52 protein-coding genes (2 of these 52 cut by a window edge) are annotated in these 57,671 nt (G+C 39.2%); 27 read left to right on the top strand and 25 right to left on the bottom strand.

From position 1 onward, the window contains the following. From tkt to ampD, 5 genes are all read right to left on the bottom strand, one after another. Window positions 1-1,320, bottom strand: partial view of a transketolase gene (gene tkt, locus QV04_RS02080; RefSeq protein ID WP_039081653.1) — the 5' portion only. It extends 675 nt beyond the left edge of the window; 1,320 of the gene's 1,995 nt are visible here — the first part of the coding sequence; its start codon is at window positions 1,318-1,320; its stop codon lies off the left edge, out of view. A 202-nt stretch (window positions 1,321-1,522) separates the two neighbouring features. Continuing rightward, window positions 1,523-2,503 (bottom strand): tRNA dihydrouridine(20/20a) synthase DusA, encoded by a 981-nt coding sequence (gene dusA, locus QV04_RS02075; protein WP_065233126.1) that lies wholly within the window; start codon window positions 2,501-2,503, stop codon window positions 1,523-1,525. After that, window positions 2,484-3,878 (bottom strand): chloride channel protein, encoded by a 1,395-nt coding sequence (locus QV04_RS02070; RefSeq protein WP_065233125.1) that lies wholly within the window; start codon window positions 3,876-3,878, stop codon window positions 2,484-2,486. Before QV04_RS02070 ends, dusA begins: the two co-directional genes overlap by 20 nt. A 107-nt stretch (window positions 3,879-3,985) precedes the next feature. Further along, window positions 3,986-4,321, bottom strand: a complete 336-nt coding sequence (locus QV04_RS02065) for a hypothetical protein (protein ID WP_065230393.1) — start codon at window positions 4,319-4,321, stop codon at window positions 3,986-3,988. Between the two features lie 86 nt (window positions 4,322-4,407). Continuing rightward, window positions 4,408-4,962, bottom strand: coding sequence for a 1,6-anhydro-N-acetylmuramyl-L-alanine amidase AmpD (ampD, locus tag QV04_RS02060; RefSeq protein WP_065230394.1), 555 nt, complete (start codon window positions 4,960-4,962; stop codon window positions 4,408-4,410). Window positions 4,963-5,065: 103 nt separating this feature from the next. On the opposite strand from ampD, the gene ppdD reads away from it, so the two are divergent. The 7 genes from ppdD to QV04_RS02025 all read left to right on the top strand — a co-directional run bounded on the left by ppdD (window position 5,066) and on the right by QV04_RS02025 (window position 10,020). Further along, on the top strand, window positions 5,066-5,527 hold the full coding sequence (gene ppdD / locus QV04_RS02055) for a prepilin peptidase-dependent pilin (RefSeq protein WP_065230395.1): 462 nt from the start codon (window positions 5,066-5,068) through the stop codon (window positions 5,525-5,527). A gap of 16 nt (window positions 5,528-5,543) precedes the next feature. Continuing rightward, window positions 5,544-6,953, top strand: a complete 1,410-nt coding sequence (locus QV04_RS02050) for a GspE/PulE family protein (protein WP_065230396.1) — start codon at window positions 5,544-5,546, stop codon at window positions 6,951-6,953. Window positions 6,954-6,968: 15 nt separating this feature from the next. Continuing rightward, on the top strand, window positions 6,969-8,177 hold the full coding sequence (locus QV04_RS02045; RefSeq protein WP_065230397.1) for a type II secretion system F family protein: 1,209 nt from the start codon (window positions 6,969-6,971) through the stop codon (window positions 8,175-8,177). Beyond that, complete coding sequence (locus tag QV04_RS02040; protein ID WP_231924128.1) at window positions 8,174-8,806, top strand: prepilin peptidase; 633 nt, start codon at window positions 8,174-8,176, stop codon at window positions 8,804-8,806. The genes QV04_RS02045 and QV04_RS02040 overlap by 4 nt, the downstream gene beginning before the upstream one ends. Before the next feature lie 14 nt (window positions 8,807-8,820). Beyond that, complete coding sequence (gene coaE, locus QV04_RS02035; RefSeq protein ID WP_039133892.1) at window positions 8,821-9,453, top strand: dephospho-CoA kinase; 633 nt, start codon at window positions 8,821-8,823, stop codon at window positions 9,451-9,453. Then, the gene (gene yacG, locus QV04_RS02030; RefSeq protein WP_065230398.1) at window positions 9,443-9,661 is read left to right on the top strand and encodes a DNA gyrase inhibitor YacG; all 219 of its coding nucleotides are present in this window, start codon (window positions 9,443-9,445) and stop codon (window positions 9,659-9,661) included. The genes coaE and yacG overlap by 11 nt, the downstream gene beginning before the upstream one ends. A gap of 137 nt (window positions 9,662-9,798) precedes the next feature. Continuing rightward, complete coding sequence (locus QV04_RS02025; protein ID WP_268872701.1) at window positions 9,799-10,020, top strand: GNAT family N-acetyltransferase; 222 nt, start codon at window positions 9,799-9,801, stop codon at window positions 10,018-10,020. 64 nt (window positions 10,021-10,084) lie between these two features. Here QV04_RS02025 and fdhE read toward each other — a convergent pair whose 3' ends face one another. From fdhE to fdnG, 4 genes are read right to left on the bottom strand one after another with little or no spacing between them, the layout of a single operon-like run. After that, complete coding sequence (gene fdhE, locus QV04_RS02020; protein ID WP_021461527.1) at window positions 10,085-11,008, bottom strand: formate dehydrogenase accessory protein FdhE; 924 nt, start codon at window positions 11,006-11,008, stop codon at window positions 10,085-10,087. Between the two features lies 1 nt (window position 11,009). Beyond that, a complete protein-coding gene (locus QV04_RS02015; protein WP_013746615.1) occupies window positions 11,010-11,669 on the bottom strand; it encodes a formate dehydrogenase subunit gamma in 660 nt (219 codons plus the stop codon). A 2-nt stretch (window positions 11,670-11,671) separates the two neighbouring features. Continuing rightward, entirely contained in the window at window positions 11,672-12,583 is a 912-nt protein-coding gene (fdxH, locus tag QV04_RS02010; protein WP_039133886.1) for a formate dehydrogenase subunit beta, read from the bottom strand. 1 nt (window position 12,584) lies between these two features. Next, the gene (gene fdnG / locus QV04_RS02005; protein ID WP_156548327.1) at window positions 12,585-15,641 is read right to left on the bottom strand and encodes a formate dehydrogenase-N subunit alpha; all 3,057 of its coding nucleotides are present in this window, start codon (window positions 15,639-15,641) and stop codon (window positions 12,585-12,587) included. Between the two features lie 214 nt (window positions 15,642-15,855). On the opposite strand from fdnG, the gene fdhD reads away from it, so the two are divergent. Continuing rightward, on the top strand, window positions 15,856-16,659 hold the full coding sequence (gene fdhD / locus QV04_RS01995) for a formate dehydrogenase accessory sulfurtransferase FdhD (protein WP_065230443.1): 804 nt from the start codon (window positions 15,856-15,858) through the stop codon (window positions 16,657-16,659). Between the two features lie 72 nt (window positions 16,660-16,731). Here fdhD and QV04_RS01990 read toward each other — a convergent pair whose 3' ends face one another. Together QV04_RS01990 and dapA are read right to left on the bottom strand one after the other, a co-directional pair. Next, window positions 16,732-17,550, bottom strand: a complete 819-nt coding sequence (locus tag QV04_RS01990; RefSeq protein WP_065230400.1) for a pyridoxal phosphatase — start codon at window positions 17,548-17,550, stop codon at window positions 16,732-16,734. 57 nt (window positions 17,551-17,607) lie between these two features. Further along, window positions 17,608-18,501 (bottom strand): 4-hydroxy-tetrahydrodipicolinate synthase, encoded by an 894-nt coding sequence (gene dapA, locus QV04_RS01985; protein WP_065230401.1) that lies wholly within the window; start codon window positions 18,499-18,501, stop codon window positions 17,608-17,610. A 206-nt stretch (window positions 18,502-18,707) separates the two neighbouring features. Between dapA and bcp the strand changes: the two genes are divergently transcribed. Beyond that, window positions 18,708-19,172: a thioredoxin-dependent thiol peroxidase gene (gene bcp, locus QV04_RS01980; RefSeq protein ID WP_021461522.1), complete on the top strand. Its 465-nt coding sequence runs from the start codon at window positions 18,708-18,710 to the stop codon at window positions 19,170-19,172. Between the two features lie 261 nt (window positions 19,173-19,433). Here the strand turns inward: bcp and QV04_RS01975 are convergent, their stop codons facing one another. Together QV04_RS01975 and QV04_RS01970 are read right to left on the bottom strand one after the other, a co-directional pair. Next, window positions 19,434-26,183 carry a YadA-like family protein gene (locus QV04_RS01975; protein ID WP_065233123.1) on the bottom strand — a complete coding sequence of 2,250 codons (6,750 nt, stop codon included), beginning with the start codon at window positions 26,181-26,183 and terminating at the stop codon, window positions 19,434-19,436. A gap of 442 nt (window positions 26,184-26,625) precedes the next feature. Further along, entirely contained in the window at window positions 26,626-28,341 is a 1,716-nt protein-coding gene (locus QV04_RS01970) for a protein-disulfide reductase DsbD (RefSeq protein ID WP_065230403.1), read from the bottom strand. Window positions 28,342-28,461: 120 nt separating this feature from the next. On the opposite strand from QV04_RS01970, the gene QV04_RS01965 reads away from it, so the two are divergent. The 4 genes from QV04_RS01965 to QV04_RS01950 are packed head-to-tail and all read left to right on the top strand — an operon-like array spanning window position 28,462 to window position 30,498. Next, entirely contained in the window at window positions 28,462-29,202 is a 741-nt protein-coding gene (locus QV04_RS01965; RefSeq protein ID WP_039171638.1) for a hypothetical protein, read from the top strand. Continuing rightward, window positions 29,199-29,747, top strand: coding sequence for a septation protein A (locus QV04_RS01960; protein ID WP_065230404.1), 549 nt, complete (start codon window positions 29,199-29,201; stop codon window positions 29,745-29,747). The genes QV04_RS01965 and QV04_RS01960 overlap by 4 nt, the downstream gene beginning before the upstream one ends. After that, window positions 29,744-30,199 (top strand): acyl-CoA thioester hydrolase YciA, encoded by a 456-nt coding sequence (yciA, locus tag QV04_RS01955; RefSeq protein WP_039137079.1) that lies wholly within the window; start codon window positions 29,744-29,746, stop codon window positions 30,197-30,199. The genes QV04_RS01960 and yciA overlap by 4 nt, the downstream gene beginning before the upstream one ends. Window positions 30,200-30,201: 2 nt before the next feature. Beyond that, on the top strand, window positions 30,202-30,498 hold the full coding sequence (locus tag QV04_RS01950) for a YciI family protein (RefSeq protein WP_039089940.1): 297 nt from the start codon (window positions 30,202-30,204) through the stop codon (window positions 30,496-30,498). 93 nt (window positions 30,499-30,591) lie between these two features. On the opposite strand, the gene QV04_RS01945 is transcribed toward QV04_RS01950, so the two are convergent. From QV04_RS01945 to dapF, 5 genes are all read right to left on the bottom strand, one after another. Next, a complete protein-coding gene (locus tag QV04_RS01945) occupies window positions 30,592-31,920 on the bottom strand; it encodes an anaerobic C4-dicarboxylate transporter (RefSeq protein ID WP_039136112.1) in 1,329 nt (442 codons plus the stop codon). 131 nt (window positions 31,921-32,051) lie between these two features. After that, window positions 32,052-32,759, bottom strand: a complete 708-nt coding sequence (locus QV04_RS01940; protein ID WP_065230444.1) for an HAD-IA family hydrolase — start codon at window positions 32,757-32,759, stop codon at window positions 32,052-32,054. 11 nt (window positions 32,760-32,770) lie between these two features. Continuing rightward, window positions 32,771-33,661, bottom strand: a complete 891-nt coding sequence (gene xerC, locus QV04_RS01935; protein WP_039136111.1) for a tyrosine recombinase XerC — start codon at window positions 33,659-33,661, stop codon at window positions 32,771-32,773. 2 nt (window positions 33,662-33,663) lie between these two features. Then, window positions 33,664-34,356 (bottom strand): DUF484 family protein, encoded by a 693-nt coding sequence (locus QV04_RS01930; protein WP_039136109.1) that lies wholly within the window; start codon window positions 34,354-34,356, stop codon window positions 33,664-33,666. 9 nt (window positions 34,357-34,365) lie between these two features. Beyond that, the gene (dapF, locus tag QV04_RS01925) at window positions 34,366-35,190 is read right to left on the bottom strand and encodes a diaminopimelate epimerase (protein WP_039171633.1); all 825 of its coding nucleotides are present in this window, start codon (window positions 35,188-35,190) and stop codon (window positions 34,366-34,368) included. A gap of 149 nt (window positions 35,191-35,339) precedes the next feature. Between dapF and QV04_RS01920 the strand changes: the two genes are divergently transcribed. Continuing rightward, window positions 35,340-35,918: a thymidine kinase gene (locus tag QV04_RS01920; RefSeq protein ID WP_039171630.1), complete on the top strand. Its 579-nt coding sequence runs from the start codon at window positions 35,340-35,342 to the stop codon at window positions 35,916-35,918. Window positions 35,919-35,937: 19 nt separating this feature from the next. Further along, window positions 35,938-36,888, top strand: a complete 951-nt coding sequence (locus tag QV04_RS01915) for a gluconeogenesis factor YvcK family protein (protein WP_039171626.1) — start codon at window positions 35,938-35,940, stop codon at window positions 36,886-36,888. 58 nt (window positions 36,889-36,946) lie between these two features. Here the strand turns inward: QV04_RS01915 and QV04_RS01910 are convergent, their stop codons facing one another. From QV04_RS01910 to QV04_RS01880, 7 genes are all read right to left on the bottom strand, one after another. Next, window positions 36,947-38,923, bottom strand: coding sequence for an exoribonuclease II (locus QV04_RS01910; protein WP_065233122.1), 1,977 nt, complete (start codon window positions 38,921-38,923; stop codon window positions 36,947-36,949). A 69-nt stretch (window positions 38,924-38,992) separates the two neighbouring features. Further along, the gene (fabI, locus tag QV04_RS01905; RefSeq protein ID WP_065230409.1) at window positions 38,993-39,781 is read right to left on the bottom strand and encodes an enoyl-ACP reductase FabI; all 789 of its coding nucleotides are present in this window, start codon (window positions 39,779-39,781) and stop codon (window positions 38,993-38,995) included. Between the two features lie 134 nt (window positions 39,782-39,915). Then, window positions 39,916-40,674, bottom strand: coding sequence for a Nif3-like dinuclear metal center hexameric protein (locus QV04_RS01900; protein WP_065230410.1), 759 nt, complete (start codon window positions 40,672-40,674; stop codon window positions 39,916-39,918). Window positions 40,675-40,680: 6 nt separating this feature from the next. Next, on the bottom strand, window positions 40,681-41,859 hold the full coding sequence (locus QV04_RS01895) for a phosphodiesterase (protein WP_039136095.1): 1,179 nt from the start codon (window positions 41,857-41,859) through the stop codon (window positions 40,681-40,683). Continuing rightward, window positions 41,859-42,464: a TIGR04211 family SH3 domain-containing protein gene (locus QV04_RS01890; protein ID WP_039136094.1), complete on the bottom strand. Its 606-nt coding sequence runs from the start codon at window positions 42,462-42,464 to the stop codon at window positions 41,859-41,861. Before QV04_RS01890 ends, QV04_RS01895 begins: the two co-directional genes overlap by 1 nt. 201 nt (window positions 42,465-42,665) lie before the next feature. Continuing rightward, window positions 42,666-43,925, bottom strand: coding sequence for an inorganic phosphate transporter (locus tag QV04_RS01885; RefSeq protein WP_018345611.1), 1,260 nt, complete (start codon window positions 43,923-43,925; stop codon window positions 42,666-42,668). Window positions 43,926-43,959: 34 nt separating this feature from the next. Beyond that, window positions 43,960-44,640 (bottom strand): TIGR00153 family protein, encoded by a 681-nt coding sequence (locus tag QV04_RS01880; protein ID WP_065230411.1) that lies wholly within the window; start codon window positions 44,638-44,640, stop codon window positions 43,960-43,962. 162 nt (window positions 44,641-44,802) lie between these two features. Here QV04_RS01880 and QV04_RS01875 point away from each other — a divergent pair, with 162 nt between their 5' ends. From QV04_RS01875 to QV04_RS01820, 12 genes are all read left to right on the top strand, one after another. Further along, on the top strand, window positions 44,803-45,843 hold the full coding sequence (locus QV04_RS01875; RefSeq protein WP_065230412.1) for an inorganic triphosphatase: 1,041 nt from the start codon (window positions 44,803-44,805) through the stop codon (window positions 45,841-45,843). Between the two features lie 2 nt (window positions 45,844-45,845). Beyond that, the gene (radA, locus tag QV04_RS01870; RefSeq protein WP_065230413.1) at window positions 45,846-47,216 is read left to right on the top strand and encodes a DNA repair protein RadA; all 1,371 of its coding nucleotides are present in this window, start codon (window positions 45,846-45,848) and stop codon (window positions 47,214-47,216) included. A gap of 201 nt (window positions 47,217-47,417) precedes the next feature. Beyond that, window positions 47,418-48,167, top strand: coding sequence for a 30S ribosomal protein S2 (rpsB, locus tag QV04_RS01865; RefSeq protein WP_021461167.1), 750 nt, complete (start codon window positions 47,418-47,420; stop codon window positions 48,165-48,167). A 117-nt stretch (window positions 48,168-48,284) separates the two neighbouring features. Next, window positions 48,285-49,133: a translation elongation factor Ts gene (gene tsf / locus QV04_RS01860; RefSeq protein ID WP_021461168.1), complete on the top strand. Its 849-nt coding sequence runs from the start codon at window positions 48,285-48,287 to the stop codon at window positions 49,131-49,133. A 125-nt stretch (window positions 49,134-49,258) separates the two neighbouring features. Beyond that, window positions 49,259-49,987, top strand: a complete 729-nt coding sequence (pyrH, locus tag QV04_RS01855; RefSeq protein ID WP_021461169.1) for a UMP kinase — start codon at window positions 49,259-49,261, stop codon at window positions 49,985-49,987. A gap of 200 nt (window positions 49,988-50,187) precedes the next feature. After that, on the top strand, window positions 50,188-50,745 hold the full coding sequence (frr, locus tag QV04_RS01850; RefSeq protein WP_021461170.1) for a ribosome recycling factor: 558 nt from the start codon (window positions 50,188-50,190) through the stop codon (window positions 50,743-50,745). Between the two features lie 166 nt (window positions 50,746-50,911). After that, the gene (ispC, locus tag QV04_RS01845; RefSeq protein WP_065230414.1) at window positions 50,912-52,099 is read left to right on the top strand and encodes a 1-deoxy-D-xylulose-5-phosphate reductoisomerase; all 1,188 of its coding nucleotides are present in this window, start codon (window positions 50,912-50,914) and stop codon (window positions 52,097-52,099) included. A gap of 56 nt (window positions 52,100-52,155) precedes the next feature. Then, the gene (gene uppS, locus QV04_RS01840) at window positions 52,156-52,881 is read left to right on the top strand and encodes a polyprenyl diphosphate synthase (RefSeq protein ID WP_065230415.1); all 726 of its coding nucleotides are present in this window, start codon (window positions 52,156-52,158) and stop codon (window positions 52,879-52,881) included. 9 nt (window positions 52,882-52,890) lie between these two features. Then, window positions 52,891-53,757, top strand: a complete 867-nt coding sequence (locus tag QV04_RS01835; RefSeq protein ID WP_039136078.1) for a CDP-archaeol synthase — start codon at window positions 52,891-52,893, stop codon at window positions 53,755-53,757. A gap of 8 nt (window positions 53,758-53,765) precedes the next feature. Next, window positions 53,766-55,106 carry a sigma E protease regulator RseP gene (gene rseP / locus QV04_RS01830; protein WP_065230416.1) on the top strand — a complete coding sequence of 447 codons (1,341 nt, stop codon included), beginning with the start codon at window positions 53,766-53,768 and terminating at the stop codon, window positions 55,104-55,106. A gap of 54 nt (window positions 55,107-55,160) precedes the next feature. Then, window positions 55,161-57,569 carry an outer membrane protein assembly factor BamA gene (bamA, locus tag QV04_RS01825; protein ID WP_039171596.1) on the top strand — a complete coding sequence of 803 codons (2,409 nt, stop codon included), beginning with the start codon at window positions 55,161-55,163 and terminating at the stop codon, window positions 57,567-57,569. Between the two features lie 76 nt (window positions 57,570-57,645). Continuing rightward, a protein-coding gene (locus tag QV04_RS01820) for an OmpH family outer membrane protein (RefSeq protein WP_039171594.1) crosses the window boundary here: on the top strand, window positions 57,646-57,671 show its beginning. 502 nt of this gene lie beyond the right edge of the window; only the first 26 of its 528 coding nucleotides appear in the window; its start codon is at window positions 57,646-57,648; its stop codon lies off the right edge, out of view.

Below are 57,671 nucleotides of genomic sequence, written 5' to 3'. Positions count from 1 at the left end.
TTCCATAAACATTAAGAAAGTCGCACCGTAAGGAATAAAGCCACCGTGTAGCGCAATACCGTTCATAATGGCGGACATCCCGAATTCACGCACACCGTAGTTGATATAGTTACCGTCAACCACATTGGCACGTAACGGTTTTGAACCTGACCATAAGGTTAAGTTTGAACCTGCCAAGTCAGCAGAACCGCCTAAAAATTCAGGCAGAATTTTAGCATAGGCTTCAATCGCATTTTGTGAGGCTTTACGGCTGGCGATAGTCGCTGGATTGGCTTGCAATTTTTCGATAAAGGCTTGAGATTGTGCTTTCCAATCTGCCGGTAATTCGCCGGCTAAACGACGTGATAATTCAGCTGCCAATTCCGGATAGGCTGCTTGGTAAGCGGCAAAGCGTTTATTCCATTCCGCTTCTTTTGCTGCACCTTGCTGTTTTGCATCCCATTCTGCATAAATTTCAGCCGGAATTTCAAACGGTGCATAGTTCCAACCTAAATTCTTACGGGTTAATGCAATTTCTTCATCACCTAATGGTGCGCCGTGGCTATCGTGAGAATTGGCTTTATTCGGTGAGCCATAGCCGATAATGGTTTTACAGATAATTAATGTCGGTTTTGAGGTTTCCGCTTTTGCTGCTTCAATCGCCGCTTTGATTTCAGCGGAATTATGACCGTCTACTGCAGGAATGACGTGCCAGCCGTAAGCTTCAAAACGTTTTTGGGTATCATCGGTAAACCAACCGTCAACGTGACCGTCGATTGAGATATTGTTGTCATCGTAGAACGCAATTAATTTACCCAAACCTAAAGTACCGGCAAGAGAGCAGGCTTCGTGAGAAACACCCTCCATTAAGCAGCCGTCGCCCAAGAAAACATAAGTATAGTGGTCAATCACATCGTGTCCCGGACGGTTAAATTGACCGGCTAAGGTTTTTTCAGCAATCGCCATCCCGACAGCATTGGTAATACCTTGCCCCAATGGGCCGGTGGTTGTTTCGACACCCGGTGCATAACCATATTCAGGGTGTCCGGGTGTTTTAGAATGCAATTGGCGGAACTGTTTTAAATCGTCGATAGAAAGGTCGTAACCGGTTAAGTGTAACAAGCTATAAATCAACATTGAGCCGTGACCGTTGGAAAGTACAAAGCGGTCACGATTAACCCATTTCGGGTTGTTTGGATTATGAGATAAAAAATCACGCCATAAAACTTCGGCGATATCCGCCATTCCCATAGGCGCACCCGGGTGCCCTGATTTTGCTTTTTGCACCGCATCCATACTTAAAAAACGAATTGCGTTTGCTAATTCTCGGCGAGTTGCCATATTTTTCTCCTTCTTTGCTAGCTAATTTCGAGTAGATAAGAGCATTTCTCTTAGAAAAACCGCATTTACTTTACCACTATTTTGTCGTGAAGTTGATTGCGTTATTACTTATTTTTGATCTGAATGAATCAAATTCAAAAGCCTGTTCATTCTACGTTATTTTTAGTAAGAAAAGGCAAATCAATGCAATCACTTATTACCGCTATTGCACAAAAGACAGCGCCTTTTCAACCACTTCGATACCGGCGCCGGTTTTATGTGCATTTTCGCTTAAATAACGTCGCCATTGTCTTGCACCGCGTTGATTTTGGAATGCACCCAGCATATGGCGTGTGATTGCTCCCAACGGCACGCCTTGCTGTAATTCCCGTTCAATATAAGGAAACATTTTTTCAACCGCTTCTAATGGAGTAACGATTGCTGCATTCGGATCAAACAACGCTTGATCAATATATCCCAATAATTGTGGGTTTTGATAAGCCTCACGCCCAACCATTACGCCATCGACATATTGTAGATGTTGCTGTATCTCTTCAATAGTTTTTATGCCGCCGTTGATCGCAATTTTCAGTTGTGGAAAATCCCGTTTTAATTGATAAACACGCGTGTAATCAAGCGGTGGAATTTCTCGATTTTCTTTCGGGCTTAATCCGGAAAGCCACGCTTTTCTGGCGTGAATAATAAAATCCTGACAACCGACTGCAGAGACTTTTTCAACAAAATCACAAAGAAATTCATAACTGTCGAGATCATCAATGCCGATTCGGGTTTTAACCGTGACCGGAATATTGATGCGTTGCTGCATTGCGTCAATACATTGTGCCACCAAGTCCGCTTTTGCCATTAGACAGGCACCGAAGAAACCGTTTTGCACGCGGTCTGATGGGCAACCGACATTCAAGTTAACTTCACTATAACCACGTTGCTCGGCAAGTGCGGCACAATCCGCCAGTTGTTGCGGATCGCTGCCGCCTAATTGTAGTGCTAACGGCAATTCTTGCAGATGATAAAGCAGATGATCATATTTAGCATAAATGATCGCCGGTGCGGTGACCATTTCGGTGTACAGCAAGGTATGACGACTGAATTGTCGATGAAAAAAACGGCAGTGACGTGTGGTCCAATCCAGCATTGGGGCGACAGAAAATCGCCCACGATAAAAATCAATTTGTGTTGTTGTCATTGGTTTTATGTTGTTGATTAAATTGTTCTTGAATACGTTGACGGAAGCGTCCCGCCGCAAAATGATAAAACGGTTTAGGGCAAATTTGGCGTGACACGATGGAAGCCATTAAGCTGGTACTGAGCAGCCAGACTAATTCGGGCTGACTACCTGTCATTTCCATTACAATCACACTGGCGGTCACCGGTGATTGTGTTGCCGCAGCTAAAAAAGCTGCCATAGATAATAACACTAAAAAACGTTGATCAACGATACCGCCGCTCAAATGCCAAATGTTGCTGCCGATTGCAGCACCGGTGGTTAATGCCGGTGTAAAAATCCCGCCGGCAATTCCTGACCAGTAAGTAAAGACAGTGGCAAACAGTTTAGCAATGCCGACAGAATTATCTAAAGCCTGATCATTTAATGCTTGAGTAACCACAGCATAGCCGGTGCCGTATGTTTGATGATTGGTGAATGTACCGAGTGCTGCTAATAATAGACCTAGAATAAAGGCAACTATGATAGGGTGGCGGCGGACAAAGCCACGCATAAATGTAGGTACATAAGCTGCAAGCCCTTTGCATAAGAGACGAGCGAATAATCCACCGAAAAAACCACAGATAATGGCGGTAATCAGTAACCAAATCACAATATTTTGTACGCTGTCAGCACCGCGATATTGCGGAAAATAAGGGTTATTTCCTTGAATCAGTACCAACATAAAACCGGCGGCAAGAACACCTAATAATACACGACGTTCCCACCGTAACGGCGTGCCTCGACCTATCTCTTCAATAGCAAAAATAACACCTGCCAAGGGGGCATTAAATGCGGCTGCCAAACCGCCAGCAGCACCAGTAGCAATTAATTCGTTATAACTCAAGCCTTTAAATGCCAAATTATATTTGCGACAGAATTTCCCCCAAGATAACATTACTGCCGCGCCCACCTGTACCGAAGGCCCTTCACGCCCAACGGATGCGCCGCAACACATCGCCAAAAAGGTGAGCGGAATTTTCCAGACGGTTTGAGCAAAATGTACCAATGTTTCTTTAGGTTTGCCGTGCGGTAAAGCAATAGAAGCGATAACTTGAGGGATACCGCTACCGGCAACATAAGGCGTAAATTTTTGAGTGAACCACGCGAGTGCAGCAATGCCGAAAGGGAGTAAAATCCAGGCAACTATTGGATCAAGGTTGACTAAAAAGGTATTAAGTTCTAATCCAAGTTCAACCAGTTTTGCAAAGCTCCAAGAAACAAGAGCAACTAATAACGCGCCAAGTAGTAAACAGATAAATTCAATACTTTTGCGAGAAAGACGGGAAGTTTGGTGTGTTTTGTGTTTTAAATAATTGCGCAAAGAAGAAAAAGATTGTTTTAATTGAGAAAGCATAAAATAGGATTGAGCGAAATTTACTAAATGGCGGTCATTATAAACAAGAATATTCGAGAATCGAAATGCTTTTGTGATTTTTTCGCTTCTCGAATATCAACCGTGATTTAAATACAACCGCCACAGCTGCCACAACGCCAATCATCTTTATTTACTGCTTGATAAAAAAAGCGCATATTTTGTTCATCAATTGGAATATCTTCTTGAATAAAAACATCAGTTAACCATTCGATATTTTCTAAAATCCAGTCATTTTCATCCAATCCTTCAAGATAAAGTTCATCTTCTGGATCAATAAAATTGTAGATTCCGCGTGTGCCCATATCGTGTTCGCGTTTTTCTTCTGGCAAAGTAATTGGTTTGCCTTGATAAGTAATTTCCCAATGCCCTAAACAAAGGGTATTACCTTTCGATGACCAGTGTGCATCAAATGGGTTTTCCATATTCGTACCTCTCTGATAAATCGTTGGCGGCAGTATAAGCCCGGATAACGAAGGCTTTAATTACTTAAATGAGGTAAATCAAGTGATTATTTGATATAGCTCAATTTTTGTCGGTAATAATGCCAGTTGAAATATTGACCGGGATCGATCTTACGACCGGGTGAAATATCGCAATGCCCAACAATACGAGCAGGCGTAATTAACGGGTAAGTTTGCATAATAGCAGAGGTGACTTCAGCTAAGGAGCAATATTGTTCTTCAGTGAAGGGGTGATTATTGCTACCTTCTAATTCAATGCCGATAGCAAAATCATTGCATTTTTCACGCCCTTGAAATGAAGATAAACCAGCGTGCCACGCACGTTGATTAAAATTAACATACTGCTTAATTTCACCGTTTCGTCTGATTAAACAGTGTGCCGAAACCCGTTGTTGATAAATTTCAGCAAAATAGGGGTGGAGAGTCGGGTCTAATTTCCCTTTAAAAAAATCATCAATAAAATCGCCTGTAAATTGTTCTGGCGGCAGGCTGATATAGTGAATAACTAGCAATGAAATATCATTAATATCGGGACGCTGATCAAAGTGCGGTGAAGGAATTTGCACCACATTTTGTAGCGTACCATCCATTATTTTGTACATAAAAATTCTCTTTTTTCGATCAGTATCACAATATTTTAACGAATTTCTGGGCTAATGAAGCTGTTTTTGTCATTTTTTAGCAAATTTTTTGATAGGAGCTGATATGAAAAAACGTAAACAACTTAAATCGAATTATGCTGGATTTACTTTAATCGAATTGATGATCGTCATTGCGATTATTGCCGTGTTGGCAACCATTGCTATTCCCTCTTATCAAAATTACACCAAAAAGGCTGCAATATCAGAATTGATTCAAGCCTCTTCACCCTATAAGGCGGAAGTTGAACTCTGTATTTATAACAGTAAGAGTAAAGCAAGCTGTAACGCCGGTCAAAACGGCATTCAGGCGAAGCCGTCTAATATGGATAAATTTAAATATCTTAAAGAGGTTAATGTGGCTGCCGGTGTTATTTCTGTTTCCGGTAAATCCAGTCTGGAGAACATCAGTTATACGATGACACCAAGTGACGGCAATAACGGTGAATTAATTGATTGGAGTGTAACTTGTAACGGTGATAATGGGCTGTTTCCGGCAGGATTTTGTAGCAATACTTCTGCAAATTAATTAGGGAGCAGCGAAAATGGGCTATTGTGTAAAGGTATTGGATTCGGAGCAGCTGTTTGAAATTTCAGAATTGCAATGGCAGAAGAATCAACAGCAATATGAACTGTTATTGCGTTATTTAGCAGTGCCGTTGCAGGAACAGGCTCAGCAGTTATGGTTAGCAGTTGAATCTTTTGATAATTTAGCGGCTTGCGAAACTTTTGCTTTTCTTTCAGGAAAAAAGATTGAACCAGTTGAGATAGGACAAATTGCACTGAAACAGTTATTACAGCAGTTGCAGCCTGGAGCTGTAGTAAATCAAGTGCAAGAATCACAACTACATAGTTATCAGCAAAATGATATTGTCGCAAAATCGGATGAAATTGCGGAAGTTGATGCACAAGAGCCGATTATTCAACTATTCAATCAATTATTGGAATCAGGTTTGCAATATTCCGTTTCTGATATTCATCTTGAGCCGTTACGTCAGGAGTTCCAGATTCGCTTTAGGATTGACGGCGTATTACAACGGCATCAGGTGCTGACATTGTCAATAGGTCAACGATTAAATTCACGTCTAAAATTATTAGCAAAATTGGATATTAACGAATTACGCTTGCCACAGGATGGTCGCTTTCGTTTTAAAACTGCATTCGGTGAAACATTAGATATTCGGTTATCTTCTCTACCGACACAATATGGTGAAAAAATCGTATTACGATTGCAACCTAACACACCGGTGTTTGATGATTTTACCGAACTGGGAATGACAAACGAGCAGGCTGGACTGTTTCGGCAAGCGTTATCTCAACCTCAAGGATTAATCTTGGTTACCGGACCAACAGGAAGCGGTAAAAGTTTAACCTTATATAGTGGTTTACATTTTTTAAACCAAGAAAGTCGTCACATTCTTACGGCGGAAGATCCGATAGAATTGCAATTAAACGGCATCATTCAAACCCAAGCAAATTCCGCAATCGGTTTAAATTTTGCAACATTATTGCGTAGTTTTTTACGCCAAGATCCGGATGTCATTATGGTAGGAGAGATTCGTGATCAGGAAACGGCAGAGATAGCATTACGTGCAGCACAGACAGGGCATTTAGTGTTATCGACACTGCATACCAATACAGCAATCGGTGCAATTTCCCGATTACAACAGTTGGGAATTGCACAACACGAATTGGAAAATTTATTATTGCTGGTGGTGGCACAACGTTTAGTCCGCAAACGTTGCACCTTATGCCAAGGTGATAAATCTCAGCAATGCGATTGTGTTGACGGTTATCGCGGACGAACCGGCGTTTATCAACTGCTACATTATCAGCAACAACAAATTCAAATGGATTACCCGACATTATTGGCAGCGGCACAGCTTAAATTACAACAACAAATTACGACCGCTACAGAGATTGAACGTGTTTTCGGAAAGACAGAAAAGATCTAATAATGGAGAAAAACGATGCCTGAATATCGTTGGAAAGGAAAAGATCAATTTGGTAATAGAGTAAAAGGGGTGTTGATTGCAGATAATCGAGAACAGGCACGCCAACGTCTTTTCGCTCAAGGAATCTTTTTATCCTCATTAAATAAAAATTGGCAATTTTTTCCTACGCTGACATTAGAGAAACAAGCTGAATTTTTATTACAGTTCGCATTATTGTTGCAAGCAGAGATACCGTTGAAACCGGCGTTGCAGATGTTGCAGGAAAGTTGTGACTCAACCTCTTTATATCAATTGATCGGACGGTGTTTAACCGCATTGAACAGTGGTTTTTCATTATCAACGGCATTAAAAAATGAAAAGCAATTTTTATCGGAACAGGAGTGGCAATTGTTATACAGCGGTGAAATCAGCGCACAATTGGCAAAGGTAATGAAACAATTAGCGGATAATAAATTGCGACAACTAAAGTTACGACAGCAGATGAAAAAAATAATGTTTTATCCGTTAATGATGTTGTCGGTATCAATGTTGTTAACGGTGTTATTGCTGCTCTTTATTGTGCCTAAATTTGCTGATTTATATGATCAACAACAGCACACCTTACCGTTGGTTACACAAGTTTTATTACAGTGTTCTCAATTTTTGCAAAATTATCTGTGGCAATTATTGATGGTATCTGTCGTAGGCGTTGTTATGCTAAGACGGTGTTATCTGATGTTTCCCTCATTACGGTGGCAATTATTGAAATTGGCTTGTCTAATTCCGTCAATTAAACGCCTTTATTTGCATTTACAACAAATTCAGTTTTATACCATTCTCTCTTCAATGTTAAATTCAGGCATAACTTTGCAACAGAGCTTAGCGACATTTTTACCTCAATCCAGTTATAAACAAAGCCGAGCAGCAACAAAATCAATTTTAGCGATTGAAGCACAGCAATGTTTGCAGAGTTTGCAGGCAGGGCAAAGATTTTCAGCAGGATTAAGCAGTCGATTTATTCCTTATCAGGCAAAACAGATGATTATTATTGGTGAAAATAGTGGCAATTTAGTGCAGATGTTGAATTATTTAGCCGAACAGAGCCAACAAAACTTATCTAATCAGGTGGAACTTTTCTCTAAATTATTGGAGCCAATATTAATGCTGATAATCGGTTCAATTATCGGTGTGGTTATTGCCGGTATGTATTTGCCGATTTTTAATATGGGTAATGTCGTTTTATGATGGTTGCGGTTTTATTGTTGTTGAGCATTGCTTTCTTCTGTTGGCATCAACAACAGCAATATATTTTATCTGAAGGAGCATCAATTAGTTTTAATGGGGAAAGTGGATTACATTTTCTTTGTTACTTACTAGTTGCGGTAGCTTGTTATTGTTTCACAATGGATAACTGGGTATCTTGTCTATATTATGTGTTTTACGCCGTATGTTATCAGGTCGCAATATTGGATTATCAATATCAGCGAATTTCTGTGATTCACTGTTATTTATTGTTGGTTTGTGCATTATTGTTGGCAGCGTTTGAAATAAGTTCACTAGCTCTTTTTGATGCGGTGATTAGCTTTTCTACCGCTTTTGTTTCCGGATTATTGCTTTATCTTTTGTTATATTTAAGCGGAAAAACAAACGCATTAGGGCTCGGTGATGTTTTATTATTCCCCTCGTTAGCGTTATTGATTTCAGTATATTTTCTTCCCTATCTGTTACTCATATCCAGTATAATAGCCATACTGCACTATTTACTTTTAAGCGGTGGTCGAGGGCGTTATATCCCCTTTGCACCGAGTTTGGTGATTGCAGCGTTAAGTCTATTTTTATTACAGGAGAGCGGCAAACTCTCTTTTTTAAATTAAGTGGAGTGTAATGAATGAGTTATGTGGTCGGGCTGACCGGCGGTATCGGCTGCGGCAAAAGCACGATTGCCGATCTGTTTACGGAACTCAATGTGCCGATAATTGATGCTGATATTGTGGCTCGTCAGGTGGTGGAAAAAGGTTCTCCACTGTTGACAAAAATTGCGGAACATTTTGGTTCGGAGATATTAACTGCCGAAGGGGCATTGGATCGTAGTGCGTTGCGGCAAAAAGTATTTAATGACGAAGCGCAGAAACAGTGGCTTAACCAGTTGTTACATCCGGCAATCAGAGAGGAAATGTTGCGACAATTACAGCAACAAACAGCACCTTATGTATTATGGGTTGTGCCGCTGTTGTTGGAAAATCATCTGCAGCATTATTGTGATCGTATTTTAGTGGTTGATGTCAGTGAAGAAACCCAGTTGCAACGGGCAAGCCGACGTGATCAAAATTCAGCAGCATTGATTAGAAAAATTATGCAATCACAAGTGTCACGTCAACAACGTTTAGCAGAGGCGGATGATGTTATCAGTAATGAACAGCAGTTAACGCCAGAAAATCTACAAACGTTAAAAAATGAAGTGCAGCAGTTGCATCAAAAGTATCTACGATTAGCACAAACAGAGGTGAAAGATGTCAGATAAAGTGAGTGAAAAAGAAGAGATATTTACTGTTCCTTGCCCGATTTGCCACAAAGAGGTGGAGTGGTCGGAGAAAAGCCCTTACCGTCCGTTTTGTAGTAAGCGTTGCCAATTAATTGATTTAGGCGAATGGGCGGCGGAAGAGAAGAAAATCCCGACCGAAGAGAGTCCATTTACCACTGAAATTGATCAGGCTAAATATATGAACTGATTTGTCATTGAGAACGATGAAATTCTATTGAGCATTTGTGCTGTTTTGTTTGATTTTAAATCAGATAAAAACGAGGGAATAAAAAGATGGAGTTAGAAATTCAACATCAGGATAATGGGCAATAAGGGCGTTTTTTTATTGAAAAACAGAATCAGTGTGTCGCATTTTTGAGTTATGTTTATCTGAATAAAACGATGATTAATGCTGATCATACTTTCGTTGATGTAAGTTTGCGTAATCAAGGTGTAGGAGATAAATTAATTCAAGCGTTGCGTCATTTTATTGCTGAGAAAAATTTAAAACTCAAGGCAAGTTGTGGTTATGTGGCAGCAAAATTAAGAAAGGAATTAGCAGAATAAATTTGAGAAAACAGAGGCTTTGCCGCAAAGATGAAATCTAATGACAAAGCCTTTTTATTATCATTTAACCGACTGGAAAGAGCAACGGATTAATGCCGCTACGGGCATAGCCTTTTTCTTCCATTTCATTGTCGAGCAACAAGGTTGCCAAGTCATCTGCTGCCGGTTCAACATTAGGATCTTTATCTTGATATAACACTTTCAGATAGCTGTGACAATCATCGCAGCTTTCCGCTTTGACCGCCGCATATTCGCTATCAAGTGACCAATAATCGATATGTGCAGTTTGTTCGCAATTTGTACATTTGCTGCGCACAATATTCCATTCGCTTTCACACAACGCACAATGTACATAACGCAAGCCTTGTGTTGTGCCGAAATGAACCACACTGGTGATTGGTGCTGAACCGCATACCGGGCAGAAATGGCGATGTTCACCGAGTTCCGCATTAGCGTGATGTGGAATTTGTTGCACTAATTGTACCCAATAAAGATTTAAAGCTGCCCACACAAAAATTGCCTGATCACTGCTTACCGCTTCAAATTCACTGTTCAATAGATGATCAGCAATTTGTTCACGTTGTTGCATAGACATTTTTTCCAATGTTTCGATGGTATCGGCAATGACACCATCAGCGAAACTTTTACACTCTTCAAGTAGATGAGTGAGTAGCGTTTGCCAAACAGCATCACGTTTCCAGTTTTTGAAATGTAACGGCTGTGAGGCGAGAACTTCTGCACTTAGAACCTCTTTATCTAAACGAGGATCTTTTGCGATAGGTTGTTCCTGTAATAATCTTAGCTGTACATCAACAATTTTTGCGGTGAATTGCAAATAATCTTTGAAAGGACTGTTTTCCGCTAATTGACGTAAGCGTTTCGCTCGACGTTGATATAAATTTTTAGGATTCGCGAAAAGAAGCGGGGGGCTGTTTAGCCCCTCCGCTGCCTGTTTGATTTCGCTTTCCGGTAGGATACGAATACTCATATTATTGTTTTTCCTGTTGTTCTTCTCGTTCTAAAATCGGTTTGATTTCTTCACGGAACCAACGTGGGTGGTGTTTTTTTGCCCAACGTGCAGTAACAGTACCGACAAGCATTCCGGTAATTGACCCTTTCACCCAAATCGCCATATAGATATGAACCATAATGCCGAGGATTAAAGCGATTGCACTGCAAGCGTGTAATAAAATCGCAACACGGATAACAGGAATTGGGAATGATGGCGCGAAATAAGGTCGCCACATAATGACTCCGGTAACTAACAACAGCAATAATGCGCCGATGAGTGTCCAGAAGAGTAATTTCTGTCCCATATTGTAGTGACCGACATCAGACACGTGGTGTTCGTTGCCTTTCAACACTTCCACCACATTTAACAGCCAACGCCAGTCGCCTTTTTCGATTAAATTGTCACGCCAATAGGTTTTAAACAGCACCATAAAAGCAGCAATCATAATTAATCCGGTAAATGGATGCACAATTCTTGCCAGTTGCGGTGTACCAAGAATATCAGCAATCCAAGAGAAGTCTTGGAAGAAGAATGAAAGCCCGGACAATCCTGTTGTGAAAAAACAGAAAACAACAAGCCAGTGACTTAAACGTTCTTTGGTATTATGGCGTAACACTTTTTTGTTTAAATCTACCATCGTTATTTCCCTCCTTTTTCATCATTTTCGTGCGGATCAAGCGGTTTTTCTTCATCCATCTCTTCAGTGTTTGGACCTACGGCAATATAGTGCGCTGCTGCACCTACCGCTAATGCACCCATTGCCACGCCGGCAATTGGTTTAAGAATGCCTTTCCAGAGCGAAACCACTTCGCTGATATGTGGATCTTTCGGCAAGCCGGAATAGAGTTCAGGACGATCAGCGTGGTGTAGCACATACATTACGTGAGTACCGCCAACACCTTGAGGATCATAAATACCGGCATTTTCATAGCCACGGCTCTTAAGATCCGCTACGCGTTTTTCAGCATATTCCAACATTTCCTGTTTGCTACCGAAATGGATTGCGCCGGTCGGACAAGTTTTCGCACAAGCCGGAGCCTGACCGACACTGACACGATCAGAACAAAGCGTACATTTATAAGCACGATTATCTTCCGGATTGATACGAGGAACGTTAAATGGACAACCGGCAATACAGTAACCACAACCGATACATTTATCGGATTGGTAGTCAACAATACCGTTTGCATACTGAATGATCGCTCCCGGTGACGGACAAGCTTTCAAACAGCCCGGTTCAGCACAGTGCATACAACCGTCTTTACGGATTAACCATTCAAGACGATCATTTTCTTCAACTTCGTTGAATTTCATCACTGTCCAAGCTTTTGGCTCTAAATCAACCGGGTTGTCGTAACTACCGACACATTCACCCGGTTCGGCACGTAGATTGTTCCATTCGGAACAAGCGACTTGGCACGCTTTACAACCGATACAGGTTGTTACGTCAATTAATTTTGCCACCTCTACCGTGTGATCACGCACTTGTGGTGCCGGTGTTAGCGCTGAAGTGGCTGAGGCGCGGATAATATCTTGAGTTTGAACTGCCATCTTATGCCTCCGCTACTTTTTCAATGTTAACTAAAAACGCTTTGAATTCCGGTGTTTGCGTATTGGCATCACCGACACGAGGCGTCAAGTTATTGGCAAAAAAGCCTTTTTTACCGACACCAACAAAGCCCCAGTGAATTGGAATACCGACAGTATGAACCGGCTTACCGTCAACTTCTAGTGGACGAATACGCTTGGTAACAACAGCAACTGCTTTAATATAACCACGAACAGAAGTCACTTTTACTTTATCGCCGTGTTTAATGCCTTTTTCGGCAGCAAGTTGTTCGCTGATTTCCACAAATTGTTCCGGCTGTGCAATCACATTTAATAGTGAGTTCTTCGTCCAGAAGTGGAAATGTTCAGTTAAACGATAAGTTGTTCCAACATAAGGGAATTTTTCGTGTGAACCGAAAGATTCCTTATCTGATGCCAAAATACGTGCTACAGGGTTTGAAATCACGTTCGGATGCAATGGGTTTGTACCAATCGGTGTTTCAATCGGTTCATAATGTTCAGGGAACGGACCTTCTGCCATCTTATCGATAGCAAACAGACGAGAAACCCCTTCAGGTTGCATAATGAACGGAGTAACATCGCTTCCCGGCGGTGCAGCACCAAAGTCGGCAACATCGACGTAGTTCCAGTTTTTACCGTTCCATTTCACTAATTGGCGTTTCGGATTCCAAGGTTTACCTTGTAAATCGGCGGACGCACGGTTATAGATGATACGGCGGTTTAACGGCCACGCAAATGCCCAACCTAAAGTGTTACCTAAACCTGATGGATCAGAGCTGTCGCGGCGAGCCATCATATTGCCTTTTTCTGTCCATTGACCGGTATAAATCCAGTTACCGGCGGAAGTGGTACCGTCATCGCGCAAGAAACCGAAACTTGGTAATAATTCGCCTTTTTTAACTAAAATATTACCGTTCGGATCTTTAATATCTTCCAGCGCATAACCGTTATTTTCTTTCGCTAATTCTTCGGCTGTCGGTTCAGTCGGATTGAGGTAATTCCACGACATTGCGTGAAGTTGTTCAATACCGCGACCACCTTCTTTATCATAAAGTTCTAACATTGCTTCACGGATTTCAGAAAGAATAACAATATCCGGCTTAGCTTCTTCAGGTGCGGCAGCACCTTTCCAGTGCCATTGTAACCAACGACCTGAGTTGGCGATTGAACCGTCTTCTTCAGCGAAACAGGTAGTCGGTAAACGGAAGACTTCAGTTTGAATATCTTCGGTTTTCACGTCGTTATATTCACTGTAGTTTTTCCAGAAATCGGAAGTATCTGTTGCTAACGGATCCATAACAACTAAGAATTTCAGTTTGCTGAGTGCGCTGATCACTTTGTTTTTATCCGGATATGAAGCAATCGGATTAAAGCCTTGGCAGAGATAACCATTGACTTTGCCAGCGTACATCATATCAATGAAACGGAAATGGTCATATTTTTGATCCATCTTCGGTAAGAAGTGATAACCGAATTGATTTTCTGCCGTCGCTTTGTCACCAAAGAAAGTTTTCAACATACTAATGAAAAATTTAGGTGTGTTACTCCAATAATTGACCTGACCTTTTTGTGAAAGTTTCGGTGTAATGCGATTGAGATAAGTTTCTAAAGAAATATCTTTATCGGTTGGTAAGCCCATATAGCCCGGCAACATATGCGGGAATAGACCTAAGTCAGTAATTCCTTGTACATTTGAGTGCCCACGCAACGCATTGACACCACCACCGGAAACACCTATATTACCGAGTAATAGCTGGATCATTGCCATAGTACGAATATTTTGTGAACCAACAGTGTGTTGAGTCCACCCCAATGCGTACATAAATGTAGCAGCTTTCGCTGGATCGGCTGTTTTAGCGATTTCGGTACAGAATGTTAAGAAATCTTTTTGTTTTGTTCCACAAATACGTTCAACCATTTCAGGCGTATAGCGAGAAACGTGTTTTTTCAATAGGTTAATGACACAATGCGGATCTTGCATAGTCATATCACGTTTAGCGAAACCCTCTTCGTCCAATTGATAAGACCAAGTAGATTTATCATATTGACGTTTTTCAGGATCATAACCGCTGAATAGCCCATCTTCAAAGTTGAAGCCTTCATTTACCAAGAAAGTTGCATTGGTATAGTGTTTAACATATTCGTGTTGGATCTTATCGTTGCTTAATAGATAGTTAATTACCCCTGAGAGGAATGCAATATCAGTACCTGAACGAATCGGCATATAAATATCGGCGACAGAAGCGGTACGGTGGAAACGTGGATCTACCACCATAATTTTTGCGCCATTGTTTTTCTTTGCTTCGATTGCCCAACGGAAACCGACAGGGTGTGCTTCAGCGGCATTACCACCCATCACGATAACGAGATCGGAGTTTTTAATATCAACCCAGTGATTGGTCATCGCACCGCGACCAAATGATGGAGCAAGACTTGCTACCGTTGGTCCGTGTCAGATACTCGCTTGGTTGTCTACAGAAAGGATACCCAACATTCTTGCCCATTTTTGAGTCAAAATGCCGGTTTCATTACTCGCAGCCGATGCTGCCAACATACCTGTGGTCAACCAACGGTTTACTGGAGTACCTTCCGCATTGTTTTCAATATAATTAGCATCGCGGTCATCTTTCATTAAACGAGCGATACGAGTAATTGCTTCGTGCCAAGAAATACGTTTCCATTCTTTAGAACCCGGAGCACGATATTCCGGATATTGCAAACGATTCGGACTGTTTACATAATCTAAGGCACCTGCGCCTTTTGGACAAAGCGCACCGCGGCTTACAGGATGATCTGGGTCGCCTTCGATATGGAACAATTTGCCTTTAACATTTTTTGCTTTATCGCCAATGGAATAAAGTAACATTCCACAGCCAACAGCACAGTAAGTACAGGTATTTCTCGTTTCTGTCGTGTGTAATAATTTATACTCACGAGGAGCAGCTAATGCCGCTTCCGGTGCGAATCCGAGCATAGCGGCACTTGTGCCAGCCATTCCACCTGCACAGATCTTAAAGAATTTTCTTCTTGTGACCTGCATAGATACTCCTTGTTGGATAGTAATAGAGTGGTTAATAAATTGCATTAATTTGTGATTAAAATGTAATCCTTACATTTGGGGTGTAGGTTACTCTTTCTTTGTAATATAATCAACGCTCAATTGATTATTTGAATTTAAAGATTACTGTCAGCAAGCATATGCCGATTGGTAGAAAGATACACCTACTTATTATAGGTATTTTGGGGAAAATATGATGCAGTTCATTAATAAGAAAAGTGTTTTTTATCAAAAAAAAGTGAATTATTGTGAGCAAATCTTGATTCCAAAAGAAAAAATAGAAACGTTAGCAGTCGAAATGCCAGTCGCTTTGGTTTATAACGATATTTCTCACAGTGTGATGATGTGTACTCCTCACGACTTAGAAGATTTTGCTATTGGTTTTTCTTTAACCGAAGGCATTATTGATGATCCGAAACAGATTTATGGCATTGATGTTGAACCTAGTTGCGCAGGGATTGAAGTTCAAATAGAACTGTCCACGCGCAAATTTGTCGATTTGAAGCAATATCGGCGAAATTTAGTTGGTAAAACCGGTTGTGGTGTTTGTGGTGTAGAACAATTACAACAGGTGAAACGTCATTATGCTCCTATTACTCCGACATTTACATTGGAGTTAAATCAGCTAGATAGCTGTTTAACACAACTGGAGCAACATCAACCTTTGGCACAAGTAACTGGTGCAACACACGCCGCTGCTTTTTTTGATCCACAAGGTGAATTGTTAGCAATTCGTGAAGATGTTGGGCGACACGTTGCCTTAGATAAATTGTTAGGTTGGTATGCAACTCATCAGCGCCCACAAGGGTTTATTTTTGTTAGTAGCCGAGCGAGTTATGAAATGGTACAAAAATGTTTAGCTTGTGGTGTCGAAGTGATGGTAGCAATTTCTGCCCCGACCGCGTTAGCGGTAGAAATGGCGGAGCAACATAACCTCACTTTATTTGGTTTTGCCCGCCACGGACGTGTTACGCAATATAGCGGTTTTTCGCAAACTTAAAATGCAACCTCTTCCAAAAATCAGAGAAATTCATTAGCTATGATTCTGTGAATTGAAATCTTCCTCGCACTTTTAATTAAAAAGATATTGCTCAAGTGTGTTAGCAATGCCGTTTTCATCGTTGCTAAGGGTGACCAATTTTGCCTGTTGCTTCACTTCAGGTTCAGCATTGCCCATTGCGACACCTAAGCCAACGCTCGATAGCATACTAGTATCATTATGATTATCGCCAAATGCAATTACCTGTTGTGGATCGATTTGCCACGATTGTAATAATTCCAATAAACGTCCGCCTTTGCTGTTGCCAACATTAGCAATATCAACACGATCAACCCACGACCATTCACAACTGAATTGATCCGCCGGCAGTTGATTCACCACTTGCAACATCACTTCCCGATTAGGTGCGCTGATGACACACTTCCAAATAATATCGCCACTGGTAATAAAGTGATAGAGATCAGAAACTTGGCAGACATTTGGACGAACCGACTCATCGCAATTATCTGCCCACATTTTAAATTTAGTCATATGCGGATTAAATACCTGAAAGTTCATTGCATCTCGGGAATAGAGCAGAACGTGAGATCCGTATTGATTTGCAAGATCTAAAATGCGTTTTGCTTTTGTAGCGGTTAAAGGATTGGCAGCTAACACCTGATCATTTTGCATTTGATATAAATAAGTGCCGTTACAACAAATTACTGGCGTATCTAAGCCAAGTTGGTGATAGTACGGTTTTACAGCAGTATGATGTCGACCGGTTACTAATACTACTTTTTTGCCGAGTGTTTTTGCTTTTTGTATAGCTTGAACACTGCTGGGCAAAATTTCGCCGTTACTGTTTAATAGTGTTCCGTCTAAATCAAAAGCGACAACTTGATAAGACATAATTTTCCCCTAAAAATAAGAATGGGGTGCATAAACACCCCATTAAGTTGCTAAATATTATAATAAACCGGCAGTTTGCAATGCTTTAATCACTTTCGGCTGTGCTGCTTCACTTAATACAGTAAGTGGTAAACGCAGTGTCGGTTCATCAATTAAGCCTAGTCTGTAACAAGCCCATTTCACTGGAATTGGATTCGATTCAACAAACAGATCGTGGTGCAATGCCATTAAACGTTGATTAATTTTTTCAGCTTCATCAAATTTACCTGCTAATGCGAGTTGACAAATTTTTGCCATATCTACCGCTGCCACATTAGTCGTAACTGAAATAACGCCTTCTGCGCCCTCTTTCATAGAGTCTAAGAAAGTCGCATCATCACCGCTTAATACAATGAAGTCTTCACCGGCAAGCTGTTTGATTTTTTTTACACGGCTAACATCACCGGTTGCCTCTTTAATACCGACAATATTATCGATTTTAGATAAACGACCAACTGTTTCAGGCAATAAATCGCTACCAGTACGTCCTGGAACGTTGTAAAGAATTTGAGGTAAGTCTGTACATTCAGCAATGGTTTTAAAATGAAGATACATCCCTTCCTGTGTCGGTTTGTTGTAGTAAGGCACTACAGTTAAACAACCAGATATACCGCTGCCGTTTAATAATTTAGTCATTGTAACAGCTTCACTGGTGGCATTTGCGCCAGTCCCTGCAATTACTGGAATGCGACCATCGGCAAATTCGAGTGTTTTTAAAATCGTTTTAATGTTCTCTTCAATACTTAATGTTGCTGATTCACCACTGGTTCCTACAGAAACAATAGCATCAGTGCCAGCATCGATATGATAATTAACCAATTTTTTTAATTGTCCATAATTGACTTCGCCTGCACTATCCATTGGGGTAACAAGGGCAACAATACTGCCTGAAAATAAAGGTTGTGATGACATAAATTTCTCCTGAGCGTTTGTTCGCTGTAATATAAAATATGTAGAAAAACAATATTTTCTAGATTGCCAAAATTACCTTACATTGCAAGCAATTTTTTTATTTTTCACTATAATTTATTTGAGCTATAACAAACTCGCTACAGCTTACAACGGTTTAACTACATTGTTTAAGTGAAGGCTGATAAATAACTTAAAGGAGAAAATCAATGAAAACTTTAACCGCAGGTGCAAAAGCACCGGAATTTACCTTATTAGATCAACACTCTCAACCGGTATCATTAAACGAATTTCGGGGGCAAAAAGTGTTAGTCTATTTTTATCCGAAAGCCTTAACACCGGGATGTACAACTCAAGCGTGCGGTATTCGTGATACACAGGCACAGTGGTTGGCGCTGAATGTGAAAGTGTTGGGTATCAGTCCGGATTTGCCCGCAAAATTGGCACAATTTGAACAAAAGAAAGAGCTTAATTTCACTCTGTTATCCGATCCAGAACACAAAGTCGCAGAGGCTTTCGGTGTTTGGGGAGCGAAAAAATTTATGGGCAGAACATTTGATGGCATTCATCGCATCAGTTTTTTAATTAACGAACAAGGGGAGATTGAAAAAGTATTCGATAAGTTCAAAACCGGAGAGCATCATCAGGTTGTGATTGATTATTTAAAATCTTAATTATCATTATCTTTTTATATAAAACCTTCTGATTTTCTCTAAAAGGAAAAGGTATTAAACGTTTTCTAGATTTTAGAGAAGAGGTTTAGAATTCAGTTATTGAAAATAATTTTCAAAAAGAGAAAGTTCAAAATAGAGAATTATAAATAACTTAAAGGTCTAGATTTTCATCTAGACCTTATTTGCAACTTGAATATTATTGAATATTAAATCTCAGCGAATCTCAAGTATCGCCCTCTTAAACTAAGAGGGCAGATTATCTTACCACTGATACCCAACGCCAATTCCACCAGTAAAGTCATTTTGCGTATTATGGCTAGCACTGGCTTTAATGATTAATTTACCATTATCTGCAACACGAGATACCCCTAAGGCAATAGCAGATTGCCCTTTATGGTAACCCGTGGAAACGGCAACCATACTCTTACCTGGAAGATAGGCTTGAGGTAAATTCGCCATTGCAGCGGAAGAAGCCGCAACGCCACTGATGTTTTGAGAAAGATTATTCAGTTGTTGATTGATATTTGATGCAACACCTTTCAACTGACTTACATTCACCGCATCAGTATCGGCAGCTCCAGCAGCTATGTTAGTTAAACGGCGGTATTCTCCCTCTTTACCGAAAGATACCTCACCAATAACCTCACTGCCTTTACCTACAGCTTGCTCGTGTGCATACACAGTGGCAGCTTGTAACGCTTCTAAAGATTGTAAAGCGTGAGCACCACTACCCAATGCAACACTACTTGCATTTGTATCAACACGCGTGTTATTACCAATGGCAATACCTTGTATGTTCGTATCAAGCCCACTATTGACCACATTCACATAACTGTTGCTTCCCATTACTAAGGCTCCGTTTGATCCTTGTGTAACAGTTACATCATTCCCCATTGCCATAACACCTTGGGTTTTCTCACTTAATGCGGTGATTTTCTCATTAATTGCTTCGCGTTTTTCCATATAATCCGCAAGTGCGGTGTTATATTCCGCCATTTTTTCTAAATAAGCATTAACTCTGTTTTGATAATCTTGATCAGATTCCGTTGCACCTTTCGCTTCCAATTTTCTTGGACGAGTAGGGCGAGTTAATGCTTTCCGTTCTTCAACTAATTTTGTCAAATCATCTCCTGCGCCCAGCGTACTGTTATTACCAACTAAGTAACTGCTTTTTGCATTAATGATACTTGGGTCACCGAAAGCACCCGAGTTATTCCCGAAAACCTCATTCCCTGTTCCGACACTAATGCTATCACTACCGTGAACACTGCCTTCAGAACCAATAACAATACTGTTTTTCCCTTTAACTACAGAACCACTACCTATCGCCAAAGAATTTTCTCCTTCAGCACTTGATTGATAGCCGATAGCTGTCGAATACGCACCACTTGCACTGGAGTCTTCTGTATTGCTCGCTTGATTCGTCTGTTGTGTTTTGCCATCATTGGTATGGAAGAACTTAATCCCTTGCTCGTTCATATTGCTAATTGCAGTATATACCGAGTTGGTTAAATACTCTTTCTGTTCAGAAACATTATAGGTTTTAAGTACAGGTTTACCACCTTCTACAAAAACATCCTTACCATTCGGTTCACCTTCAAAGATGGTACCATCATCTAATCCTTTATTATTTTTATTAACCTTTTTATTCTCGATATTAATATCACTACTTCCCGTTACAGCTTTAGTAAGTTCTTTTAACTGTGCAATAGTCACAGCATCACCATCATTCTCACCTTTTGCCAAGTTAGTGATTTTATTGCCTCCGTTATTTAAACCCTCACTAGTCAGTGAAACAACACTTTTTGCTGGAGGTGTAATAGTGATTCCCTCCCCATTTACAGTGGTTGTATTTCCCTTTGCGTCTTTAAATTCAGATGATGTTAGGTTTTTCAGATCTTTAGCTAACTGCACTGTTAAGCTATTCTCTGTGGCATTACTTTTCACATTAATATTGCCTGTTGCACTTTCAAAGTCTTTTGCTTTAGCGGCATCAACGCCATCACCTACCACTTTCAGTTGCGTACCTAATGGACGATGAACATTTTCTTCATTGTTACCCACAAAGTTCAATCCAGCTTGAGCAAGTGCTTGTAAATCACCAACCGTTGCCACTTTGTTTAATGATGCACCAGATTGCGTCAGTAAGCCAGACTTACCATCCTCTCCTATAATGGCTTTTTTCGCTGCATCAGCAGCAATCGGTGTCGCTGTTTTATCCAACCCTAAGCCACTTTTCACATTGCCCATTTGAACTGGAGAAGTAGTTGAGCCATCTGGATTCACTGTTGTTGAAACAATGCTATCTTTAGCCACTTCTTTTGGTATCTCTGTATCAGCCAAAGCGGTAGCTGAAGAACCATCTTTCGCAATAGGCTTGCCATCTTTAAATGTTGTTCCCTCTGGATACCATTTATCATCAGGTCCTTGTACTTTATCACCCACTTTTTCAGCAACATAATATTTGCCATCAGAACCTTTTACTAAACGCTTGCCCTCAGAATCAGTATAAACTAGGTTTCCAGCAGCTCCATCACGCAAGGCTTGGATTTTATCCAAAACAGATTTTCCATTTAAACCATCAGCACCGCTTGGACCAGTAGCACTATCAATTGGTAAAGTATTCGGTGTGCTTACACCCAATTTATCCGCAAGATCTTTTAATGCTCCTTCTGTAGCTGCATTATTACGGTTATTGCCTGTACCATAATCACTGTTCAATGGGCCATTACCGTCTTTCCCTACTAGGGTGCGCTCAGCCAAGTTTGAAATAGTGCCATCTTTACCATTAACACTGATACCTTTTGAGCCGTCTTCTTTAGTAAAATTCAAACTATCTTTACTCAGTGAAGACTTAGCCCCATCAGGATTTGTCGCATCACTAAAGGTAAGAGATTCTGGCTTAAGTTCCGCTTTATTTTCTCCATTCGTAAGCGTTGTGCCGCCTAAACCATAGCTCGCACTTTGTCCATTTTTATTATCAGAACCTGTAATTTTTATCCCTTCAGAATTAAAGGTAGCACTTTGCCCATCTTTCTTTTCTGTTGTAATAGAAGAAATAGCTGAAATATCCTTCGCCAATTTCACTATTAACGCATTGTTATCAGGATCAGTAACCACACCAATATTATTATTGGTTAAGTTCTCAGAATTAGTTACCCCACCTTTCACGTTCAGTTTCTCACCTAATTTGCGAGAAACTGCCTTACCACTATCTCCACCAAAAGATAAGCCTTTATTAGTCAATTCAGTTTCTAATTTAGTTTCTAACGCAGTGGTAACCCCAGCAAGATCTTCCACATTCACAACACTAGAGCCTTTATCTTTTGCCGCTTCTTTAAGGTGATCTAACATTGTTTTATCTTGTGTTGCAGGTTTAATCGCACTTTTCACACCAGATAAGGTTTTATTATTTAATGCGAGATCATCGTCATTAAAGGTTAATTGTGCCTTTTGATCTTCAGGTTTTGTTGATGTTTTATCTGTTACCGAATCTTTAAAGCCACCGCCGATACTCGTGATATTCGTCAGCACCTTGCTTAACTGAATCACTAATTTGTTATTCGCTGGGTCGCCAAAAACATTGATATTTCCGACCGCACTTGCAAAATCAGTCGCTGAGTTATCGCCAACAATCTCTAATTTCGTACCAAGTGGACGGTGAACAACCGCTTTAGTATTATTTCCATTAAAATCCAATCCTGCTTGAGCCAAGGCTTGTAAATCACCAACGGTTGCTACTTTATTGAGGTTGTTAGCCCCTTCCATTGCCAATAGTCCCGTTTTGCCATCTTTACCATTTAACGCATCTTTCGCTTGTTGTGCGGTGATTGCTTTTGGTGAGGAAACCGTTCCCGTACCATCTTTTCCTGTGCCATCTAAACCTAAGCCACTTTTCACATTGCCCATTTGAACTGGATTTTTGGTTGAGCCATCTGGATTCACTGTTGTTGAAACAATGCTATCTTTAGCCACTTCTTTTGGTTTATCCGCATCAGCCAAAGCGGTAGCTGGAGAACCATCTTTAATAGGATTGCCATCTTTAAATGTTGTTCCCTCTGGATACCATTCACCATTAGGTCCTTGTACTTTATCACCCACTTTTTCAGCAACATAATATTTGCCATCAGAACCTTTTACTAAACGCTCACCCTTTTGGTTTGTATAAACCACATTACCTGCTAAACCATCTCGTAAAGCATGAATTTGTTCTGTTAGGCTTTTGCCATTTAAGCCATCATCCCCCGCAGGTGAAGTTTGTGCATTCGGTGCGTCAGCTGGAGCAGTACCAATTTTGTCATTAATATTTTGTAAACTTTTATTAACATTATCAGGTAAATTATTTAATTTCTCTTTTAAATCGCTATCTAAATCAATGGTTAAGGTTTGCCCTGTTGCTTTTGTTGTAACATAACTAGAAGTTCCTAGTACTTTAAGAGCTTGTTTTTTTAAATCAACTTTAGTATTAGTATCATCTGCTACATCGACTCCCACAGTAGGATTATTATCCCCTCTAAATGCCAAAGAAGAACTTAGGCTACTAGTAGCTTTGTTAATAGCGTTTGCAATATTTTCAGCAGACACCAATTTATTTTTATTTTCTTCTGTTACGGAAACAGCACCTGTGGTTTTATCATTGTCTAAGTCTGTGGTTTGTACATTAAATTTTACTGTTGCTGTATTATTATCAGCAGACATTACCACACTTGCTGTAGTTAGATCTCCATTAGCAAAGTTTACTTTTTTGCCTGCACCAATATCCCCTTTCTTTGTGCTGCCTTGTTGAATTTCCCAACCAGAATTTACTGCATTTGTAATCTGGCTAATAGCTTGAGTGATGGTAGTTGGTGCAGTATTGTTATTCCCATTGACGGCTGTTAATGATGTGTTACCTAGTTTTCCATCAGTGTAAGATTTTGCATCCTTAATAGCTTCTGTTTTTGCTGTACTAATATCATTTGCTAGTGTTTTTGTGCCAGCAAGCTCTTTTATACCATCTTCATTTAAAGCGAGATTGAAGGTTTTCTTTTGACTTGTCTGATCTGTTTGTGAACTTACCGTTAAAGCTGTTGAACTGCTTTTTACATCCACTAACCCTGTAATAACACTTTTACCCGCATTGGTAAGATTACTCAACTCAGTATCTGCTTTACCTGATGAAAGCTGAGTTACCTTAGTTTCCATTTGATCTACTTTAGCTAAAGTATCTTTGGTTGTTTTATCAAGAGAAATGCTTACATCTGAGCCTGAAGCTGTGGTGGTAATGCCACCACCGGAAGCCCCTTTAATGCCAAAACTAGAATTTGTTTTACGATTTTTTTCATCGGTGGTTGAACCATTATTTCCTTCTAACTTAATTGTGCTTTCTGCAATTGTTTTAATTGCCTCATGTACAGTGTTTTTCTGTGTGCCCCCAATATTAGAAAAACTCAACTGACCTAATGTATCGCCATTTGTTTTAACAACTGCCGCATTACCACCTAAATTGCTAACAAGCGTTGTGGCTAAATTACCTAATGCAAGATTAGTGCGATAAAGTTGTGAACCATTAACGGCATCCATTGAATCGGCACTTAATTTACCTGCGGCAACATGTTGTAACGTTCTGCCCCCTGCTGGTCCAATGCTAAATACACTTGTTGGAGTTCCCGTGAACCCACCATAAGTTAAACCGCCAATCTCTGCCGAGCTATAAGAACTTATGCCACGTGTTTCACCATTGGTTGCAACTGTAGAATTATTACCAATTACAACAGAATCATTATAAGAGTCTTTTAGATTAATATTGTTACCGATCACCACGCCATTTTGTGATTGATTTGAAGAATTATTCCCCAATACAAGTGCATTTTGTGACTGACTTGAAGATTCATTTCCTAAAACAATAGCGTTTTCTGCATTCGCCTTAGCTTTTTTACCAATCGCAATTGCCCCTTCTTCCCAAGCTTTAGCTTGATAACCTTGAGCAATGGCATAATTTGTTCTTGCCACAGATTCTGTACCCAATGCAAGAGCCGCTGTTCCATTAGCGATGGTTTTTACCCCGACAGAAGCCGACCTATCTCCCAATGCAATAGCTTTTACCCCTAACGCTGCATCTTCTTTATTAGAAGATGTGTTTTGGGCAGTAATTTTACTTTCCATTGTGGTTGAGCCATCCGTTCCCGTTTTGAGCGTGGAGGTAATTAATTGATATTTCGATGAATTGTCTTTTAGAGAACCGCTTCCATTAGAAGTTTGATAGGTCTGCTCAGGTTGGGTGATTGTGCTATAACCATCGTTATTAATATCATTAAATTTTGCAAAATCTAGTTGGTAATTCCCTAAAGCATTGGAGAATGTTCCCATTGCCACAGAGGCTTCGCCCATTCCTTTTGATTCGCTACCAATGGCAACGCTGTAGCTATCTCGAGCAACAGAACGTGTTCCCACGGATAAGGCATTTGTGCCACTGGCAATGCTCTTCATTCCCAGAGAAACAGATTGCAAACCAAAAGCAGAAGATTTAAAACCTAAAGCAACATTATCGCCGCCTTTATTAGAACTTAGTTTATTATTAGAATTAGTGATGAGATGAAATGCCTCTCCTGAAGACTTTGCATAAAGACTATCAAAAGAATCAGCTAAACCAAAATTGGAATTTAAAACTGAACTTCCTTTCGCATTGCTGAATGCCCCGTAAGCGGTATCTCCCGTACTCCAGCCTATAGCAGTTCGTCCGACCACAGTACCATTATTTCCAGCAGGATGTTGTCCATCTTTACCTACATATGCTGCATCGTTATTTGTTTCTCCTGCACCAATAACAATTGAGCCAGCTACACTACTTCTTCTTTGCCCCCCCCCTGCCGCATAATCAGTTGCTACAGCAACAGAAGATAAAGATGTTAAGATTACAAGTGTAGTTAATTTCTTCCCTTTATTTGCTTTTCCTTTCCCTTTTGCTAATTCTGAAACCACTTTAAATAAGCCTAAAATCGGGTCAAAAATAATTTTATAAACTTTGTTCATTGCAATGCTCCATAAATTCCTAATTGCTATTCTTCAAATGAAAAACAGCACAATTTTGACTGTTTTTGTTTCTTGTAAAAAATCCGTTTCTTACGAAAAATGTGATTAATACAAAAACGAAATATTTCAAAAAATCTGAATGTTACTCAAATATTGTACAAAAATTTCGGGGATTTTATAGACATAAATGAAATATAGATATAACTCATTTTAGTTATGTTTGTTATAAAATGGCTATTGATGAAATAGGTATGTAAAAATTTAAATAAGAAAATCAGTACTTTTAAATAGTTTTCTAATACAAAAATAAGTTTAAACTATTTACAGCAGTCATTTAGCTTACTTTTCCTATAAATTTTCCGGTAGATGAGAACTTATTCTTAATATTCTAATATGAAAATTTACTATCCTGTTTTTTACTATGAACAATTTGGAAAAAATATTACTGTTTTCCTTGAATTTTTTTCAGCCAGTCTAAAAATGGTTGTGCTTCTAAAAAGCCGGTAATACGGCTATTGGCAATTTCATTTCCCTGTTGATCAAAAAAGAGAATGGTTGGTAAGCCTAGCACATTATATTTCTTACTTAATATCTGATTTTCTACACTATTTTTTGTCATATCGACTCGAATTAATAAAATTTGAGACAACTTTTGTTGTACTTGTGGCTGATTAAAGGTTTTATGTTCAAACTCTTTACAAGCAACACACCAGTCAGCATAAAGATCAACCATTGCGATTTGATGAGGATTTTGTTGCAATTGTTGTTGTAATTGATTAAGTGAAGTTACAGTGATAAAGGTTTTATCGCTATTACTACCATTGCTATTTTGCCAATATTGTTGCCAACTGAAGTAAAGCGGAGTGGTAGATAAAACAATGCCGATAAGAGCAAAAAGCTGCCAAAAACGATGTTTTTTACCAACGATAGTAATAAACCAACTAAAAGAAGAGATACCCAATAATGACCACAAAATCTGTTCCCAATAAGTCGGTAAAATACGGGAAAGCAGAATAATCGGCAATGCTAGCAGTACAAAACCGAAGGCAACTTTCACATTTTCTAGCCAAGCACCGGACTTAGGTAGAATTTTATTGCCGAAGATGGTAATTGCAATTAATGGTACGCCCATTCCTAAGGCTAATAAATAGAGTGTTAATGCACCGGTCAGTAGATCACCGGACTGTGTGACATAAAGCAGCGCTGCTGAAAGCGGCGCAGATGTGCAGGGTGAAGCAATTAAACCAGCAATAGCACCCATTATAAATACGCCACCATAAATACCAGCAGATTGTTTTTGACTTAATGCATTCAATTTAGTTTGCCAGCTAGAGGGGATTTGTAAATTAAATAAACCGAACATAGAGCAGGCAAGTAGAATAAATAAAAGCGCAAAGAAAGCCAATACATAAGGGCTTTGCAACCACGCTTGTAAGGAAAGCCCGACAGCAGCGACAGCTAATCCTAATAATGCATAAGTGAACGCCATTCCTTGAACATATACAAAACTGAGTAATAGTGCTTTAGCTGTATTAGCACGTTGTTTTTGCCCAATTACCAATGCTGATAGTAAAGGCAGCATAGGCAATACACAAGGGGTGAAGGCTAAACCTATACCGAGTAGAAAAAACCAAAATGCAGCATATTTGCTTTGGAATAACTGTTGAGTGAGAGATGTTTCCTGATTATTTGTCGTATTTGTGTTTAATGTATCGTGGTTTAATAGCTCTGTAAGCTGTATTTGTCGTGTTTGTGGTGGATAACATAAACCTGCGGTACACCCTTGATAGCTCACTTCTAAACTGCCTTCTGCGTGGAAAATACCTTGTTTTGGTAACAATTTGATTTCTAAGCCCTGTTCATAGACTTGTGTATTACCGAAATAGGGATCTTGATGACTTTTTTCTACAATTGGCTCAATTTGTTGTGTAAATGCAATATTTTCACCTTTAACCTGAATTGTATGTTTATAGAGATAATAATTGGGTTGAATCTCCCAATGTAGGATGATTTGTTGTGCTTGTGCCTGTACTGAAAATGGAAATGCTTGTTCGACAGTAAGAAATTCCGCTTTTTTATCAAATAGACCTGCATAAGCACTAGAAAATAGGTTAACAAGGAAAATGATACAAAAAAGTTGCCAATATTTTTTAATCATAAGTCAGCTATCACACATTAAAATATTAAAGACACGAAGTTTAGCATACTTATGCTGAATTTCTTACTTGAAGTTGCTATACTCTTGCTGTTTTGACTTATGTAATAGACAGAGGAAACAATGCCTATCAACTTTTTTCGTATTTTCCAAGAAAGTGGTTATTTTGTTCGCAATCGCTATCCGATTGTGATCACCTTTATCGTTTTATTTGCCTTAAACTCATTGGTGTTTCAACTTATAGTGAATTCATACGGTGGTTTAGAAAAATTATTGTCTACTCCGACATTAATTCCGTCACCACTTGTTTTTGCCGCATTCATCAATTTGTTTTTAACGTTGTTGTTTACGGTTTGGTTTATTTTGACAGTCGATCAAATTTTAACGAATCGTATCAACGATATGTTCCTTTATTTGGGGGAAGCGTTAAAAAAAGTATTTGGTTTTGCCGGCTATAATATTATTTTGTTGCTGGCTTTTTTCCCAATGTTTATGGGGTTGAGTGCTTTAACCATTTCAAATGATGTAACTACATTAGTGATCAGTGCTATTGTTTCATTTGTTATCAGTGGTTATTTTTTAACTAAAGTAGCACTGTTGCCGTTTGCCTATTTATTGGAACCGGAAAAGCAGGGCTTAGGTAAATTGTATCAATTAATTAATCAACGTCGTCAATGGAAAGCTATTCTAGGTTATCTTTTTTTGGTTTATGTGCTACCTATGATGGTTAGCAATCAATTAATTTTATTGTTAGGCAAAAATTTAGTGGTGGTTTCAACCATTCTCACTGCTTTTATTAATCTGTTTTCGCTTATTTTTGCTTATCGTTTTTATCGTGTGTTTATGAAAAAAGTATCATTATGAAACAACTATTAGAATTTATTCCACTTATTCTCTTTTTTGCCGTTTATAAATTTTTTGGCGTGCGTGAGGCGGCAATTACCTTAATTATCGCCACAATGATTCAATTTGCGATTTTGAAAATCAAATACGGCAAAATTGAGAAATCACAATGGATTATGGCAATAGCTATCATCTTTTTCGGTAGTTTGACAGCCTATTTTAATGATCTTGAATTTTTGAAATGGAAAGTCACCATTGTTTATGCATTATTTGCTTTGATTTTATTAATTAGCCAGTTTGGCTTTAAGAAATTATTGATAAAAAGTATGCTAGGCAAGGAAATTGAACTGCCACAGAAAGTATGGGAAAACCTCAATTTGGGATGGGGAATTTTCTTTATTATCTGTATGTTGATTAATATTTATGTCAGCCTGTTTTTATCAGATGATATCTGGGTGGATTTTAAATCTTTCGGCTTTTTTGGTTTGACTTTGGCAGCATCACTATTAACCGGTGTTTATATTTATCCGCATCTTGCACAACAAAAAAATAGGGATGAAAAATGAGTACGACAGAGCGTGTGCCAAGTGGCACTTTGTTGTTAAGAACATTGGCAATGCCTTCTGACACCAACGCCAATGGTGATATTTTCGGCGGTTGGATTATGTCGCAAATGGATATTGGTGGTGCGATTTTAGCTAATGAAATTGCACATCGGCGTGTGGTTACTGTACACGTTAATAACATTACATTTCATAAGCCGGTGTCGGTTGGTGATATTGTATGTTGTTACGGACGCTGTACTCGAGTTGGTAATACTTCGTTGCAAATAGAAGTGGAGGTGTGGGTAAAACACGCATTTCGAGATTTTGTTTCCAAACGTGATTTAGTAACTGAAGCTGTATTCACTTATGTTGCAATAGATGAATACGGCAAGCCTTATCCTATTCCGAAAGAAAATAACGTAGAATTGGAACAGGCATTGCAAATGATTAAACAACATCAAGATAAGGAGTAATTATGTACTATGTGATTTTTGCCCAAGATTTACCCGACACTTTAGAACAACGTTTAGCAGTGCGTGAAAAACATCTCGCGCGTTTATCTGCATTGCAACAACAAGGACGTTTATTAACTGCTGGCCCGAACCCAGCAATTGATGATGAAAATCCGGGTACAGCCGGATTTACTGGTTCAACAGTTATTGCTGAATTTTCTTCTTTGGCAGAAGCACAAAATTGGGCGGCACAAGATCCTTATGTAGAGGCAGGTGTTTACGGTGATGTGATCGTAAAACCTTTTAAGAAAGTGTTCTAATGATTTTTGTATTTTACAAAATTTAATTGTTTAACAGATAGATGAAACAAGACCGCCTTAGAGCGGTCTTGTTATTTTTGTAGAAGAGAAGAATTACATCAATACATTGGCTAAACTGATACCAACCACACATCCGACAACTACACCGATTAGACCCGGCATCATAAAGCTGTGGTTGAAATAGTATTTACCGATTTTGGTTGTACCGGATACGTCAAAATTGACGGTCGCAATGTCTGATGGGTAGTTAGGAATAAAGAAGTAACCATAGGTTGCAGGAAGTAAACCAACCAATAACGGAGCTGGCAATCCCATAGCGATACCTACCGGTAATAACATTCTTCCGGTTGCAGCTTGGCTGTTGATAACAACGGATACAGCGAAGAGTGCAAATGCGAATGTCCACGGATAAGCCTGAATCATTTCGGTGATACCGGCTTTGAAAGAAGGCATTGCATAAGTGAAATAGGTGTCACTCATCCACGCGATACCATAAATAGCAATTGCTGCTACCATACCTGATTTAAACACTACGCCGTTTGGTACTTTCTTAGGATCAGTTTTAGTTAGAAGCAGAATTACACCGGCGAAAGCTAGCATCATCATTTGAATGATGACACCCATTGAAATCGCTTTTGATTCTCCGATAGTACGGATTGCTGGAATCATTGCCACGATTACGATACAAACTAAGGCAAAAAGGAATAACAATACGGAATTTTTTGCTGAAGCCGGCAATGTTTCATTTAAACTGGTACTGGTAGTACTTTGAATTAATTTTCTCCATTCTGGATCTTGCAAACGACGTTGATATTCTGGATCATCTTTTAACTCTTTACCACGGCGTAAGCTATAAAGTGAAAGTGCCAACACTCCACAAAAAGTTGCTGGGATAGTGATAGATACGATGGTTAATAATGTAATGTGAGAGAATCCTGGGAGTTCTGAGATTTGCCCTAAATAGTAAACTACTGCTGCGGAAATTGGGCTGGCGGTAATTCCAATTTGTGAAGAAACGGATGCCGCTGCCATAGGACGTTCCGGACGGATTCCGTTTTTCAAGGCAATATCGCCTATAATCGGCATAATGGTATAAACGGCGTGACCTGTTCCCAAAATCACAGTCATAAAATAGGTAACCATTGGACCGAGAATAGTGACACGTTTAGGGTTACTACGAAGAATACGTTCCGCAATCTGTAACATATATTTTAAACCGCCGGCGGCTTCAAGCACGGAAGCACAGGTAACAACGGCGATAATAATTAACATCACATCAATTGGCGGGGAAGATGGCGGCATACGTAGGATAAAGACTTCGACTAACAGACCGATACCGGAAACGACCCCTAGCCCGACGCCACCAAAACGGCTGCCGACATAGAGGAAGAACAGCAACAGAATAAATTCAGCATATAGCATAAAAACCTCATAAAAATTGTTGGAAAGATAACTAAACTGGGGTAATCATAATGAAAGCGTAAAAGATCGCAACAGAAATTTTAAAAAAATTAATAAAATTTCAAAAAAAGTTTACCAATATCAATTTTAGGTTAAGTTTTAAACAAAAATGTAAGGTCGGTTACATTTTTAACAGAAAGTGTAGGCAGAGTTGTCGCTTCTGGAAAATCAAATAATGATTGTTGTTGGCTGTTAATCCATACCGCTTGGCAACCGCTTTCAATTGCTCCTTGAACATCGGTAACAAGGTTATCGCCAACGTGTAATATCTGTTGCATCGTGCATTGAAAATGATGAGCTGTTTGTTGGAAAAGATCTGGATGGGGTTTAGCTCTTCCGTGTTCACCACCACGTAAAATCAGTTGAAATTGATCCAAGCCAATTCTAGGTGGATAAACATTGCCGTTGCTAATGGCAACGAGAGGGTAATGTTTTGCAAGTTCTGTTAAAAATTGACGATTTTGTGTCGGAACATTAATTTTATGTCGCCATTCGATAAACAATTGCATACTTTGTTGAATAATGTTTTCAATATCGGCGTCTTTTATGCCTTGAGCTTGAAGTAGATGTGTTGCTGCGGTTTCTCGCCATACAATTACATCTTCATAGCGAATTGGATCTTGTTGAAAAAGTTGTTGTTTATAATTTTGCCAATTATTGATATCAATTGATGCCAGTTGTTGCAGGCAATCAAGAAATGCTTGTTCTGCTGCTCTGATCACAAAATAGTTATCGTATAAAGTGTCATCTAAATCGAAAGTTATCACTCTAATTGGTTGTAATTGGCGGTAAAAATGCAACATAACTATTCCTATTTTTTCCGTTTTGCACGAGGATGTGCGGAATCATAAACTTGCGCTAAGTGTTGAAAATTAAGGTGTGTATAAATTTGGGTGGTGGAGAGGTTTTCGTGTCCTAACAACTCTTGCACGGCGCGTAAATCCGAACTGGCTTCCAACATATGAGTGGCGAAAGAGTGGCGCAATTTATGCGGATTTAAATGGGCATTTAATCCTTGTTTAATGCCCCATTGTTCAAGGCGTTGTTGAATGGCAGAGCTGGTGAGGCGATGCCCTAAATGGCTGATAAACAAGGCATTATCTTGAGGATTGAATTGTAATCTTACCTCCAACCATTGATGTAACGCACCAGCGGCATAACGCCCAAATGGCAAAATACGCTCTTTGTTACCTTTACCTAAAACTTTTAATTCTCTCGCTTTAAAATTAATGTCTTCCAAATTGAGTCCTCTTAATTCGGAAAGACGTAAACCAGAACTGTACATCAATTCCATAATAGCTTTATCACGCAGTGAAAGTGGATCTTTACTTTTTATATCAAGTAATTGAGAAATAGATTCTGCATCAATACTTTTGGGTAGTCGTTTGCCAGCCTTTGGGGCGGAAATTCCATCAGTTGGGTTGACCTTAATTTGTTGATTGCGTAATAAAAATTGAAAGAAACCGCGCAGACTGGAAAGACGTAACGCCAAACTATGTTCGTGCAAACCTGATTTTTTCCCTTGTGTCAGGATAAATCTAATCACGCTCCCGTCCACTTGTCGCCAATCAGTAATGCCTTCATTAGTTAATAATTCAACACAAGCAACAATTTGTTGTTGGTAACTTTGCAACGTTTTCGCACTTAGCTGACGTTCAATACGCAGATAATCCCAATATTTTTCTAACCAATCTTGTAACATAACTATGCTTTCTTTGTTAACCATTGTTCGATTAATGGTTCAATTAAATCAACAATGGTTTCTAAAAAATCAGTTTTTTGACTACGATAGAAGTGATCTTCATTATGTGAGCTAAACACTAATACCGAATGATAAGGTTGATGATTCTGTTTTAATAAACAGAGAGCAACGGAACCGACAGGCAGTTCTTCAGGTAAAAATAACAATGATTTTTCTCGATTAGTAAGTTTTCCGAGATAAAAAGATTGCAAACCGAAACGTTCTAATCGAATGATTTCAAAAGCTTTTCTATCGATCCAATATTGCGCTTTAATCTCATTTTGTTCTTCCCAAACATCTTTGAGTAATAAAATTTTTGCACTTTTTAATTCTAATGCTTTTGCCCATTGGTTAAGATTTTGATTGGCTTTTGTAAAATTACCTGCTTGTAATAGTAATTTTTGCAAAGGCAACAAACTAAAAAAAAGCTCTTCATTCTGCTGTACGGTATTGCCAATTTGATAGAGCTGTTGCTCTAGTGTTGCGATTTTTTCACGTTGCCGCCCCAATTGTGCTTCCACTAAGGAAATCATCCCTTTACGTTGATGAGGAATTTGCATTTTATCCAATAATAACAAATGACGAGCGAAAAAGTCGGAATGATCATTTAAATAATCGTGAATTTGTTGCTCAAAATCAGCATTGATTTCACTCATAATTTCCCCTTAAAGCTGAATATTGCCGTCGTAAACAAAAGTTGCATCACCAGTCATATAGAGTGGATAACCAACACCTTGCCATTCAATAGTAAGTTTTCCTCCCGGTAATTCGACTTCGACTTGATTGTCGAGCAGCCCTTGCATAATACCGACCGCCACCGCCGCACAAGCACCGGTTCCGCAAGCCTGAGTTTCGCCAGCACCACGTTCAAAAACGCGTAATTTAATTTGTTTACGGTTAAGCACCTGCATAAAACTGATATTGGCACGAGCTGGAAAACGTTCGTGATGTTCAAGCAAAGGTCCAAGTTGCTCAACATTGGCGGTTTTCACGTCTTCAACTTGCAACACACAGTGTGGATTACCCATTGAAACGACACCACAAAGTACAGTTTGAATATCGGTGCGTAAAATGTAGTTCTTCTCAAATTTGTTGGCAATAAAAGGCACTTTTGCCGGCTCCCAAATTGGCTCACCCATATTAACACGCACTGTTTCATCATCATTGACTATTAAAATGATTTTACCTTTTGCTGTACTGACATTAATCTCTTTTTTATTGGTTAAGCCTTTAAGACGAACAAAACGGGCAAAGCATCTGGCACCGTTACCGCACTGCTCCACTTCGCTGCCATCTGCATTGAAAATCCGATAATGGAAATCTAATTCCGGATCGTAAGGTGGTTCTACTAGTAATAGTTGATCAAAACCAATCCCACGATTTCGATCTGCTAAACGACGGATAACATCTTCAGAAAAATAGACGCTCTGTGTAATGCCATCAACGACCATAAAATCGTTGCCTAAGCCGTGCATTTTAGAAAACTGCATATTTACCTCTAGCTTAAAATTTAATGTGATTATTATAGAGAGTTCGGTTGATAAAGTCTAAGCGGATCAATTATCAAATCCATTGGTAAAGCTGTTTATTGAGGCTTAATACGCTATACTAATGTGCAAAAAAATAATGGATTTTAGTTATGGCAAAACTCTATTTTTATTACTCTTCAATGAATGCAGGAAAATCAACTACTTTATTGCAATCTTCTTATAATTATCGTGAACGGGGAATGAATACCTTGGTTTATACCGCAGCGATCGATAATCGTTATGGTGTTGGTAAAGTGACTTCTCGTATCGGAATTGAAGAGAAGGCACAGCTATTTGAGCACCAAACGAATTTATTCGTAGAAATTGAAAGTGTTAATCAACAGCAACACCTCGATTGTATTTTAGTAGATGAGGCTCAGTTTTTAACTAAAGCTCAAGTCTATCAGCTTAGTGAAGTGGTTGATAAATTAAATATTCCAGTGTTATGTTACGGCTTAAGAACTGATTTTCAGGCGGAGCTATTTGAGGGAAGTCGTTATTTGTTAGCGTGGGCGGATCAACTGGAAGAACTGAAAACTATTTGTTATTGTGGTCGTAAAGCCAATTTTGTATTACGCTTAAACGAGCAGGGCGAAGTGATCAAAGAGGGACATCAGATTCAAATTGGTGGTAATGATCATTATTTGTCAGTTTGTCGCCGTCATTATAAAGAAAAAATGGGTTGTTAATTTCTAACAGGATTTTGTTATGACGTTTTCATCAATTGTTACGCCAAATCTAAATCAAACAAAACATATTGTTGCGATCGGCGGCGGACACGGCTTGGGAAGAGTAATGTCCGCTCTAAGTTTTATGCGTTCTCGTTTGACCGGAATTGTAACAACTACCGATAACGGTGGGTCAACAGGACGTATTCGATTGCAATTCGGCGGCATTGCTTGGGGTGATTTGCGTAATTGTCTTAATCAGATTATCACCACGCCGACCACGGCTTCAGAACTGTTTGAATACCGTTTTGAGGGCGAAGGCGAGCTTGCCGGGCATAATTTAGGCAATTTAATGTTAAAAGCATTGGAAAATATTAAGGTAAGACCGTTAGATGCCGTAAATTTGATCCGTGAACTGCTTCACGTTGAGCCTTTTATTATTCCAATGTCGGAACAGCCGGCGCATTTAGCGGCGCAGCTGGCAAACGGTGAAAAAGTGGTCGGTGAAGTCAATGTAGATAAACTGGATGCGATTCCGCTGCAGTTAAGTATTGAACCTGATGTGGCGGCAACGGAGGAGGCGGTAACCGCGATTAATCGTGCTGAAGTTATTCTATTGGGGCCGGGTAGTTTCTTTACCAGCATTATACCGCCGTTGTTGTTGTCGGAAATTAAAACAGCATTGCAACAGAGTACGGCAGTAAAAATTTTTATTGATAATCTCGGCTTGGAGCTTAGTCCGTCAGCACAATTAAATTTAGTACAACGCATTGATTGGATTCATAATTATATTGGTAGTAAAGTGATTGATGGCATTATTACTGATGCCGATCTTTCATTACCAAGTGATTTTCGCCGACAATATTGTATTTTAAGCCGCAAATTGAATGCCGATGATATCAGTTATCGCCACGATAGAGCCTTATTAAGTATGGCATTGGAAGATATGCTGGAAATGGTAAGAATTCAACAGAAACGGTTTGAGGAATAAAGTATATGCACGTTGTGTACATATACTTTTAGTCGATTATATAGTCGATTATAGTTGCTTAGACCGGTTGTCCGATAATACTTCTGGTGTCTAAATTCACTTCAGTTAATTGAATATTGAGTTTATCGGTAAGTTGATAGCGACGTTCGCCCTTAATATAAAGTGCAATATCATCACTATTAACTTCAATTTCTTCTTTTTCGTTGTGAATTAATGACATAGGAACAAAGATCGTCGCACCGTTTTCAAGTAGCTGTACTCGTAAACCACCACGCATAATATCAATAATTTGTGCTTGATAAATTGTCTTTTCAGCGATTTTATCGGTAAGGTAAATGCAATAAAGCCAATCGGCAATATCACGTTCAACCAACCTATTTTGTTTACGAGCCTCCTGTAAGCGTACCAATATTGCATCATCAATCACGCTAGGTGTTTGTTGCTGTAGAATCGCTTTAATGGCACGGTGATTGACCATATCGCAATATTTACGGATTGGTGAAGTCCAGGTGGCATATTCAGGTAAGCCTAAACCGAAATGTGGGGCAACTTCTGTTTTAAATTCTGCAAAAGTAAGGTAACGACGTAATCTTGCTTCAAGATACTCTGCGCCAAGATGATCTAAATCGTGTTGCATATCACAATAACCTTGTAGGGTTGCCAATTGTTCAGGTGCATAACGAGGAGTAAGCTGATCACTATTATCATCCGTTGCTAGGTGGTTGAGTAAAAAAGCACTGGCGGCACTTAAGAATTTGCTATCAAAACCGCTATGCGTATTGAAAATTGCCTCTGCTTGGTGTTGAGCTAAGAATTTAGCAGCGCAACTGTTGGCTATAATCATACATTCTTCAACGATACGATTAGCAATACGGCGATGCTCGGCACGAATTTCTGCCACAGCACCATTCTTATCCAGAATGAAGTTATAATCTGGACGATCTTTAAACATAATCGCATTTTTGGTACGCCATTCAATTCTTGCCAAACTGAACTGATGTAAATAGTCAATTTGTGTTTTAACTACTTCATTTTGGGGTTGCCAACTATTTTCTCGGTTTTCTAGATAATCGGAAACGGCATCATATGCCAATTTTGCTTTAGAGCGAATCCACGCCAAGCTAAAAATTGGAGCAGCACTTACTGCACCTTGCATATCAGTTTCAATCTCACATACCAATGCCGGACGTTTTTCGTTTTCCATCAATGAACAGAGATCATCCGATAATTCGCGTGGCAACATTGGAATGTTGAAGCCGGGAAGATAGTTAGTAAAACAGCGTTGTTTCGCATCAGCTTCAATTTGTGAATTCAGTGGAATATAGGCAGTCGGATCAGCAACGGCAACACTAAGTTTCCAGCCAATTTGCTGCTGATTTTCAAGAATCGGTTTGATAGTCAATGCATCATCCATATCTTCGGTAGTTTCCGAATCAATGGTAACGAAATTTAGATCGGTAAGATCTTGACGGATTGAGGTTTCTTCAAATGGATACTCGTTTAAACCGGCAACCGCAGTGCGAGGTTGTTGATGACGAGCAAGTGTTACCCACCACGCAGTTTGTGGGTCATCAGCGTGACAGATAAATTGGGTAACTTGTGCAAAGAAAAAACGATTATCACGTAATGGGTGCGTTTTTAATTCAGCGACAACCCAATCGCCAGTGCTCAATGTTTCCTTCACTTTTTTATGCTGATTGGCAGAAATAGCCGATTTAATATTGGGATGATCAACTAAGAGTTGTAACTTATTCTCTTTGTTAAAACGGACTCTGGCTATAAAACGAGTTAGCATCGGTTCAATCAGACTGTCTGGTTCTGCCTGCTCTTTATCACCGACAGTATCGATTAATGCTTTAATTTTGTCGCCGTGCATCAATTTTTTCATTGCTTGTGGTGGAATGAAATAACTTTTTTTATCACACTCTAAAAAACCGAAAGCTTTATCAGTGGCTTTTACCACGCCTTCAACGTGTGGTTTGCTATCGCGGATTTGTTGTTTGAGTTGGCTAAGAAGAGGATTATCAAGAAGCATAAAAATTCCAGTTTAAGAAAAAATTTGCTCCGTTAGAATATAACGGAGCAAGTGTAAATAAGTGTTAAATTAAGCGAGTTCCAATTCACTCATTGCAACGGTGCTAAAGCCAGCATCAACGTGAACCACTTCACCGGTGATGCCTGCTGCCAAGTCAGAACATAGGAACGCAGCTGTGTTACCAACATCTTCAATGGTAACGGTACGGTGTAATGGAGCAGTATTTTCGAAATGTCCTAACATTTTCTTGAAATTTTTAATACCAGAGGCTGCTAATGTCCGGATCGGACCAGCTGAAATTGCATTAACACGTACTCCCTCTTTACCTAATGCAGATGCCATATAGCGAGTATTAGCTTCAAGAGAAGCTTTCGCCAATCCCATAACGTTATAGTTAGGAATGGCTCTTTCTGCTCCTAAGTAGGAAAGTGTTAATAATGCTGCACCTGGATTAAGATTTGCGCGTGCCGCTTTTGCCATTGCTACAAAACTGTAGGCACTAATATCGTGAGCGATACGGAAACCTTCACGATTTACGGCATTAACATAATCTCCGTCAAGCTGATCACCAGGTGCAAATGCAATTGCGTGGACAAAACCATCAAATTTATCCCAATGTTTTTTTAGTTCGGCAAAACAGTTTTCAATGCTTTCATCGGTGCCAACATCGCAAGGGAGCACGATAGATGAACCCAACTCTTTAGCAAATTCCTCAACACGACCTTTTAATTTGTCATTTTGATAAGTAAATGCTAATTCCGCACCTTCGCGGTGCATTGCCTGTGCGATACCGTAAGCAATAGAACGATTGCTTGCCACACCGGCAATTAAAATACGTTTATTTGTTAAAAATCCCATAATTTTTCCTATCTTTATTATTGCAAAAAACGAGCGGATTATATCAGAAATCAAGATTTGAACAAATCAGACCGATAGACGATATAAATTAATTTGACGCTTTGTTAGGTAAATGAAGTATAAAAAATTGGGTTTTAAGCCGGATTATCAATGTCTTTAAACAATACTTCGATATTGTAATTTTGTTGCAGCCATTCACCTAGTGCTTTAATGCCGTAACGTTCGGTGGCGTGATGACCGGCGGCAAAAAACTGAATATCCTGCTCTCTGGCGGAATGCACGGTCTGTTCGGAAACCTCGCCGCTGATAAAAGCATCACAACCTTTGCTTGCCGCTAAATCGATATAACCTTGACCGCCGCCGGTACAAATTCCGATTTTTTGAATCGGTTTTTCTGGTTGATTGGCACAATGCAAGCATTCACGCTTTAAAAGCTGATTAATGCGTTGTGCAAATTCAGCTCCGCTTATCGCTTGTGGCAATGTTCCCCACATCGGAATAGAGTTGGGAACATCTTCCAACGGTTGCAAATTCTCGATACCTAATAAGTTTGCTAACTGTGCATTATTGCCTAAGGTAGGGTGAATATCTAAAGGCAGATGATAAGCATATAGATTGATGTTATTTTGTAGTAATGCTTTGATCCTTTTTCCTTTCATTCCACGGATACACGGATTTTCATTTTTCCAAAAATAACCGTGATGAACCAAAATAGCATCGGCATTGACAGTAATGGCATAGTCAATTAAAGCTTGTGAAGCGGTAACACCGGTAACGATTTTGTTGATATTAGCGTTGCCTTCAATCTGCAAACCATTCGGTGCATAATCATTGATTTTTGTGCTGTTAAGTAATTGATTTAAAGCAGTTTCTAATTCTAAATTGTTTAACATAGTATTTTATCCGTTAATATATTGTGAAATGGTGGCGACACGGCGGCGATATAGCTCTTTTTTGATTGCCTGTTTTTGAAAACCGTCCGCAATAATTTGTTGAATATCAACATTTTTCGCTTGTTGATACCAATGTTCCCACTGTTTCTCCTGTGCCAAACTAAAATCGGTAAATATGGCACGATATAAAATATTAAGTTGTTCTAATCTCTGCGGTTTGCGCCAGCAGTCTAACTGATCAAGCAAATCTATCACATCGTTGGCACTGATGTGTTCTGTTTGTGAAAAAGGCAAGATAAACTGCATTGCAAGTTTCGCTAATTCGCTGTAATGCTTAGGTATTTTGTAACGTTGGCATAATTGTTGCACCTTTTCTATCAACTGTTTTCGCTGTATTGCCGATAATGTTTCTGAACTGACCAACAAAGCACAGAACAACACAAAATGAAAGAGTGTGGATTGATCAGGGGGTTGATCTTCTAACAATAAATTTAGCCGTTTCAAACTTTGTGTCAGTAAATCGCATTTACCTTGAAACAGTGATTTAAATTCGGGAAATAATGAAGTGGCACCTATTTTATGTAATATTGAAAAATAGACATCACAACGTGGCGATAATAATGCTTTTTCAGTTTCTAGCCAAATTCGTTCAACGGTGAGATCAGCTAATTCTCCCTGTTTTACCATAGACCTCATTAAATCGATGGTTTCCGGCGCAATAGTAAAATTAAATGCATAAAAACGTGCTGCAAAACGAGCAACACGTAGAATTCGCAATGGATCTTCGCAAAAAGCCGGAGATATATGGCGTAATTTACGTTGTTTTAGATCCTGAATGCCGTGAAAAGGATCATATAAATTGCCGTCAGTATCTTGAGCAATAGCATTAATGGTTAAATCACGACGTTTTAGATCTTGTTCTAACGTAATATCAGGGGAGAAATCACAATAAAAACCGGTATATCCTCGACCATTTTTGCGTTCAGTACGCGCTAAGGCATATTCTTCTTTTGTTTGTGGGTGGAGGAAAACCGGAAAATCTTTTCCCACTTGGATATAGCCTTGGTGTAATAGCCATTCAGGAGTAGCGTGAACGACCAACCAATCTCTATCTTTGACCGGTAATCCTAAAAGACGGTCACGCACTGCACCACCAACTAAATAGATTTTAATTTCTTCTGTCATTACCAACGATCTCTACGTCTTCTCGGAATGATCATAGGAATAATCAGTCCTAAAATTAAACCGACAGCAAGCACAGAACCGCCGTAAATAAACCAACGGATAATCAAACCGCGTTTTTCAGAATCTAACATTGCTTCAAGATCTTTATTCTTATTTTTTAGAATTTCGACTTGGCGATTAAGTTGAGAATTCTGCTCTAATAATTCGCTGCTCTGTTTTTCAGCTTGTTGAGTTCGACGTTGCATTTCGTTGGTACGTTGTTGCCAGTCGTTATTAATCCGATTCAGTCTTAACGTCAACTCATCAATCTGTTTTTGCAAAACCGGCAGTTGTTCTTTACTACTTGCCTTTGGCGTCAGCTCACTGGTTAAAATCCAACCTTCACGATTACGGCTATCCCTGATTTGAGTGTATTTATCTTTTTTATTTAAAATAGTGACGGCTTCACCTGATTTAATTGTACCGACGAGTTTGAATTGATCACCTGCTCCTTTACGCAAATAGGTATTCAAATTTTCTGATACATATTGAGTTTCTGCATTTGCACTGAAACCGATGCCTAAAAAAGCAAGTAAGATGAGAAGTAGAGAGATAATTTTCTTCATCAATAACTCCTAAATGGTTGAAATCACGTCGCTCATAGTGGTGTAATTTAATTAATTTGGGAAAGTCATAATCCTTCCCAATCAGGGTAATTTATCGTGTAATACTTTATGTGTTGCTCTGTGTATTGAAGCAATAGTAATAAAACAAGAAAGTGGCTAAATATTTAATTAGTATATTTAGCCTCAATTATGGAGATTATTTTACAATAATATCGCTTTAAGGATATAGAAAATTATAATAGAGAAAACTGCTCCGGCAGGCAATGTAATAATCCACGAAGAGATAATATTGCGGATAACGGTTAGGTTTAATGCTGCGATACCACGAGCAAAACCAACTCCTAAAACTGCTCCGACTAAGGTTTGTGTTGTGGAAATTGGTAAACCGGTGCCGGATGCTAAAATAACGGTGGTTGCTGTTGCAAACTGTGCAGCGAAACCACGACTTGGTGTTAAATCGGTAATACCTGTACCGATGGTTTCCATTACACGTTGCCCCATCACTGCCAAACCAGCGATAATACCCAACGCACCTAATGGTAATACCCACCACGCCATTGTCGTTTTGCCGGCAATAACGCCTCCGTGATCAATAATGGAAACGACAGCAGAGAGTGGACCAATTGCGTTGGCAACATCATTTGAACCGTGAGCGAATGCCATAGAGCAGGCGGTTAATAACATTAAGATACGGAATACTTTTTCTACCGCACCGAAGCCGGCACTGGCTTTCTTTTCAAAAGATTGACTGCGTAAGTAGATAAAACAAGCGATAATGGCGATAACACAAAGTGCTAATGAAATAAGGAAAGTTTCACCGTTAGAGAGATGTAAACCGATATGTTTTAAACCTTTTTTAATGGTAACCAACGAAATGATAAAAATGGTTAACCCCATATAAAACGGTGCAAACTGTTTTGCATTTAATAATGGGCTGTCGGTATCGAAAATCAATTTTTGCGTGCTGACGAAAATGAGATAAGCAATAATACCGGCAATAAACGGGGTAATAATCCAGCTGCCGAAAATCCCCAATAGACTGCTCCATTCTACCGCATCACTGCCGATGGTTACGCAGGCGAAACCGACAATCGCACCAATAATCGTGTGTGTGGTGGAAACCGGCCAACCTAAGCGTGAAGCCAACACCAACCAGAAACCGGCAGAGAGCAAAGCACCCATCATTCCTAACACCAGAATATCCGGTTGATGAATAAAGAGTGTTGGATCGATAATACCATCTTTAATGGTTTCCGCTACTTCACCACCGGCTAAATAAGCACCGGCACCTTCAAAAATAATTGCAATTATAATTGCTTGACGTGGAGTAATTGCTTTTGAGCCGACAGAAGTTCCCATAGCATTTGAAACGTCATTGGCTCCAATTCCAAATGCCATTAAAAAGCCAAAGACGGCAGTCAAGATAACTAGCAGAGTGCTGTAATTAGATAATGTTTCCATAATGAACCCTAATTATTAAAGTAGCGTTATTGTATTATGAACGCGCTAACATCAATTCAATGCGAGAACCAACACGCTGTGCTTGATCTGCCAATATACCGACCCATTCGATAATTTTGTATAAGAACATCATATCAATTGGATTATAAGAAGCCTCCAGATCAAGAAGGGTGCGACGTAGAACAATCTGCATATGATCGGTATCATCTTCAATTTTATCCAATTCATTGATCATATCGTTGACGAAGTTTACTTCACGTCCTCTAAAGCCGGTTTCAAGCAACTGATCCATCTCATCGATCACTCGGCGCGCTTGATCACTGGAATCCAAACTACGGCGCACATAAGCTAAAAATTCAGTTTGAATTTGTTCGGGAACGTGTAACTTTCGACCAATGACGCGACCTGAAATATCTTTTGCATAGTTCGCCAATTTATCTAATTGCGTAACCAGCTCCAATAAATCACCACGTTCAACCGGCATAAAAATACCGCGAGGCAGTTTTAAGCGAATTTCACGTTTTAATAAATCAGCTTGTTTTTCTAATTCTGAAATTTTATTACGAATTTGCTGTGCGGTATCCCAATCATCGGCATAACAGGCTTCGAAGAAAGGAATTAGCATTGCACAGGCTTCATTAACTTTGGTGGAATGTTTTTGCAATGGTTTAAGGGGGGATTGGGCAAATAGACCAAGAATATTATTGATTGCCATAGACATCTCCTTAATTGAGTTTGTTGGCAGTAGCGCCGGATAAAAGCTGGCGCGAATTTTACAATAGACTATTTCCTACTGACAAGATTTTATTTTATACAGCGGTAGCAAAATTTGTTAAAGTAACGAAATTGATAAAATTAGGTAAGAGAATCGAAAAAAATGCAAGAAATAGAGCTGAAATTAACGACAAATCAAGAGGTTATCAATAGTCTGAAACAGGAATTGAGTCATTTTCGTTTATTAAAGCATTATCAGGTAAGCAGTCAAAATTGTTATTTTGATACGGAAGACCACTTTTTTTCACAGCAAAAAATGGGGTTGCGTGTGCGTAATGAAGAGGGTGTTTATACGATGACTTTAAAAACAGCCGGCACAACACAAGGCGGGTTGCATATGCGACCGGAATATAATGTTCGTTTATCGCAACCGCAGCCGGACTTGAAGTTATTTGGTCAATTTTCTGAATTGACATTAGCCCATTCTTATGCGGAGTTGCAATGCTCACTTCAGCCTATTTTTCATACCGATTTTCAACGAGAATATTATTTACTGGAAACCGGTAATGGCACACAGCTGGAAATTGCTATCGATCAGGGTGAAATTAAGGCGAATAATGCGAAAACACCGATTTGTGAGGTTGAGTTTGAATTAAAATCCGGAAAGGTAGCGGATATGCTGAATTTTGTGCAGCATTTTCTTTTTTTGGATGGCATGCGATTAGGGCAAGTCAGTAAAGCGGAACGAGGTTATCGGTTAGCCGGAGTTGCATCAAAAGCGGCATTAATGACGATTGATGAGTGGCGACAATTTCTTGAACAGAGATTTACATCAACCGCACAACAAGTAAATGCACTGTTCCAATATGAACTGAAATTATTAAAAAATTTAGAAAAACTCGATCTTGATCGCATTTCACAGAGTCAAGCAGAAACAACAGCATTAATTGGACTATTCTTCACGCTTTATCAATACAGTTGTGAGCAAGAAGCGTTATTTACGCAGCTTTTAGATGAAGAGTCGTCAACAGAAATGATCGAAATTAACCGGTTTGTATATCAACAAATTAGAAAAATGATTGCTCAACACGTGGAGCAGCAGGATAATCAGCGCGCATTGCAGCAGTTGGTGGAGTTAACTTCTCAAGGAAGATATCTACAAAAAATGATGAATCTATTAAAAATAACATTGAAGTTGAAATAGGTATGGCAAAAGTAAAAACAGCTTATGTATGTAATGATTGCGGCGCGGAATATGCCCGTTGGCAAGGGCAGTGCAGTGCCTGCCACGCGTGGAATACGATCACGGAAGTAAGAATTGCATCGACAAATAGTAAAAACGATCGCTTTAGTGGTTATGCCGGGGCAAGCGGCAGCAAAGTGCAAAAATTGTCGGAAATTAGTTTGTCGGAATTGCCTCGTTTCAGCAGTGGCTTTAATGAGCTTGATCGTGTTTTAGGCGGCGGTATTGTACCGGGCAGCGCAATTTTAATCGGCGGACATCCGGGAGCAGGTAAAAGTACATTGTTATTGCAAGTGATGTGCGGTTTAGCACAATCAATGCCGACGCTCTATGTTACAGGGGAAGAGTCATTGCAACAGGTGGCAATGCGAGCAAAACGTCTGAATTTACCGATGGATAATTTGCAAATGTTGTCAGAAACTTCGGTAGAGCAGATTTGTGTTACGGCGGATCAGCTTAAACCGAAAATAATGGTGATTGACTCAATTCAGGTAATGCATTTGGCAGATATTCAATCTTCACCCGGCAGCGTTTCCCAAGTTAGAGAGTGCGCCTCTTATTTAACACGTTATGCCAAAATGAATCAGGTGGCGATTATTATGGTGGGACACGTTACGAAAGACGGCACCTTAGCCGGGCCGAAGGTGTTGGAACACTGTATCGACTGTTCGATCCTATTGGAGGGAGAATCAGATTCACGTTTTCGCACCCTTCGCAGTCAGAAAAATCGTTTTGGCGCGGTAAATGAATTGGGTGTTTTCGGAATGACAGAACAGGGCTTAAAAGAGGTTAAAAATCCATCTGCTATTTTCTTAAGTCGAGGTGAAGAGCAAACGCCCGGTAGTTCTGTCGTCGTATTATGGGAAGGAACGCGCCCGCTTTTAGTGGAAATTCAAGCATTGGTGGACTACTCCTTGTTGGCAAATCCGCGTCGGGTGGCGGTCGGATTGGATCATAACCGTGTCGCATTGTTATTGGCAGTTCTTCATCGTCACGGTGGCTTACAAATGGCAGATCAGGATATTTTTGTCAATGTTGTCGGTGGTGTGAAAGTGACCGAAACCAGTGCGGATTTAGCATTATTATTAGCGTTAATCTCCAGCTTTCGTAATCGCGCTCTTCCGCGTGATTTGGTGGTGTTCGGAGAAGTTGGCTTAGCCGGGGAAATTCGCCCGGTGCCGAGTGGACAGGAGCGTATCAGTGAAGCGGCTAAACACGGTTTCCGCAGAGCCATAGTGCCGTTTGCCAATCGACCTAAAAACACAATTGAAAATATGCAAGTTTTTTCAGTTAAAAAATTAAGTGATGCTTTGCAGGTGTTGGATGGATTTTAATGATTAATACATAAAATATTTCCGAATAATATTGGTTTTTTACTGTATTTTGTGGTATAAAACGCACCGCCTTTCTGTCGTAAAAATTTGAAAGGTTTAATTTTAATTCACACACATATCGACACTAGCAATCGGGGTGCCAAACGGTCGGTTGTTTAGGGATATGTGGAGGCTAAACCCCAATTGAATAAGGAAAAAATTATGGCACAAGTTACAATGCGTGAGATGCTACAAGCTGGCGTTCATTTCGGTCACCAAACTCGTTATTGGAATCCAAAAATGAAACCTTTCATTTTTGGACCTCGTAATGGTGTTCATATCATCAACTTAGAGAAAACTTTACCTATGTTTAATGCAGCGTTAGAAGAATTAAAACGTATTGCACAAAATAACGGTAAAATTCTTTTCGTTGGTACAAAACGTGCAGCAACCGATCCGGTGCAAGCAGCAGCATTAGATTGCCAACAATTCTATGTAAACCACCGTTGGTTAGGTGGTATGTTGACTAACTGGAAAACAGTACGTCAATCAATCAAACGCTTAAAAGATTTAGAAACTCAATCTCAAGACGGTACATTTGATAAATTAACCAAAAAAGAAGCGTTAATGCGTACTCGTGAGATGGAAAAATTAGAGTTAAGTCTTGGCGGTATCAAAGATATGGGTGGTTTACCTGATGCATTATTCGTTATCGCAGCAGACCACGAACATATTGCAATTAAAGAAGCAAATAACCTTGGTATTCCTGTATTTGCTATTGTTGATACTAACTCTGATCCGGATGGCGTTGATTACGTGATCCCAGGTAACGATGACGCAGTAAGAGCGATTCAACTTTACTTAACTGCAGCGGCAGAAGCTGTTAAAGAAGGTAAGGCTCAGGCTCAAGGTGCAGTAGCTGAAGAAGCTTTTGAAGAATTAGCTGCAGACGCCGAAGCTAAAGCTGAATAATTGTATCGGGATATAATAAGGTTAAATCCCTTATTAACCGCAGTAAATTAACTGGTTAGCAGGGGACTTTTTTAAGTTCCCTGTTTTATAAGTCGAGTAGACAGAGAGGATTTAAAAATGGCTGAAATTACAGCATCATTAGTAAAAGAATTACGTGAACGTACCGGCGCTGGTATGATGGAGTGTAAAAAAGCACTTGTTGAAGCAAACGGCGATATCGAATTAGCAATCGACAATATGCGTAAATCAGGTCAAGCAAAAGCAGCTAAAAAAGCAGGTCGTGTTGCTGCTGAAGGTGTAATCATCGTTCGTATTAAAGATGGTTATGGTGTTGCTGTTGAAATGAATTGCGAAACAGACTTCGTAGCAAAAGATTCAGGATTCTTGGCATTGGCAAACAAAGTTGCTGATTATGCGTTAGAAAATAAAGTAACAGATATTGATGTATTAAAAGCTCACTTTGAAGATGAACGTACTGCATTAGTGGCGAAGATCGGTGAAAATATGAATATTCGTCGTGTTTCTGCAATCAGTGGCGATGCTGTCGGTTCATACTTGCATGGAGCGAAAATCGGTGTATTGGTTGCAGCAAGCAATGCGGATGAAGAATTAATGAAACATATCGCAATGCACATTGCAGCAAGTCGTCCTGAATATGTAAATCCTTCTGATGTTCCAGCAGATGTTGTTGCTCACGAACGTCAAATTCAGGTTGATATTGCAATGCAATCTGGTAAACCTCGTGAAATTGCAGAAAAAATGGTAGAAGGCCGTATGAAGAAATTTACCGGCGAAGTGTCTTTAACAGGTCAACCATTTGTAATGGATCCATCAAAAACTGTTGGTGAATTATTAAAAGAAAAAGGTGCGACAGTATCTAGCTTCATTCGTTTAGAAGTAGGTGAAGGTATTGAGAAAGTTGAATCTGATTTCGCAGCAGAAGTTGCAGCGATGTCAAAAGCCTAATTAATGAGTGAAAAAAGCGAGGAAACTCGCTTTTTTTATAAATAAATTATTTAGTATTTTTGAAATTATAGTGATATTAAAAAGAATGATAAATAATTTATTTGGAAATAAAAAAGGAAAGCACAATGAGTCAATTAAAACCGATTTATAACCGTATTTTGCTTAAATTAAGTGGCGAAGCTTTGCAAGGAGAAGAGGGTTTTGGTATTGATCCTTCTATTCTTGACCGTATGGCAATGGAGATTAAAGATTTGCTTGAGTTAGGTGTGCAAGTAGCGGTTGTATTAGGTGGGGGGAATTTATTCCGTGGTGCAAAATTGGCTAAAGCGGGTATGAACCGTGTTGTTGGTGACCATATGGGAATGTTGGCGACTGTAATGAATGGTTTAGCGATGCGCGATTCCTTACATCGTGCCGATGTAAATGCAAAATTGATGTCGGCGTTTCCATTAAACGGTGTGTGTGATACTTATAGCTGGGCGCAAGCGATTCGTTTATTAAGACAGGGGCAAGTTGTTATTTTTTCAGCAGGGACAGGAAATCCGTTCTTTACTACTGATTCAGCAGCTTGTCTTCGTGGTATAGAAATTGAAGCAGATGTGGTATTGAAAGCGACCAAAGTAGATGGGGTTTATGATTGTGATCCGGCTACCAATCCGAATGCTAAACTTTATTCTACATTGACTTATCAGGAAGTGTTGGAAAAAGAGTTAAAAGTGATGGATTTGGCTGCCTTTACATTGGCACGTGATCACGGAATGCCGATTCGTGTATTTAATATGAATAAACCGGGCGCATTGCGTCGCGTTATCCTCGGTGAACCGGAAGGTACATTAATTACAGACAAAAAATAGATTTAAAAATCGTTTTGCATTCGTTACAATTCAAGCCAATCCTTTAAATTAGTAACCGCTAGATGGCGGAAATAGGATTGAAAGAGTAAAAACTGGATTCATATTTGCATAAAATCCATAAGGCGATAAAACCTTATGGATTATTTTGCAAATTAAAACATCAGAAATTGTCATCCCATTCAAAATAAAAGGAACATAGTGTGATTAAAACAATTAAAGATGAAGCGCAACAACGTATGGAAAAAAGTGTTGAAGCGTTAAAAAATCAAATTTCAAAAATTCGTACCGGACGCGCTCATCCAAGTTTATTGGATGGTATTCACGTTGAGTACTATGGTGCAGCAACACCTTTGCGTCAGGTAGCGAATGTAGTGGCTGAAGATGCTCGTACACTTGCTATCACTGTATTTGACCGTAGCCTTATTTCTGCTGTAGAAAAAGCGATTATGGCATCAGATTTGGGATTAAATCCAGCATCTGCAGGTACTATAATTCGTGTTCCACTCCCACCATTAACAGAAGAGCGTCGTCGTGATTTAACTAAAATTGTTCGAGCTGAAGCGGAACAAGGGCGCGTTGCAGTTCGTAATATTCGTCGTGATGCAAATGATAAAATTAAAGCATTATTGAAAGAAAAAGAAATCAGTGAAAATGATGAACGTAAGGCACAGGATGAAATCCAAAAATTAACAGATCTTTATGTGAAGAAAGTTGATGAAGCCTTAGCAGAAAAAGAAAAAGAATTAATGGATTTCTAATTGCAATATGAAGTAACTGGTGCGGCTCGTACCAGTTATTTTTTATTAAAATTTTAGCAGATATGTAAATAGGGATTGGAATTGTTCCTAAACTTGGCTAATAAGATTAATATTACAGCGCTTATCCAATATTGAAATACGTCTATTAACAGATCAATCTAACATTATGAAAAATATCGTTATCTTAGGTTCTACCGGCTCAATCGGGAAAAGTACACTCTCTGTCATTAAACAAAATAAGGATTATCAGGTTTTTGCGTTAGTTGCCAATAGTAATGTTGAGCTGATCACAGAGCAATGTTTAGAATTTGAACCGCTTTTTGTTGCTTTAGCAAACCATGATGCTGCTAAACAGGTAGCGGAAAAATTAAAACGACAAGGTTGTGCGACAGAAGTATTGGCGGGCGAAGAAGCGATTTGTGAATTGGCGGCACACGAAAAAGCAGATATGGTAATGGCGGCAATTGTTGGTGCGGCAGGATTATTACCGACTTTGTCGGCAATTAAAGCAGGCAAACGTATTTTGTTGGCAAACAAAGAATCTTTAGTAACTTGCGGACAGGTTTTTCTCAATGCAGTAAAACAATATGGTGCAACATTATTGCCGGTGGACAGTGAACATAATGCGATATTTCAATCATTACCAGTGGAAGCACAACAAAATATCGGTTTTTGTGAATTACAACGCTTAGGTATTAGTAAAATTGTGCTAACCGGTTCCGGCGGACCATTCAGAACTAAACCGTTGGATGAGTTTGAAACTATTACTCCAGCACAGGCTATTGCGCATCCTAATTGGTCTATGGGAGCAAAAATCTCTGTTGATTCTGCCACAATGATGAATAAAGGGCTGGAATATATTGAGGCTCGTTGGTTATTTAATGCGAGTGCGGAACAGATGGAAATTATTATTCATCCGCAATCAATTATTCATTCAATGGTACGTTATATTGACGGTAGTGTTATTGCACAAATGGGTACTCCAGATATGCGGACACCTATTGCTGAAGCGATGTCTTACCCGAAACGGATTGTTTCCGGGGTAGCACCATTAGATTTTACCAAAATTTCTGAGTTAACTTTTATGGAAGCGGATTTTCAACGTTATCCTAATTTAAAGTTAGCGATTGAAGCATTTGCTGCTGGACAATATGCAACAACAGCAATGAATGCCGCAAATGAGGTAGCGGTTGAGGCATTTCTACAACAAAGACTTAAATTTACTCAAATTGCCGAAATCAATCGATTTGTTGTCGAAAAAATTCCTTCACAAGCAATTAATTCAGTAGATGATGTGTTAGATGTTGATAAAATCGCCAGAGAAATTGCTAATGATCGTATTTTAAGTTTTTAATCTATAGTTCACGTGGTATATTGTCGCTCGATTTTAATTAGTCTATTTGGTGAAAAATGTTGTTAGATCCGGAAAATATTCCTCAGCACGTTGCTATCATTATGGATGGCAATGGTCGCTGGGCAAAACAAAAAGGTAAATTGCGCGTTTTTGGGCATCGAAATGGTGCTCAAGCAGTTAGACGTGCAGTTTATTATGCGGCACAAACCGGTATCAAATATTTAACACTTTATGCATTCAGCAGTGAAAATTGGCAGAGGCCAGAGAATGAAGTGAATGCACTAATGGATCTTTTTATTAGAATGCTTGATCTGGAAGTGAATAAATTGCATAAGAATAATATTCGATTAAATATTCTTGGCGATATTTCCCGATTCAGTGAAGGATTACAAAAACGAATTCATTATGCGGAACAGCTCACACAAAATAACACCCAATTAACGCTAAATATTGCTGCTAATTATGGCGGCAGATGGGATATTTTACAGGCAGCAAAACATATGTGTTATGAAGTTCAGCGTGGCGTTATTGAGTTGGAAAATGTGGATGAATCTCTGTTTTCAAATTATTTAACAACCGAAAATCAACCGATGGTTGATCTTTTGATCCGTACCAGCGGTGAACAACGCATCAGTAATTTTTTGCTGTGGCAAGCGGCTTATGCTGAATTCTATTTTACAGAAGTTTTATGGCCAGATTTTTCAGAGCAAGAGTTTGAACAAGCATTATATTTTTATCAACAACGGGAGCGCCGGTTCGGAGCCCTTTCAAAAGGATCATAGGAGTCTATTTTGTTAAAAGCTCGAATTTTGTCTGCATTGGTATTAGTTGCCATTGTTTTCATTGTATTATTTGTTTTTCCTCCATTGCTGTTTGCTTGTACTGTAGCATTGTTGGTTACTTTGGCAGTGTGGGAATGGACGCAATTTGCTAATATTAAACAACCGATTGTTCGCCTGATTATTGCCACGATTGCTGCGGCATTTCTTTATTTATTTCTTTATGCTAATAGCGATTATATTTCAGTTGGTAATATTCTGAATAATATGTCTGAATTATTGATTGTTTCTTCATTGGTATGGTGGATTATTGCTTTTTGCTTGGTGTTGAGTTATCCGAAAAGTACAGCATTTTGGGGAAATTCTAGCATTGCCCAACTGTTATTTGCATTTTTTACTTTAGTTCCCTTCTTTTTAAGCTTGATGGCATTACGCTTTTATCATTACAACAGCAATCCGTATCAAGGTATTGTATTGTTACTTTATGTGTTTTTATTGGTTTGGGCAGCGGATACCGGCGCCTATTTTGCCGGTAGGAAATTTGGTAAACATAAGTTAGCACCTAAAGTTTCTCCGGGGAAAACGTGGCAAGGAGCGATTGGTGGTGTATTATTGTCTGCATTGGTAGCTTGTATTTTTCTTAGCATTACACCTTTTTATCAACAAAGCGATCTCTCATTTCTACAATTAATTACAGTATCTATATTAACTGTGTTTGTATCTATTCTTGGCGATTTAAGTGAGAGTATGTTTAAACGCCATTGCGGCATCAAAGATAGTAGTCAATTGATTCCGGGACATGGCGGTATTATGGATCGTATTGACAGTTTAACTGCTGCGTTGCCTGTATTCAGTGCCTTTTTCTTTGTTTTAAATTAAGGATTGCTATGCCATCATTTTTGTGGACAACTTTATCATTTATTGTTGTTATTGCTATTCTCGTGTTTGTACACGAATTTGGGCATTTTTGGGTAGCTAGACGATGTGGGGTAATGGTGCAACGTTTTTCCATAGGCTTTGGAAAGGTAATATGGCGCAAGACGGATAAATATGGTACTGAGTTTGCTATTTCCCTTATTCCTCTCGGTGGCTATGTCAAAATGTTGGATGAGCGCAATGAAACTGTTGCACCGGAATTGCGTCAAAAGGCATTTAATTATCAACCTGTACGTAATCGTCTGCTGATTTATGCCGCTGGGCCATTAGCGAATTTTTTATTTGCACTGTTCGCTTTTTGGATCGTATATCTGATAGGCATTCCTACTTTGCGTCCTATTATTGATAATATCCGTCCTGACTCTATTGCAGCACAGGCAAAATTGCCAAAAGATTATCAGATTACAGCTATTGATCAGCAGGCCATTCATAACTGGGAAGATGTTAATCTAGTGTTAGCGGCGAAAATGGGGGAACCTTCCGTAACTATTTCTTTACGGGATACCACATCAGATAATTCTGTGAATAAAGTGTTGCACTTGGAAAACTGGCATTTTGATCCAAGTGAACAATCGGCAATGACGGCATTGGGAATTGAGCCGAAAGCAACAAAAATTGAAAATGTGATTGCTAAAATATCAGAAAATTCTCCGGCACAAAAAAGTGGCTTGAAAGTTGGTGATCAGATAGTGGCAATTAATGGACAGAAAGTGAATTGGCGACAGTTTGTTGAAGCAATTCAACAATATAAATTACAGCCTTTTGAATTGACAATTCAAAGAAATGGTCAAGCACAAATAGTTAAGATTCAACCTGAATTAAACGAAAAAGGAAAGCCTTATATCGGTGTGATGCCAACAGTACATCAAGTTGATGCAAAATATATTGAAACGCAGCAGTATGATCCGCTTTCCGCATTTTCACATTCGTGGCAAATGGTAGAGCAGTTGTCGTGGGCGACACTAAAAATTATTGGTAAACTTTTTACTGGTGAGGTTGGTCTAAACAGCTTAGGAGGGCCAATTTCGATTGCACAAGGAGCGGGTATATCATCGGAAAATGGTTTTACCTATTTCTTACGTTTTATGGCATTGATCAGTGTAAACTTAGGAATGATGAATTTGTTTCCATTGCCAGTTTTAGATGGTGGTCAAATAGTGTTTTTATTAATAGAAGGAATCACTAAACGACCAGTATCGGAAAAAATACAGAATATTGCATACCGAATTGGGATTGCATTACTATTATGGCTCACGGTTTTTGTATTATTTAATGATATAATGCGTTTATAATACAACCGTAAAAAATGAGATTTTACTGTTATTCGAACAACAGGATTAAGCAATATGAAAAAACTTTTATTAACCACTTTATTATTCAGCAGCACAACAACGTTTGCTGCACCGTTTGTAGTAAAAGATATCCGTATTGATGGCGTAGCGGCGGATAATAAGCCTGCCGTTATGGCACAATTGCCGGTTAAAGTAGGGCAAACTATTACAGATCGAGATATTGCGAATGTTGTGCGGACTTTATATTTGAATGGTTCTTTTGCTAATGTACAAGCTTCACAGGAAGGGAATACACTAGTCGTTAACGTAACTCAACGGGCTACGATCAGTAGCCTTGAAATTTCTGGCAATGATTCGATTCCAAAAGACGCATTACAACAAAATTTAGATGCTAATAATATTAAACAAGGTAGTCTATTGAATCGTGAAAAAATGGACGCATTCAGCACGGAACTGGTTAATTATTATCATTCTATTGGTTTTTATAATGCCAAAGTGCATTTTAATGTCGATACCGTCAACGGTAATCAAGCTAATGTGAAGTTAGAGATTGTAGAAGGTGATCGTGCATTGGTGAAACAGATCAAATTTGAAGGAAATAAATCTTTTGATAGTTCTACTTTATTAGAGCAGATGGAAATTCAGCCAGATGTGTCTTGGTGGAATTTCTTTGCCAGCAGTAAGTTAGATCAACAAAAATTCCAAAAAGATTTACAAGCATTAAAAACTTTTTATCTCAATCACGGTTATCCGAAATTCAATATTATCGATGTGAAAACTGATGTTAGCGAAGACAAGAAAGACATCAACATTACCATTGACGTTTCCGAAGGCGATAAATATGAAGTGAGCGGTGTTCGTATTGTCGGTGATACTGCCGGTTTATCAGATGAAATGCAGCCGTTGTTGAAAAAAATCTATGTTGGTGAGTTGTTTAACGGCGATAACGCTAAAGATGTGGAAGACGGCATTAAGAATATTTTAGGTAATCATAGTTATGCCGCAGCTCAAGTGAATTTAGTACCGGAATTTGATGAAGCTAATCATAAAGTGAATTTGACTTATGTAGTGGATGCAGGTCGTCGTTATTATGTGCGAAATATCATATTTAAAGGAAATGATGCCAGTGCAGATAAAACATTGCGTCAAGAAATGCGTCAACAGGAAGGTGCATTGTATTCACTTTCTGCAATTCAACAAGGTAAATTACGTTTAGAGCGTACTGGTTTCTTTGAAACGGTTGAAAGCAGCACAGAAATGGTTAATGGCACTAATGATCAAATGGATGTCATCTATAATGTAAAAGAGCGGAATACCGGAAGTATCAACTTCGGTATTGGTTACGGTACTGAAAGCGGTTTAAGTTATAACGCTAGCGTGAAACAGGATAATTTCTTGGGAACAGGGGCATCGGCTAGTTTATCAGGTACAAAAAATGATTATGGTATGAGTATCGCATTAGGTTATAACGAGCCTTATTTTACTAAAGATGGTGTCAGTCTTGGCGGAAGTGTTTTCTACGATAAATATGATAACTCGAAAAATGATGACCAAGCATCCTACTCAAAAACCTCTTATGGTGTAGATGCTACTTTAGGTTTTCCTGTTAATGAAAATAACTCTTACTATCTTGGTTTAAGTTACGCACATAATAAATTAAAAGATATCGATCCTGAATATCATCGTGCGCTTTATCTTGACTCTATCAAAGCGGATTCTTGGGAATTCTCCAATGATGATTTTGATTTTAGCTTAGGTTGGGTTTACAACAGCTTGAATCGTGGTTTCTTCCCGACTCAAGGGGTGAAAGCAACTATCGGTGGTAGAGTGAGTATTCCGGGTTCTGATAACAAATATTATAAATTGAATGCCAATATTGTTGGCTATTATCCATTAAATCGAGATAATTCGTGGGTAATTTCCGGACGAGCAGGCATTAACTATGCTAATGGTTTTGGTGGTAAGAAATTACCGTTTTATCAATATTATACTGCTGGTGGTATAGGCTCATTGCGAGGATTTTCTTATGGTTCTGTAGGTCCAAATGCATTGTATATCGATACCAATATATGTAAGCCGGTAGTAGGAAACAAAGTTAATACAGACTTTAATTGTTATAAAGATGGTATTGATGACGATGTGGTTGGTGGTAATGTAATGGGAACCGCAAGTGTTGAGTTGATTATGCCGACACCGTTTGTTAGCGATAAGAATCAAACTTCAGTAAGAACTTCGTTATTCGTAGACGCGGCAAGCGTTTGGGATACACATTGGGATAAGTCATTATCAACACAAGGTATTCCAGATTATAGCGATCCAAGCCGAATTAGAGCATCAGCAGGGATTTCGTTTCAATGGCAATCACCGATTGGGCCATTGGTATTCTCTTATGCAAAACCTATTAAAAAATATGATGGTGATGATATTGAACAGTTCCAATTTAGTATTGGTGGTTCATTCTAAATCATTAAAAAGGGAACTTATTAAAGGATAAGTTCTCTAATATACTCAATAATTTAAAAATCGTTAGGAGTTTTTTATGAAAAAATCATTAAAAGTTGCAGG

This window comes from Gallibacterium genomosp. 1, assembly GCF_001678575.1.
Classification (GTDB): Bacteria; Pseudomonadota; Gammaproteobacteria; order Enterobacterales; family Pasteurellaceae; genus Gallibacterium.
This window is presented reverse-complemented; position numbering and strand designations above follow the sequence as displayed.

Bases quoted from the DNA above. Each gene is read 5' to 3' on its own strand.
- dusA (WP_065233126.1), bottom strand. From the start codon at position 2,503: ATGACAACAACACAAATTGATTTTTATCGTGGGCGATTTTCTGTCGCC.
- QV04_RS02070 (WP_065233125.1), bottom strand. From the start codon at position 3,878: ATGCTTTCTCAATTAAAACAATCTTTTTCTTCTTTGCGCAATTATTTA.
- QV04_RS02065 (WP_065230393.1), bottom strand. From the start codon at position 4,321: ATGGAAAACCCATTTGATGCACACTGGTCATCGAAAGGTAATACCCTT.
- ampD (WP_065230394.1), bottom strand. From the start codon at position 4,962: ATGTACAAAATAATGGATGGTACGCTACAAAATGTGGTGCAAATTCCT.
- ppdD (WP_065230395.1), top strand. From the start codon at position 5,066: ATGAAAAAACGTAAACAACTTAAATCGAATTATGCTGGATTTACTTTA.
- QV04_RS02050 (WP_065230396.1), top strand. From the start codon at position 5,544: ATGGGCTATTGTGTAAAGGTATTGGATTCGGAGCAGCTGTTTGAAATT.
- QV04_RS02045 (WP_065230397.1), top strand. From the start codon at position 6,969: ATGCCTGAATATCGTTGGAAAGGAAAAGATCAATTTGGTAATAGAGTA.
- QV04_RS02040 (WP_231924128.1), top strand. From the start codon at position 8,174: ATGATGGTTGCGGTTTTATTGTTGTTGAGCATTGCTTTCTTCTGTTGG.
- coaE (WP_039133892.1), top strand. From the start codon at position 8,821: ATGAGTTATGTGGTCGGGCTGACCGGCGGTATCGGCTGCGGCAAAAGC.
- yacG (WP_065230398.1), top strand. From the start codon at position 9,443: ATGTCAGATAAAGTGAGTGAAAAAGAAGAGATATTTACTGTTCCTTGC.
- fdhE (WP_021461527.1), bottom strand. From the start codon at position 11,008: ATGAGTATTCGTATCCTACCGGAAAGCGAAATCAAACAGGCAGCGGAG.
- QV04_RS02015 (WP_013746615.1), bottom strand. From the start codon at position 11,669: ATGGTAGATTTAAACAAAAAAGTGTTACGCCATAATACCAAAGAACGT.
- fdxH (WP_039133886.1), bottom strand. From the start codon at position 12,583: ATGGCAGTTCAAACTCAAGATATTATCCGCGCCTCAGCCACTTCAGCG.
- fdhD (WP_065230443.1), top strand. From the start codon at position 15,856: ATGCAGTTCATTAATAAGAAAAGTGTTTTTTATCAAAAAAAAGTGAAT.
- QV04_RS01990 (WP_065230400.1), bottom strand. From the start codon at position 17,550: ATGTCTTATCAAGTTGTCGCTTTTGATTTAGACGGAACACTATTAAAC.
- dapA (WP_065230401.1), bottom strand. From the start codon at position 18,501: ATGTCATCACAACCTTTATTTTCAGGCAGTATTGTTGCCCTTGTTACC.
- bcp (WP_021461522.1), top strand. From the start codon at position 18,708: ATGAAAACTTTAACCGCAGGTGCAAAAGCACCGGAATTTACCTTATTA.
- QV04_RS01975 (WP_065233123.1), bottom strand. From the start codon at position 26,183: ATGAACAAAGTTTATAAAATTATTTTTGACCCGATTTTAGGCTTATTT.
- QV04_RS01970 (WP_065230403.1), bottom strand. From the start codon at position 28,341: ATGATTAAAAAATATTGGCAACTTTTTTGTATCATTTTCCTTGTTAAC.
- QV04_RS01965 (WP_039171638.1), top strand. From the start codon at position 28,462: ATGCCTATCAACTTTTTTCGTATTTTCCAAGAAAGTGGTTATTTTGTT.
- QV04_RS01960 (WP_065230404.1), top strand. From the start codon at position 29,199: ATGAAACAACTATTAGAATTTATTCCACTTATTCTCTTTTTTGCCGTT.
- yciA (WP_039137079.1), top strand. From the start codon at position 29,744: ATGAGTACGACAGAGCGTGTGCCAAGTGGCACTTTGTTGTTAAGAACA.
- QV04_RS01950 (WP_039089940.1), top strand. From the start codon at position 30,202: ATGTACTATGTGATTTTTGCCCAAGATTTACCCGACACTTTAGAACAA.
- QV04_RS01945 (WP_039136112.1), bottom strand. From the start codon at position 31,920: ATGCTATATGCTGAATTTATTCTGTTGCTGTTCTTCCTCTATGTCGGC.
- xerC (WP_039136111.1), bottom strand. From the start codon at position 33,661: ATGTTACAAGATTGGTTAGAAAAATATTGGGATTATCTGCGTATTGAA.
- QV04_RS01930 (WP_039136109.1), bottom strand. From the start codon at position 34,356: ATGAGTGAAATCAATGCTGATTTTGAGCAACAAATTCACGATTATTTA.
- dapF (WP_039171633.1), bottom strand. From the start codon at position 35,190: ATGCAGTTTTCTAAAATGCACGGCTTAGGCAACGATTTTATGGTCGTT.
- QV04_RS01920 (WP_039171630.1), top strand. From the start codon at position 35,340: ATGGCAAAACTCTATTTTTATTACTCTTCAATGAATGCAGGAAAATCA.
- QV04_RS01915 (WP_039171626.1), top strand. From the start codon at position 35,938: ATGACGTTTTCATCAATTGTTACGCCAAATCTAAATCAAACAAAACAT.
- QV04_RS01910 (WP_065233122.1), bottom strand. From the start codon at position 38,923: ATGCTTCTTGATAATCCTCTTCTTAGCCAACTCAAACAACAAATCCGC.
- fabI (WP_065230409.1), bottom strand. From the start codon at position 39,781: ATGGGATTTTTAACAAATAAACGTATTTTAATTGCCGGTGTGGCAAGC.
- QV04_RS01900 (WP_065230410.1), bottom strand. From the start codon at position 40,674: ATGTTAAACAATTTAGAATTAGAAACTGCTTTAAATCAATTACTTAAC.
- QV04_RS01895 (WP_039136095.1), bottom strand. From the start codon at position 41,859: ATGACAGAAGAAATTAAAATCTATTTAGTTGGTGGTGCAGTGCGTGAC.
- QV04_RS01890 (WP_039136094.1), bottom strand. From the start codon at position 42,464: ATGAAGAAAATTATCTCTCTACTTCTCATCTTACTTGCTTTTTTAGGC.
- QV04_RS01885 (WP_018345611.1), bottom strand. From the start codon at position 43,925: ATGGAAACATTATCTAATTACAGCACTCTGCTAGTTATCTTGACTGCC.
- QV04_RS01880 (WP_065230411.1), bottom strand. From the start codon at position 44,640: ATGGCAATCAATAATATTCTTGGTCTATTTGCCCAATCCCCCCTTAAA.
- QV04_RS01875 (WP_065230412.1), top strand. From the start codon at position 44,803: ATGCAAGAAATAGAGCTGAAATTAACGACAAATCAAGAGGTTATCAAT.
- radA (WP_065230413.1), top strand. From the start codon at position 45,846: ATGGCAAAAGTAAAAACAGCTTATGTATGTAATGATTGCGGCGCGGAA.
- rpsB (WP_021461167.1), top strand. From the start codon at position 47,418: ATGGCACAAGTTACAATGCGTGAGATGCTACAAGCTGGCGTTCATTTC.
- tsf (WP_021461168.1), top strand. From the start codon at position 48,285: ATGGCTGAAATTACAGCATCATTAGTAAAAGAATTACGTGAACGTACC.
- pyrH (WP_021461169.1), top strand. From the start codon at position 49,259: ATGAGTCAATTAAAACCGATTTATAACCGTATTTTGCTTAAATTAAGT.
- ispC (WP_065230414.1), top strand. From the start codon at position 50,912: ATGAAAAATATCGTTATCTTAGGTTCTACCGGCTCAATCGGGAAAAGT.
- uppS (WP_065230415.1), top strand. From the start codon at position 52,156: ATGTTGTTAGATCCGGAAAATATTCCTCAGCACGTTGCTATCATTATG.
- rseP (WP_065230416.1), top strand. From the start codon at position 53,766: ATGCCATCATTTTTGTGGACAACTTTATCATTTATTGTTGTTATTGCT.
- bamA (WP_039171596.1), top strand. From the start codon at position 55,161: ATGAAAAAACTTTTATTAACCACTTTATTATTCAGCAGCACAACAACG.